General features: G+C 62.4%; 44 protein-coding genes and 2 pseudogenes (1 of these 46 running past the window's edge). 17 read left to right on the top strand and 29 right to left on the bottom strand.

Translation table 11 applies throughout. From position 1 onward, the window contains the following. From JNM03_RS02395 to JNM03_RS02380, 4 genes are all read right to left on the bottom strand, one after another. Positions 1 to 548, bottom strand: partial view of an SEC-C metal-binding domain-containing protein gene (locus JNM03_RS02395; RefSeq protein WP_234180852.1) — the start only. It extends 2,389 nt beyond the left edge of the window; 548 of the gene's 2,937 nt are visible here — the first part of the coding sequence; it begins with the start codon at positions 546 to 548; its stop codon lies beyond the left edge, outside the window. Continuing rightward, positions 545 to 1,330, bottom strand: coding sequence for a hypothetical protein (locus JNM03_RS02390; RefSeq protein WP_234180849.1), 786 nt, complete (start codon positions 1,328 to 1,330; stop codon positions 545 to 547). Before JNM03_RS02390 ends, JNM03_RS02395 begins: the two co-directional genes overlap by 4 nt. Positions 1,331 to 1,369: 39 nt before the next feature. Beyond that, positions 1,370 to 4,333 carry a TrlF family AAA-like ATPase gene (locus tag JNM03_RS02385; protein ID WP_234180846.1) on the bottom strand — a complete coding sequence of 988 codons (2,964 nt, stop codon included), beginning with the start codon at positions 4,331 to 4,333 and terminating at the stop codon, positions 1,370 to 1,372. 510 nt (positions 4,334 to 4,843) lie between these two features. Continuing rightward, the gene (locus tag JNM03_RS02380; RefSeq protein WP_234180844.1) at positions 4,844 to 5,749 is read right to left on the bottom strand and encodes an endonuclease; all 906 of its coding nucleotides are present in this window, start codon (positions 5,747 to 5,749) and stop codon (positions 4,844 to 4,846) included. 140 nt (positions 5,750 to 5,889) lie between these two features. On the opposite strand from JNM03_RS02380, the gene JNM03_RS02375 reads away from it, so the two are divergent. Further along, positions 5,890 to 6,165, top strand: a complete 276-nt coding sequence (locus JNM03_RS02375) for an HU family DNA-binding protein (RefSeq protein ID WP_037553418.1) — start codon at positions 5,890 to 5,892, stop codon at positions 6,163 to 6,165. Positions 6,166 to 6,413: 248 nt separating this feature from the next. Here the strand turns inward: JNM03_RS02375 and JNM03_RS02370 are convergent, their stop codons facing one another. Continuing rightward, on the bottom strand, positions 6,414 to 6,926 hold the full coding sequence (locus tag JNM03_RS02370; protein ID WP_234180841.1) for an SOS response-associated peptidase family protein: 513 nt from the start codon (positions 6,924 to 6,926) through the stop codon (positions 6,414 to 6,416). 55 nt (positions 6,927 to 6,981) lie between these two features. Between JNM03_RS02370 and JNM03_RS02365 the strand changes: the two genes are divergently transcribed. Beyond that, positions 6,982 to 7,599: an SOS response-associated peptidase gene (locus JNM03_RS02365; protein WP_234180839.1), complete on the top strand. Its 618-nt coding sequence runs from the start codon at positions 6,982 to 6,984 to the stop codon at positions 7,597 to 7,599. Continuing rightward, the gene (locus tag JNM03_RS02360) at positions 7,596 to 8,033 is read left to right on the top strand and encodes a DUF1810 domain-containing protein (protein WP_234180836.1); all 438 of its coding nucleotides are present in this window, start codon (positions 7,596 to 7,598) and stop codon (positions 8,031 to 8,033) included. The genes JNM03_RS02365 and JNM03_RS02360 overlap by 4 nt, the downstream gene beginning before the upstream one ends. A 12-nt stretch (positions 8,034 to 8,045) precedes the next feature. Here the strand turns inward: JNM03_RS02360 and JNM03_RS02355 are convergent, their stop codons facing one another. Continuing rightward, the gene (locus JNM03_RS02355; RefSeq protein ID WP_234180834.1) at positions 8,046 to 8,603 is read right to left on the bottom strand and encodes a cytochrome b; all 558 of its coding nucleotides are present in this window, start codon (positions 8,601 to 8,603) and stop codon (positions 8,046 to 8,048) included. 221 nt (positions 8,604 to 8,824) lie between these two features. Between JNM03_RS02355 and JNM03_RS02350 the strand changes: the two genes are divergently transcribed. The 4 genes and pseudogenes from JNM03_RS02350 to JNM03_RS02335 all read left to right on the top strand — a co-directional run bounded on the left by JNM03_RS02350 (position 8,825) and on the right by JNM03_RS02335 (position 12,750). After that, positions 8,825 to 9,613: an ImuA family protein gene (locus JNM03_RS02350; RefSeq protein WP_234180832.1), complete on the top strand. Its 789-nt coding sequence runs from the start codon at positions 8,825 to 8,827 to the stop codon at positions 9,611 to 9,613. Continuing rightward, on the top strand, positions 9,519 to 11,324 hold the full coding sequence (locus tag JNM03_RS02345) for a DUF6504 family protein (RefSeq protein WP_326490201.1): 1,806 nt from the start codon (positions 9,519 to 9,521) through the stop codon (positions 11,322 to 11,324). Before JNM03_RS02350 ends, JNM03_RS02345 begins: the two co-directional genes overlap by 95 nt. Then, positions 11,321 to 12,553, top strand: a pseudogene (locus JNM03_RS02340) (PHP domain-containing protein); the annotation flags it as partial. The gene JNM03_RS02345 and the pseudogene JNM03_RS02340, both read left to right, overlap by 4 nt. A gap of 50 nt (positions 12,554 to 12,603) precedes the next feature. After that, the gene (locus tag JNM03_RS02335; protein WP_234180830.1) at positions 12,604 to 12,750 is read left to right on the top strand and encodes a DUF2274 domain-containing protein; all 147 of its coding nucleotides are present in this window, start codon (positions 12,604 to 12,606) and stop codon (positions 12,748 to 12,750) included. A gap of 28 nt (positions 12,751 to 12,778) precedes the next feature. Here the strand turns inward: JNM03_RS02335 and JNM03_RS02330 are convergent, their stop codons facing one another. Genes JNM03_RS02330 through JNM03_RS02315 form a run of 4 tightly spaced genes read right to left on the bottom strand, consistent with a single transcriptional unit; the run spans position 12,779 to position 20,038 of the window. Further along, positions 12,779 to 13,705 (bottom strand): LysR family transcriptional regulator, encoded by a 927-nt coding sequence (locus JNM03_RS02330; protein ID WP_234180828.1) that lies wholly within the window; start codon positions 13,703 to 13,705, stop codon positions 12,779 to 12,781. 2 nt (positions 13,706 to 13,707) lie between these two features. Next, complete coding sequence (locus tag JNM03_RS02325) at positions 13,708 to 15,507, bottom strand: CocE/NonD family hydrolase (RefSeq protein WP_294034032.1); 1,800 nt, start codon at positions 15,505 to 15,507, stop codon at positions 13,708 to 13,710. Between the two features lie 35 nt (positions 15,508 to 15,542). Then, positions 15,543 to 17,075, bottom strand: coding sequence for an AbgT family transporter (locus JNM03_RS02320; protein ID WP_234180824.1), 1,533 nt, complete (start codon positions 17,073 to 17,075; stop codon positions 15,543 to 15,545). Positions 17,076 to 17,131: 56 nt separating this feature from the next. Further along, positions 17,132 to 20,038, bottom strand: coding sequence for a TonB-dependent receptor (locus JNM03_RS02315; protein WP_234180822.1), 2,907 nt, complete (start codon positions 20,036 to 20,038; stop codon positions 17,132 to 17,134). Positions 20,039 to 20,192: 154 nt separating this feature from the next. Here JNM03_RS02315 and JNM03_RS02310 point away from each other — a divergent pair, with 154 nt between their 5' ends. Continuing rightward, a complete protein-coding gene (locus JNM03_RS02310; protein ID WP_234180820.1) occupies positions 20,193 to 22,199 on the top strand; it encodes a CapA family protein in 2,007 nt (668 codons plus the stop codon). Here JNM03_RS02310 and JNM03_RS02305 read toward each other — a convergent pair whose 3' ends face one another. Further along, complete coding sequence (locus JNM03_RS02305; protein WP_152998866.1) at positions 22,200 to 23,468, bottom strand: site-specific integrase; 1,269 nt, start codon at positions 23,466 to 23,468, stop codon at positions 22,200 to 22,202. Between the two features lie 495 nt (positions 23,469 to 23,963). On the opposite strand from JNM03_RS02305, the gene JNM03_RS02300 reads away from it, so the two are divergent. The 4 genes from JNM03_RS02300 to JNM03_RS02285 all read left to right on the top strand — a co-directional run bounded on the left by JNM03_RS02300 (position 23,964) and on the right by JNM03_RS02285 (position 28,687). Next, positions 23,964 to 24,659: a competence protein CoiA family protein gene (locus JNM03_RS02300; protein WP_294034027.1), complete on the top strand. Its 696-nt coding sequence runs from the start codon at positions 23,964 to 23,966 to the stop codon at positions 24,657 to 24,659. A 40-nt stretch (positions 24,660 to 24,699) separates the two neighbouring features. Further along, the gene (locus JNM03_RS02295) at positions 24,700 to 25,800 is read left to right on the top strand and encodes a TrbI/VirB10 family protein (protein ID WP_367235628.1); all 1,101 of its coding nucleotides are present in this window, start codon (positions 24,700 to 24,702) and stop codon (positions 25,798 to 25,800) included. Beyond that, the gene (locus tag JNM03_RS02290; protein WP_257546858.1) at positions 25,797 to 26,018 is read left to right on the top strand and encodes a DUF2274 domain-containing protein; all 222 of its coding nucleotides are present in this window, start codon (positions 25,797 to 25,799) and stop codon (positions 26,016 to 26,018) included. The genes JNM03_RS02295 and JNM03_RS02290 overlap by 4 nt, the downstream gene beginning before the upstream one ends. 200 nt (positions 26,019 to 26,218) lie before the next feature. Next, the gene (locus JNM03_RS02285) at positions 26,219 to 28,687 is read left to right on the top strand and encodes a CoA transferase (protein ID WP_257546856.1); all 2,469 of its coding nucleotides are present in this window, start codon (positions 26,219 to 26,221) and stop codon (positions 28,685 to 28,687) included. 129 nt (positions 28,688 to 28,816) lie between these two features. Here JNM03_RS02285 and JNM03_RS02280 read toward each other — a convergent pair whose 3' ends face one another. The 13 genes from JNM03_RS02280 to JNM03_RS02220 all read right to left on the bottom strand — a co-directional run bounded on the left by JNM03_RS02280 (position 28,817) and on the right by JNM03_RS02220 (position 44,953). Further along, the gene (locus JNM03_RS02280) at positions 28,817 to 29,587 is read right to left on the bottom strand and encodes an SDR family NAD(P)-dependent oxidoreductase (protein ID WP_257546853.1); all 771 of its coding nucleotides are present in this window, start codon (positions 29,585 to 29,587) and stop codon (positions 28,817 to 28,819) included. A 16-nt stretch (positions 29,588 to 29,603) separates the two neighbouring features. Continuing rightward, positions 29,604 to 30,572, bottom strand: a complete 969-nt coding sequence (meaB, locus tag JNM03_RS02275) for a methylmalonyl Co-A mutase-associated GTPase MeaB (protein ID WP_257546851.1) — start codon at positions 30,570 to 30,572, stop codon at positions 29,604 to 29,606. Continuing rightward, positions 30,569 to 30,985 (bottom strand): cobalamin-dependent protein, encoded by a 417-nt coding sequence (locus JNM03_RS02270; protein ID WP_257546849.1) that lies wholly within the window; start codon positions 30,983 to 30,985, stop codon positions 30,569 to 30,571. The genes meaB and JNM03_RS02270 overlap by 4 nt, the downstream gene beginning before the upstream one ends. A 12-nt stretch (positions 30,986 to 30,997) precedes the next feature. Further along, the gene (locus tag JNM03_RS02265; protein WP_257546847.1) at positions 30,998 to 32,674 is read right to left on the bottom strand and encodes an acyl-CoA mutase large subunit family protein; all 1,677 of its coding nucleotides are present in this window, start codon (positions 32,672 to 32,674) and stop codon (positions 30,998 to 31,000) included. Positions 32,675 to 32,737: 63 nt separating this feature from the next. After that, a complete protein-coding gene (locus tag JNM03_RS02260) occupies positions 32,738 to 33,139 on the bottom strand; it encodes a nuclear transport factor 2 family protein (RefSeq protein ID WP_257546845.1) in 402 nt (133 codons plus the stop codon). Between the two features lie 38 nt (positions 33,140 to 33,177). Continuing rightward, positions 33,178 to 34,962, bottom strand: coding sequence for an acyclic terpene utilization AtuA family protein (locus tag JNM03_RS02255; protein ID WP_257546843.1), 1,785 nt, complete (start codon positions 34,960 to 34,962; stop codon positions 33,178 to 33,180). Beyond that, positions 34,959 to 36,902 (bottom strand): biotin carboxylase N-terminal domain-containing protein, encoded by a 1,944-nt coding sequence (locus JNM03_RS02250; RefSeq protein WP_257546841.1) that lies wholly within the window; start codon positions 36,900 to 36,902, stop codon positions 34,959 to 34,961. The genes JNM03_RS02255 and JNM03_RS02250 overlap by 4 nt, the downstream gene beginning before the upstream one ends. Continuing rightward, on the bottom strand, positions 36,899 to 37,702 hold the full coding sequence (locus tag JNM03_RS02245; RefSeq protein ID WP_294034016.1) for an enoyl-CoA hydratase-related protein: 804 nt from the start codon (positions 37,700 to 37,702) through the stop codon (positions 36,899 to 36,901). Before JNM03_RS02245 ends, JNM03_RS02250 begins: the two co-directional genes overlap by 4 nt. 8 nt (positions 37,703 to 37,710) lie before the next feature. Next, positions 37,711 to 39,321 carry an acyl-CoA carboxylase subunit beta gene (locus tag JNM03_RS02240; protein WP_257546837.1) on the bottom strand — a complete coding sequence of 537 codons (1,611 nt, stop codon included), beginning with the start codon at positions 39,319 to 39,321 and terminating at the stop codon, positions 37,711 to 37,713. 2 nt (positions 39,322 to 39,323) lie between these two features. Then, a complete protein-coding gene (locus JNM03_RS02235) occupies positions 39,324 to 40,844 on the bottom strand; it encodes a class I adenylate-forming enzyme family protein (RefSeq protein ID WP_257546834.1) in 1,521 nt (506 codons plus the stop codon). 497 nt (positions 40,845 to 41,341) lie between these two features. Beyond that, positions 41,342 to 42,493, bottom strand: coding sequence for an acyl-CoA dehydrogenase family protein (locus tag JNM03_RS02230; protein WP_257546832.1), 1,152 nt, complete (start codon positions 42,491 to 42,493; stop codon positions 41,342 to 41,344). Between the two features lie 57 nt (positions 42,494 to 42,550). Beyond that, positions 42,551 to 43,897, bottom strand: coding sequence for an acyl-CoA dehydrogenase family protein (locus tag JNM03_RS02225; RefSeq protein WP_257546830.1), 1,347 nt, complete (start codon positions 43,895 to 43,897; stop codon positions 42,551 to 42,553). 12 nt (positions 43,898 to 43,909) lie between these two features. Continuing rightward, a complete protein-coding gene (locus JNM03_RS02220; RefSeq protein WP_257551561.1) occupies positions 43,910 to 44,953 on the bottom strand; it encodes a phosphotransferase in 1,044 nt (347 codons plus the stop codon). A 428-nt stretch (positions 44,954 to 45,381) separates the two neighbouring features. On the opposite strand from JNM03_RS02220, the gene JNM03_RS02215 reads away from it, so the two are divergent. Beyond that, positions 45,382 to 46,092: a TetR/AcrR family transcriptional regulator gene (locus JNM03_RS02215; RefSeq protein ID WP_294034013.1), complete on the top strand. Its 711-nt coding sequence runs from the start codon at positions 45,382 to 45,384 to the stop codon at positions 46,090 to 46,092. A 10-nt stretch (positions 46,093 to 46,102) separates the two neighbouring features. Here JNM03_RS02215 and JNM03_RS02210 read toward each other — a convergent pair whose 3' ends face one another. Beyond that, positions 46,103 to 47,605: an NAD(P)/FAD-dependent oxidoreductase gene (locus JNM03_RS02210; RefSeq protein ID WP_257546826.1), complete on the bottom strand. Its 1,503-nt coding sequence runs from the start codon at positions 47,603 to 47,605 to the stop codon at positions 46,103 to 46,105. A 77-nt stretch (positions 47,606 to 47,682) separates the two neighbouring features. Between JNM03_RS02210 and JNM03_RS02205 the strand changes: the two genes are divergently transcribed. The 4 genes from JNM03_RS02205 to JNM03_RS02190 all read left to right on the top strand — a co-directional run bounded on the left by JNM03_RS02205 (position 47,683) and on the right by JNM03_RS02190 (position 52,476). Beyond that, positions 47,683 to 48,456: an SDR family oxidoreductase gene (locus tag JNM03_RS02205; protein ID WP_257546824.1), complete on the top strand. Its 774-nt coding sequence runs from the start codon at positions 47,683 to 47,685 to the stop codon at positions 48,454 to 48,456. 279 nt (positions 48,457 to 48,735) lie between these two features. Beyond that, positions 48,736 to 51,138, top strand: a complete 2,403-nt coding sequence (locus tag JNM03_RS02200; RefSeq protein WP_294034009.1) for a TonB-dependent receptor — start codon at positions 48,736 to 48,738, stop codon at positions 51,136 to 51,138. 156 nt (positions 51,139 to 51,294) lie between these two features. After that, a complete protein-coding gene (locus JNM03_RS02195; RefSeq protein ID WP_257546819.1) occupies positions 51,295 to 52,062 on the top strand; it encodes an SDR family NAD(P)-dependent oxidoreductase in 768 nt (255 codons plus the stop codon). A 54-nt stretch (positions 52,063 to 52,116) separates the two neighbouring features. Next, the gene (locus JNM03_RS02190; RefSeq protein ID WP_257546817.1) at positions 52,117 to 52,476 is read left to right on the top strand and encodes an EthD domain-containing protein; all 360 of its coding nucleotides are present in this window, start codon (positions 52,117 to 52,119) and stop codon (positions 52,474 to 52,476) included. 183 nt (positions 52,477 to 52,659) lie between these two features. On the opposite strand, the gene JNM03_RS02185 is transcribed toward JNM03_RS02190, so the two are convergent. The 4 genes and pseudogenes from JNM03_RS02185 to JNM03_RS02170 all read right to left on the bottom strand — a co-directional run. After that, a complete protein-coding gene (locus JNM03_RS02185; protein WP_257551559.1) occupies positions 52,660 to 53,448 on the bottom strand; it encodes an EthD domain-containing protein in 789 nt (262 codons plus the stop codon). A 45-nt stretch (positions 53,449 to 53,493) separates the two neighbouring features. Next, positions 53,494 to 54,387 carry an alpha/beta hydrolase gene (locus JNM03_RS02180; protein WP_257551557.1) on the bottom strand — a complete coding sequence of 298 codons (894 nt, stop codon included), beginning with the start codon at positions 54,385 to 54,387 and terminating at the stop codon, positions 53,494 to 53,496. A 339-nt stretch (positions 54,388 to 54,726) separates the two neighbouring features. Next, entirely contained in the window at positions 54,727 to 55,995 is a 1,269-nt protein-coding gene (locus JNM03_RS02175; RefSeq protein ID WP_294034005.1) for a site-specific integrase, read from the bottom strand. A gap of 577 nt (positions 55,996 to 56,572) precedes the next feature. After that, positions 56,573 to 57,514 (bottom strand): annotated as a pseudogene (locus JNM03_RS02170) (IS256-like element ISSpma2 family transposase); the annotation flags it as partial. Between the last annotated feature and the right edge of the window lie 157 nt (positions 57,515 to 57,671).

The following is a 57,671-nucleotide window of genomic DNA, read 5'->3' as shown; positions in this document are numbered from 1 at the left end:
GCCATACCGGCAACATTGTCGGTAGGTCGAGGCAGGCAATTGTCGGAGGGCTCAGGACCGCCTGGCCAATGCAGCTCGACATCGTCTGGCCAGTCATCCGCGGCAATCTTCTTGAGCAGGGCTGGCGACGGAGGCGCATTCGTCGCGATCACGAATCTCGCGTCGCCAGCTCGCAGGCCGTTCTGATGCTCCGCACGTATGTCCTCGAAACGCTCTAGTGCTCCTGAAATATCACTGGGGTTGAGGACGTCCTGCCGCGTTTTGACCTGAGCATAGATACGGGCGTCCGGAAGCTGGACTTCAATGTCCTCGTCCCGCTCGACGATGATATGTTCGGCTCCCGCCTTTCCCGCGAGGAGAAGGCACGCTGCCGCGTAAAGATGCTGGTAGAGGAAACCCCTGTGTACGGCCTCGATCCGGATGAGTTGGCGCTCGTCGAGAACGAGGAGTTCGTCGACCGGTGGCTGTGGGCGTCCTGCCTCATCCTCCGCGCGGTCATCGGCCGCATTGTGACCGGAATTGTCTCCGGGATCTTCTGACGCGGTCATCGTGTCGTGAAGGCTGCGACGACCTTGTTCGTCCCGTCCATGAGCAGGCCGCACTGAATGTCGGCGACCAGGACCGTCGAATTCACCGTGATATCGGTCGGATTGCTGATCGTCGTCTTGCCATAGGGGTAGGTGGCGCGAACGACATTCGGGAGCTTCGGCACGACAACAAAGGCAATCTTGGCTTGGGGTTTGAAGGCTTGCGCTTCGGCGACGCTCATGGGGACGGTCCCGATGACCCCACCCTTGTTGGCGATGAAAAGCTCTTCGCCATAGCGCGCCGGTTCCCCCTCGAAGATTGCCTTCTCGGTCCGGGTAATCTTGCTGATGGTGGCCTTTGCCCCGAAGCCATTCTGCGCGGAATAGGTGCCGGTCGTGACCTCGCTGCTCGAAATCGTCACGTCGAGGTTGCTGAGGGTGCTGGCCTTCGGACTTTCGACTTTTGCATAATAGAAGGTGTCCCAAGCGCTGAAGTTCGTATTGTCGAACAGATAGGACTTCACCTCGAAGGCTCCGAGATCGGCATTATAGGCCAGATATTCCGCGCCTTCGATCTTCTTCGAGATGATGAGGGGGCCGGAGCCGCCCGCTGCTGCGAGCCGGGCGCGGTATGCATCGCTGGTCTCGAATTCGTCCTTCGGCGCGACGGGCTTGATGGACGCGATAGCCTGGTCGAAGGTCTGGGGCTGCACCATGGTGCCCGTATAGGCTGCACAGCCCGATTGCGCCTGCGCCAGTCCCGGCGCGCAGATCAGCGCCGCAGCCAGAATGATTTTCCTCATTGGTTTTGCTCCCCCTTGAGCCCGTGCAAAATATCGAGACTAACGCTCCAGGCGAACGCGCAGGCGCCGTGCGCGCTCGCGAAACGCATGTTCCCCGCCCTCGAGAATGTCGCAGACCATCTTGCGGATCGGTGCATCTTCGAGGCCGCCGCTCGCATAGGTGATCTCGGGCAAGCCATCCCCCGGATGCGGGCCGGCCGATGCAACGATGACCTGATCGGCGTCGGTGTTGATCACCAGATTGGCATTATGCGTGACGATGATGACCTGGCGCTTCGCCTTGGCCTTGAGGAACAGGCCGACGAGTTCATCATAGATCGACTTGGGATCGAGATTTTCCTCGGGCTGATCGATGATCAGCGGCCGCTCATCTGCGTTGTCGAGCGCGAGGTATAGTAGCAGGAGTACGATGCCGCGCGTGCCCGGCGAAAGTTTGCGGATGTCCACCCCATCATAATCTACGCTGTATCGGACTTCGATATGATCGGTGCCATAGAGCCAGCGCGCGAACAGCTTGAGCCAGCCGCGGAATGCGGCGGGATCGCTGCGCTGTGCGAGAGCATGTTCGAAGAAGCTCTTCTGATATTTTTGGCGAAACTCCTTCAGCGCCTCGGTCACTTCTTCGGCGGTTCCGCTCTCCCAAACGCCGCGAAGCTCGTCATTCGCAGCCTCGAGCAATTTGCCCTCGCCGCGGAACGGGCCCTGTCGGCGAAGGTCCAGCAGATCCTCGCCGCGCTTTGCCCACTCCGCCATGTCTGCTCGGCGGGTGACAGTGAACGCAAGCTTCCCGAGCGTCCCGCCCGTCTCGTCCATTCGCGCCCGGATGGGTGCGTAAAGGTCGTTGAGGACCTGCTGTTCCGAAAACACCGCTTCGAAGATCCGCCGGTAGCTTGACTGCCTTTCCGTAGGCAGGCCCTTGGCGCGCTCCTCTGCGCCCTCATAGTCCTTCAGCTTGTCCTGCAGGACCGAGAGCAATTCGGTCTCGGTCGTGATTTTCGTCGACAGGGAATTGAACCGTTCGCGTGTTTCCTTGTCGACGTTTATGATATCGCCGAGCCGCCGGATTTCCGCATCAAGCCGGCCAAGGGGAAGTTTCGTCAGATCGGCATCGTCGGCGATGAGCGGGGTCGCTGGATCGGTGATTGCGATATCGATCCCGCGCCACCCGTCACGGTTCTTCCGGGTGGAGGACAGGTTGTCGTTGATGATGCCGTCCACATTGCCGCTGTACTGCGTCAGAAACGGGTCCCACGCCTCTCCGGCTATGCCGGCATCCTTGTGGCGCTCTTGCGCATCGCGCAGATTTTCGGGCGCCTGATGGGTCCGGAAGTCCGAAACCTCGTCCTGGACGAGTAGCAACTTCTGCTCGCGATTGGTCAGGCGCCTAACCCGTGCGCGCACCTCGTTTGCCGCCTCGGTCAGGGCCTCGAGGCGCTTGATCCGGTCCTCGCTGCCTTTGCGGACAAGCTTGCCGCGGTCATCGGTGAGCTGGGTAATCTTGAGCTTCTTCTCGTCGACCTGCTTCCGAATGGCCACGATCTGAGATTGCTTCTCGAGCTCGATGTTGATCCGGTCGGACAATTCCTCGAGCTTCTGTTCTTCGCGGCGTCGCGCCTCGCGGAACCGGGCTGCCTTGAGGTCGCGAAGGTCCGCAAAATCGACGGCGCCCTCGCGCTCGGTCGGGCTGTGCGCGTCAAAGACCACGCGCTCGACTTCCGACAACAGGCCATCGGTCATTCCCTCCGGTGAGCAGAGCGATTCCACGAACTGCTGTGTCAGGTATCGAGCGCGGGCGTAGCCGTCCCATGCCGCCGCGGCATTATCGAGGCCGCGTTCGGTGACAACGCCATTGCCCCAATCGAGCTTCACCGTCGCATCGTCGAGATATTCGCTCGCCCGAACCAGGAACGACTGCATAGGGAGCTGGTCGGCATGGGCATCGCAGCCCGCTGCGATCATGTCGGCCAGCGCGGTCTTGCCGGACCCGCGCGCACCAATGATCGCGACGAGGCCCGGGTTGAGATCGATCACCGAATTAGGGGCCCACGGCGCATTCGTCAGGGTCACACGGCGGATCGTCTCGGACGGCGCAGCTGCGGGCGGCGCCTCGGTCCCGACGTAAGCGCGGCCTTCGGGATCGATGCAGGCCTGCTTCAGTCCGTCGAATGTCGCCGCCCCCTTGATCCAGGTATAGCGGTCGCCATCGGGCGCGCCCGTTCGTTCCACAGAATGCCCGTCGCTGCCGTGCATGCACGGCTTGAGCCCGCCGTAGGTCTCGCAGATATGCTCGCGACTGGTTTTTCGGCCGAGCCAAAATTCACGTTGCGCCGGGCTCGACGCGAACATGATGTGAGCAAAATGTTCAATCTGCTGGCGCAAAGCCTGGTCTGCGCCATCTTGAAGTCCCGATGTCCCATCGCCCTTCGCGCCGGCGACCGCGATCAGGATATTCTCCTGCGCCCAGCTCATCCCCTTATATTCTTCACGGAGCTGATCGAAGCTTACCTTGAATTGTTCGGAGCCGTGGCGAAGCGCTGAACGATCATCGGTCAGCTCGGAATTGAGCGACCGTCCCAAGCGGATCAGCTCCGAAGGATTGCAGGCGAAGGTGTCGGTCGTGGTCTTGAAGGTCAGGCGCTGAAGGAAGCGCGTGAGCTGCTCGATATGATCGGGATCGTCGGGGCAGACGAGCAGATGGGCGTTGATCCACGACCGCGCGGTTCCCACGCTGAACCGAAGCTCGATATTCGGAAAGATCAGGTCGCAGTCCTTGAGGCGACCTTGCTCCTTGCGCGCGCGAACCTCCTTGTAGAGTTCAAGCCCGTAATAGTCGGTAATACCGAGCGCGCGGATCGCCGGCGTCGCACCCTCGATCGCGGCAAGATAGGCTTCCCAATCGCCCTTGAACTGGTCGTTGAAGATCGTGCCCGGGGCGTGGACGTGAGGATCCCATCGCAGCCACAACGATCCCGGTCCGATCGATTCCTCTTCCCCCACGGTCATGGCGCGGCACGCTATCGTCAACAGGGGGGAAACGGAAGTGCCGGCGCCAGATCAAACCATTTTGGATCTATTTTGTGCCGGGGCCTGCGGCCTGATCGCAGGGCGGCTCGGGCTCGCCGGAACCGCAGGACTTGCCGGCCGTTTCCCAGTGGCAACGTCCATAGGAGCTGTCATGGCAAGCGCACCGCCCGACCCGCATCCCGATTCTCCCCCGACCGGCCCCGAGCAAGTTCCGGAGCAGGTTCCCCTTCCTGATGATGACGGTCGGGAAAGTGTCGAGGACGTGCCTGACGCAGAATGATTGGCGAGCTGCTTGGCTTCTCGCTTGCGGCATGGCGCCCGCATATCTGCGGAGCGGAAATGGTAAGCCCCGCTACATCTCTGCAGCTGGGCTTCCCTAGATTTCATCCGAAGATGCCATCAAATTCTGCCATTCTTTCGTCTGGACAGGTAAGTGAAACGTGCCGGGCGCGGATGGTTCCGTAGGTTACTTCGAGGCCCGGAATTTTTCTATCGCCGCAGCGTGACCGCGATCGGGCAGTGGTCCGAGTAATGCTTCTCGCCGGGCGCATAGAGCGTCTCGCTGAACCCCGTCCGGTCGGCAGCGGCGCGCCGGTCGAGCACGATATGATCGATGAAACTGTCGTAACGCGGATCGCAGGCCGGCGGCTTGCCCGCGTCGGCGAGGGTCAGATCGGCGTTCGCCGGATCACCATCGTCGATTTCGGTCCAGATCATATCGCCGGGAAGCGCGAGCCGGCGGTTCCAGTCTCCAAGCACCGCGAAGCGGTCGGGCCCGGCGGCGGCCCCATCGATCCAGGCTTCGAGCGCCGGAATCTGATCCTGGAATATGGGGCAGGCCTTCGCCTCGCTCCCGGAGAAGCAGCCTGACTTGAGGTGGATGCCGAGAAGGCGGATCGGTGTGCGGCCCTCGGGGCGGAGCGTGATGTCGACGCCCGAGCGAAGCTGTTCGTTGCCGCGCATCAGCGACGTCACATCGGCATGGCGATCGAAGGCCATGTCCTTGCGGATCGCAAAACCGACCGCCTGGCGGATCACCGTCTGCGACGGGAACTTGCCGCCGCAGGTGCCGCCCGGCGCGCCCTTCCGGGCTTCCATGATCACGACATATTTGGCGGGGTCGAAGACCCGCGCTGCGGCGGCCTCATTCTCGGCTTCCTGAAAGGCGATCACATCGGCGTCGAGGTCGTCGACGATGCGGCGCATCGCTGCATAATCGCTGTCATCCCTGGGGTTGCAGCCTTCGCCGTTCCTCGCGGCGAGAAATTCAAGGTTCCAGCTCGCGAGCTTGATCGGTTTCGATGGAATAGTCGGGTTTGCGGGTGCGGAGGTCGCGGGCGCGCAAGCAGTGGCAAGCAGGAGAAGCGCGGATGCGATGAGGCGGTGGGGTAGCATCGGCCGCTACTGCCGCACGTCGCCACCGAGTGCAACTCGCCGTTCCGCGCCTTGGCGCGGCGCAGATGGCGCCGATCCGTCCGCGGCGCTATAGCGCCCGCCCGGCCGGGATCCTTCCGGTCGCTCAAGGAGATGATTTTATGAACCACGCCGAACTGTCGGACAGCGTCGCAACCGCACTTGGTCTGAGCAAGGCCGATGCGAAGAAGGCTGTCGATGCCGTTTTCGCCGCGATCACCGACGCCGCCGCCAAGGGCGACGAAGTCTCGGTGAACGGCTTCGGCAAGTTCAAGGTCAAGGAATCGGCCGCGCGCGAAGGTCGTAACCCCTCGACCGGCGAAACCATCCAGATTGCGGCTTCGAAGAAGCTGACCTTCGGCGCCGCGAAGGCCGTCAAGGACCGTCTGAACGGCTGAGCCGGTACGTCCCGCCGGTGTGCCGACGGGACGGCCGCGCGGCGGCATGTCGGGCGCGGCATCTGATGAGCGCGCTCTGGCCTCGCAGGCTCGGCCAGGGGTCGCACTTTTGTTTTGGCCGCGCGGCACACTCGGCTCGCTATCCTTGCGGTGCGTCGGCTAGGCACGGACGCGCATCGCACGCCGCCCCGCTGCGGGCTCGCCAAGAGTGCGGTTGTGCGGGCCCTGCGGGCCGGCGACATCATGATCTAGAGCGGAAGCTCTGCCTGTTTGCGCAAAGGCTCAACGAACAGCGTATGACGCGGTGGTTCCTCGAACAGCAGCTCGTTCGGCAGGCTGCCGTCGAGCCAATGGTTCGCGTCGCGCCGCTGGATGATCACGCCGTGGCGCGACTGATAAGGAATGACATCGGCGCCCGCCGGGATGGTGAGGATGCGGTAGGACAGCGGCCAGTCGGCAAGTGGCGGGTCCCACACTGCGGCGAGATAGAAGAAATTGCCGCTGTCGAGCGTCACCCGGTAGCGGTGGTCGCCGGTTCCCATGCGGAACTCGGACGCCGGGATCAGGCAGCGGCGCGCCGGGAAGGCACGGCCCTCGGCGCGCACGAAACGATAATTGATCCCGTCGTTGAACCGCGGGTCGGAACCCCAAACCGCTTTGACCATTTCGATCTCGGTCATATTGTCGGGATTGCGCCGGACGAGCGCCTGCACGCCTCCGCTCGGGGCGTCGGGATCGAAAGGGGTTGGCGCGATACCCATATGTGGAACATAATGGGAACGATGTTGAGTCGCAAGGGCGAGGGGACCGACGCGCATGTGCAATGATTATCGGCTCGAGGTAGACATCGCGTCGATCGCCGAAGACTTCGACAACCTCCAGATCAAGATCGATATGCCCGAGGGCGCACCGAACGTGCCGGCGCGCGAGGATGTCCGCATCACCGATACCGCGCCGATCGTGAAGAGCAGCGACGGCGCCTCCGCCGGATCGATTGTCAACCGGCGCTGGAGTTGGCCCGGACAGGGCGGCAAACCGGTCTATAATGTGCGCTCGGAGCGCCGCGATCTCGGCATGCAGCGATGCCTCGTCCTCTGCGACGGTTTCTACGAGTTCACCGATCCCACCGACCCCGCGCAAAAGCGGCTCGACAAGTGGCTGTTCACGATGAAGGACCATCGCTGGTTCTGCATGGCCGGTGTGTGGCGCGACAGCCATGTCGGCGAAGCCTTCAGCCTCCTGACCATGGACGCCGGTCCCGACATCGCACCCTATCACCATCGCCAGATCATTCCGCTGCCACGCGATCAATGGGCCGCCTGGCTCGATCCGCGCGTTCCGGCCGAGGACATATTGAAATGGCTTCCCGAAGGCAGCCTTGAGGTCACGCAGGTATATGGCAAGCCCCCTGCGCAAGGCGCTCTTGCCTTATGACAAACGAAGAGGGGCTCGACCTGTTCGTGACGGCGCAGGAGCAAATCTATGCGCGCGCGCTCGGCGAGATTCGCCGCGGCAAGAAGTGCTCGCACTGGATGTGGTTCATATTCCCGCAGCTGGCAGGCCTTGGCCGAAGCGCGACGTCGAAGCTCTACGGTCTCGCGGGAGCCGATGAGGCGCGGGCCTATCTGGCCCATCCGCTTCTCGGCGCGCGCTATGCCGAATGCGTCGAGGCGATCCAGGACCTGCCCGCAAGCGACCCGGTGGCGGTCTTCGGCGAGGTCGACACCGTCAAGCTGCGTTCGTCGCTGACGTTGTTCGAGGCCGTGAGCCGGCGGCCGCTCTTCTCCGCCGCGCTCATCCGCTGGTTCGGCGGCGAGCGCGATGAGCGCACCCTGGGCCTGCTCAGCCGCGACGACAGCATGCCGTGACGCCGACGCGTGTCAGCCGCGCGGATTGCGAAACAGCGGCAGCATCCGGTGAAGCACTTCGTCCTTGTCGAAAAAATGATGCTTGAGCGCGCCGAGAACATGCAGCCCAAGCACGACGTAAATGGCCTTCACCATCAGCTTGTGTATGTCGCCGAGCTCTTCCGCGAGATCCTCATTCAGCGGTAGCGGAAGATTGGGTGCGGGCACGGCGCCGTAAAGCGGCACTTCGGGCGCGCCGCCCGCCGACGCTGCGGCCCAGCCGAGAAGCGGGGCGCCGATCATCAGCACATAAAAGAGGATATGGGTCGTGCGCGCGAGCAGCCGTTCCCATGACGGCATGCCGCCGGGGAAGGCCGGCCAGGGATGGCCGAAGCGCCAGCCGAGCCGGATAAGGCTGAGCGCGAGGATCGTGATCCCGACCGATTTGTGCAGCTGATAATAGCCGAGTTTCTCGCTGTCCGAGGCGTCCTCCATCCAGCCGCCAAAGGTGGCATTGGCGATGATCAGGATGGCGATCGTCCAGTGCAGGACGATCGAGACGGTGGAATAGCGGCTGTGCTTCTCGCGCATGATTCGCCTCGCAATAGGTCCGTCACCGGTCTTCCAATGCTTTGGCGGCGATCCTCGTTCCGTCAGCACGACGCAGCCGTCACGATCATGAGCCCAATTTGTTGCGCTTTTACAGAGGCTGAGCGGAAGGCGCACACCGATTCCCGGCGGTTCGTCGCGGCCCGCTTGACGCGCCCTTTGACTCGGTGGAACATAAAGGGAACATTTGAGTCGATATTCCCATGAGCACGACGCCCCAATCTGCACCTCGGCCAAGTGCCAGAGATATCGACGTGCTTCGCGCGGCGGTGGCGCGTGCAGCCGCCTCGCGCGGGCCGGTCCTGCCGTTCGGCGTCGGGCCGGTCGATCATCTTCTCGCTGGCGGCGGGCTCGATGGCGCAGGCCTGCATGAGGTCGCGGGCGCCTCGGCAAGCTGGAGCGACGACGCTGCGGCAACGCTCTTCGCGGCTGGAATCGCGTCGCGCTTCGCGGCGGCGCCCGACGTGTCGGCGCTCTGGGCGCTCACGCGGTTCGATCTCTATGCCCCCGGTCTCGAACAGGCGGGGCTCGGTCCGGACCGCGTGCTCTATGCTCAAGGCAGGACCGACAAGGAACTGCTGGCGCTGTGCGAGGACGCGCTGCGCGATGGTTCGCTCGCCTGCGTCGTTGCCGAAGTGAAAGCGGCCGATCAGACCGCGACGCGCCGGCTGCAACTGGCCGCATCCGAGGGCAACACGCCGATGATCCTCTATCGCCGGTACCGGCGTTACGGCCAATGCCCGCTCGCCGATCCGTCGCTCGCAATGACCCGCTGGCGCATCGGCATCTTGTCGTCGGGCCGCCTCGCCTCGCCCGGCGTCGGGCGCGGGCGCTGGAATGTCGAGCTGGTCCGGCAGCGCGGCGGGCCGCCTTTTTCCCTCGAACTGGAGGCGTGCGATGACCAGGGTCGCCTCGCTCTTCCTGCCGCAACTGCCGATCGAGCGGTTGCGCCGGGCAGAACGGACACCGTTGCATTCGGGCACGCCGCCTGATCGGGCGCGGGCTGGTCCGCGCTGCCCCGAGCCTGTCGACGACAATCCCGGCACCTGTTCGGTGCCGCGCGGCGGCGGCTGGCGTCCGGGCGCGCGCTGGGCGCAAGGCACGCACTCCGGCAGGCCGTCGCTCGACGCCCTCCCGGCGCACCAGCGACCGACGATGCGCGAGCTGGGACGGCGGAGCGAAGCTGCCGCACCGGTGTTCCGGGCGTTGCGCTCGGACGACGGGACGTCGGGCGGGCTCGCTGCGCCGCTGCCGCCGCTCTGGGGCCTCCGTCCGACGATCGTCGTCGCGCGAACCGGCCAGCGCGACGTCGTGACCGCCGCCTGTCCGGCGGCGCTCGATCTCGGCCTCGTGCCCGGCATGGCGGCCGCCCATGCGCGCGCGCTGGTCTCCGATCTCGACATACTCGACGCCGCACCCGACGCCGATCGCGCGTGGCTCGATCGCCTTGCGCTCCACGCCGCCCGCTGCTGGACGCCGACGGCGGCGGTGTCGGGCACCGACGGGCTGTGGCTCGACCTGTCGGGCACGACGCATCTCTTCGGCGGCGAAGAGCGTTTCGCGGCGCGTCTGCTCGGTTTTCTGCGGCGCCTCGGCTTCACCGCGCGTGTCGCGATCGCCGGCACGCCGGGCGCCGCGCACGCGCTCGCGCGCTATGGCGGCGCGGGCGTGGGGATCTTGCCGGAAGGAGGCGAGAGCGACGCGCTGGCGCCTTTGCCGCTGGCGGCGCTCCGGCTGGCGCCGGAGGCGCTCGCCGCGGCGGCGCGCTTCGGGATCGAGCGGATCGCCGATCTTTATCCGATGCCGCGCGGGCCCTTGGCCCGGCGGCTCGGGCGCGGCGCGGTCGAGCGGCTCGATCAGGCGCGCGGCTTTGTGCCCGAGCCGATCGTTCCGGTCGTGCCGTTCGACATGCCCGAGGCGCGCCGTTCCTTGCTCGAACCGATCGGGACCGCCGAGGCGATCGAGCAGGTCATCGCCGACCTGCTCGGCGATCTCGTGCTCGCGCTGCGCGAGCGTAGTCTTGGCGTGCGGAGCCTCGTCTTGCGCTGCGACCGGCTGGACATGGGCGCGCAGTTCATCACCGTCGGGACGGCGCGCGCGACGCGCGACGCGAAACATCTGATGCGCCTGTTCAGACTCCGGATCGACCGGATCGAACCGGGGCTCGGGATCGAGACGATGGTTCTCGCGGCGCCGCAGGTCGAAGCGCTGGCGCCCGAGGCGATCGCCGCCGCCCTCGACACGGCACGCCAGGCGCCCGACCTCGCTCCGCTCGTCGATGCGCTGGCCGGCCGCGCCGGCGATGCCGCGCTGTTCCGCCTGTCCGCGATCGAAAGCGATGTCCCCGAGCGCGCGATCGTGCGCGCCGGGCCTTTGGTCAAGCCCGCCGGCTGGCCCGTCTGGCCGCGGCCGATCCGGATGCTCGCGCGGCCCGAGGCGCTGTCGGGCGTCGTCGCCTTGCTTCCCGACCATCCGCCGCGCCGCTTCGCGTGGCGCGGGCGGAGCTATGCCGTGGTCGCAGGCGATGGCCCCGAGCGGATCCATGGCGAATGGTGGCGTCGTCCCGGCGAGATGTGGGCGGTTCGCGACTATTTCCGGGTCGAGGCGACAAGCGGCGAGCGCTTCTGGCTCTTCCGCCGCGGCGACGCGATCACCGACAAGACGGGTGACCTCAGCTGGTACATGCATGGCGTGTTCGGATGACGGAACCCGTTACGACCTATGTCGAACTCTACGCCACGAGCCATTTTTCCTTTCTGCGGGGGGCCTCTTCGCCCGAGGAATTGTTCGCGGCCGCCGTTGCCCTCGGCCATTCGGCTCTCGGGCTTTGCGACCGGGGCAGTGTCGCCGGCATGGTGCGCGGCCTGTCGGGACAGGAAACAACCGGCGTCCGGCTGATCGCGGGGACGCGCGTCGACCTCCGCGACGGTCGCTCGATCCTCCTCTATCCGACCGATCGCGCGGCCTGGTCGCGGCTGACCCGGCTGCTTTCCTTGGGGAAGGCGCGCGGCGGCAAGGGCAATTGCTGGCTCGACTGGCCCGATGTCGCGGCCGCGGCCGAGGGCCTCGTCGCGATCCTCCTGCCCGGTGAAGCCGACGAGCGGGCGCGGCTCGATCTCGCCGAGCTCAGCGGCGCCTTCGGCCCGCGCGCCTTTCTCGCGCTCGCGCTGCGCCGCCGGCCCGGCGATTTCGCGCGGCTTCGCGCGCTCGATGCGCTGGCGCAGGAGCTCGGGGTGCGGAGCGTCGCGCTCGGCGACATCCTCTACCATGCGCCCGAACGGCGCCCGCTGCAGGACGTGCTGACCGCGATCCGCGAGAAGACGACGGTCGATGCACTCGGGTTCAAGCGCGAACGCTTCATGGACCGGGCGTTGAAGAGCCCGGCCGAAATGGAAAGGCGCTTCGCGCTCTTCCCCGACGCGATCGCGGCGACCGCCGACATCGCGGCAGCCTGCCGCTTCGACCTTGGCGAGATCCGCTACCAATATCCCTATGAGCAGGTGATGGAGGGCCGCACCGCGCAAGAGGCGTTGGCGGCGTTGACCGAGGAAGGTGCGAACCGGATGTTTCCGGGCGGCGTGCCGCCTGCCTATCGGAAGCAGATCGCGCATGAGCTGCGCCTGATCGGCGAGCTCGGCTACGCGCCCTATTTCCTGACCGTCAATTCGATCGTCGCCGAGAGCCGGCGCCGCGGCATATTGTGCCAAGGGCGCGGGTCGGCGGCGAACAGCTGCGTCTGCTTCCTGCTCGGCGTCACCTCGATCGACCCGATCAAGCACGAGTTGCTCTTCGAGCGCTTCGTGTCGGGCGAGCGCAAGGAGCCGCCCGATATCGACGTCGACTTCGAGCATGAGCGGCGCGAGGAAATCATCCAGTGGATTTACGAGACCTACGGCCGTCATCGCTCCGCGCTGACCGCCGTGGTCACGCGATCGTGGAGGAGAAGCCTGTAAAGCTCTCGGTCGAGTTTTCGGGTGCTTTGATGCGCGACCTCACCGACTATGCCGCGGTTCATGCGCGCTTGAATGGTCTCGCCTCGCCGCTACCGCTGGAGAAGCTGATACCGCCGATCGTCGACCGGTTCATCGCGAGCGATCGCGAGTTCAGCAAGCAACGTCGCAGGGAGTGAGGTTCACCCAGGCGTCGTCGGCGATCCGTCAGGAGCCGAAATAGGCTTTGACCTCGTTGCGGAATTCCTGCGTCAGCCTGGACGGGCGCGACACATTGGATACGGCAAAGGCATATTCATGGGTGATGGGCGGCTCGAATGGCCGGGTCACCAGCGGCTTGTGGAGGTACGGCTTCACCAGAAGTTCGTTCAAAATGGCCATTCCATTGCCTCGCGCGGCAAGCGCGCAGGCCGACCCGTGGGTGTGGGTCTCGACCGCGACAACGGGTCGAAGCCCGAAGGAGGCGAAGGCTGCATCGACCTGCGTCCGCCAGTGGCGGCCCGCGCCGAGAAGAATGAGCGGATGCTGACCGATCTCGGCCGGGGTGATGGTGGCGTGACCAGCGAGGGGATGATCCTCGTGCATGACGCATACCGAGCCGCTCGCAACAATCTGCTCGATCGCCAGATCATTTTCTTCCGCGGGCAGCTTCACGAATCCGCAGTCGACGTAGCGCATCGCGATCATGGTCCGTGCCGTCTCGACACTGCGCGAGTCGATGTTGAACTCAACGCCCGGGAAGCGCTCGCGAAACCGCGAGACGATATCGGGCAGGATGCCCTCGGCAAAGCTCGGCGGTGCAACGATCCGGATCGTTCCGGCCGAATAGCCTGCGATGTCGCGAACAAGGCTGTTGAACCTGTCGATGCTGGCGAGGGTCAGCTCGACCTCCTGGATCAGCTTGGTCCCGTCGGCGGTCGGCACCAGCTTGCCGCGATCACGGTAGAACAGGTCGAAGCCGACCTGCGTCTCGAGCTGCGCGATGACGCGGCTGACCGCGGGCTGCGACAGCGACAATTGCTTGCCTGCCGCGGTCGCGGACCCGGTGCGCATGATCTCGGAGAAGACGCGAAGTGCGCGGAAACTGACATCCTTGTCGGGCTCGACGCCGGCCGGCGCACGCGGCTTTCGCACCGTCAGTCCGCTCCGTCGATCACGACCGGCAGCAGGATTTGCGAGGCCTGGTTGCCGCCGAGGTGGATGCTCGTCTCCGCGACAACCGGCGCCAGTCCCTCGATCCGCCAGTCGGTATTGGGATTGATGTCGAAGTGCGGGAAGTTGCTGCCGGCGATCTCGATCCGGATGCGATGCCCGTTCGCGAAAAGGTTGCTCATCGGAAAAGACGCAATCTGCACGCGATAGACCTTTCCCGGCTCCATGGCTTCAGGGGCCTCGAACGAATTGCGGAAGCGCATCCGCACCAGCCCGTGCGCAATGTTGAGCGCATAGCCCTCCGGATAATCGGCGCTCGCCGGATAAACATCAACGATTTTGATCGTGACGTCGGTGTCGATGGCCGTCGAGCTGACGAACAGGTCGGCTATGGCCTGGCCGGTCAGTTCGACATCGGCGCGCAGTATCGGCGTCTCGAAGGTCAGGACGTCAGACCGATCGGCCAGTGCCCGTCCCGCCACGCTCGAACCGAAGAAGTCCGGTCCTTCCCGCTGGTCGAATCCGCCGGCCTCCATGACCGGCGCGCCCGAGGCGATCGCTCCGCCGATTGTCGGAACCGGACGATGCGGGTCGTGCACAAATTCGCGGGCATCGGGCTTGGAAGGTGGCGTCTCGCCGAGGCTTCCGTCGGCATGCAGATGGAACGGGGTCATCCGCATGGCGGGGAGCGGCCAGTTGGCGGCACTCCGCCATTGCCCGCCATGGTCCAACCGCCCGCTCGACAGGCGGCGGCCTGTTCCGCCGCCCATGGTGAAAAGATAGACCGAAGCAGGTAGCGGATCGGTCGCGGCGTCCCGCATATGGCAATCGAACCAGCGCATGCGGAGCGTGACATAGTCGCCGAACAGATGGTCGAGGGTCGATTGCGGTCCGAAATCGGCATCGCCCGAAAAGGTCAGCGAGCGCTTGCCATGCGTCCACGGGCCCATGATCAGCTTTACCGGGCCGCGCTTACGCGCCGCAAGACCCGTGAAATTCTCGACGGCCGTCAGCGCATAAGGGTCGTACCAGCTCGACATATGCACCATCGGCACATCGGCGAAGCTGTCGTACCAGCCTCGGGCATAAAGGCCGCGCTGCTTCCAGAAGTCGGTAAAACTGTCCGCATTCCATTGCTCGAGGATGAAATCCTCATACTCGGGCGCCGCACTGATCGGAGAATGGCCGGGGCGCCATTTCTCCACGCCAACCCAATCGCGAATGTCCGCGGCCTCGAGCGCCGCGCGCCGCGCCGGGTCGGCCAGGGTTTCGGGAGCGAGCAGCGCGTGTTTGAACGCCCAGGTCAGCTGCTTCAGCTCATAGGCGCCGCCCTGACGGATCCCGCTATGATAGGCGCTCGAGAAGCCACCTGAATCCAGGAACATCGCCGCGAGACCCGGTGGATCGAGCGTGGCGAGCGCGGCCTGGACATGCGCGCCATAAGAGAGGCCGAGCGTCCCGATCCGGCCGTTGCACCATGGTTGGTCCATGATCCATGCCATCGTGTCTTCGCCATCTTCGGCTTCCGCCAGATATTTGCGGAATACGCCCTCCGAGCCATAGCGGCCCCGGCAGTCCTGAAGGACAAAGGCATAGCCATGGCGGGCAAAGATTTGTGCAAGCTCGGGCTTCGAGAGCGGTGTCTGATCGGCAGCCGAGAAGTCCGCGTGGTTGGTGCCGTCCTTGTCATAGGGGATGCGCTCGAGGAGCACCGGGAGCGCGGCGCCCTCTACAGGCAGATAGACATCGGTCGCCAGATGCACGCCGTCGCGCATGGGTACCATTGCGTTGCGTATCACCCGAATATCCATTGTCTCGATCATCGGGCGGCCATCTCATAAGTTGCGGCCGCGCCAGGGCCCACGGGGAGTTCGAAGCTTGTCCAGGCTCCGATGAGGCAGAGGCCGGTCAGCCCGATCGCGATCGAAAAGGGCAGCATCAGCGCGATCAGCGAGCCGACGCCAAAATCCTGCCGCCAGCGCTGTGCGAGGACGAGGACCAGGACGAAGTTCGCCGCTACCGGGGTGACGATATTGAAGATCGAGTCGCCCATCCGATAGGCTGCGGTCGTCATTTCGGGCGACACGCCGAGCAGCATCAACATCGGCACGACGATAGGCGCCATCGCGCTCCACTTCGCCGAGGCGGATCCGATGACGAGATCGAACACCGAGGACATGAGCAGCAGGAGGATCAACATCACCGGGGTTGCGAGATGCTGTGCACGAAGCCAGTCGGCACCGTTGATCGCCATGACAGGACCAAGGTTCGACCAGGCGAACATCGCGATGAAATGGGCGGCGAAGAAGGAGATGACGAGGAAAGGCGTCATGGTCGCGAGGCCCTCGGTCATCATCTTCACCACGTCGCGGTGCGATTTGATCGTGCCGACAGCGGCGCCATAGGCCCAGCCGCAGACGAGAAAGAGCAGCATGAAGCCTGCCACCAGCGAGGCGTAGAAGGGTCCGAGCCGTGCTGGCCCCTCTGCCGCGGTGTCGATGAGCGGGGTGTAGCTCGGCCATAGCGCAAGGGCCGCGAAGAGCAGCGCGATGGCGAGGGCTGCAACCCCGGCGCGGCGCAGGCCTTTGCGCTGTGCCGCCGGATCGGCTTGATCCTCGATCTCCCCCTCGGGCGGCGAACCGGTCCAGGCGCCGAGGCGGGGCTCGACGATGCGGTCGTTCACGAACCAGGTCACGGGGATCAGGATCAGTCCGAGCGCGGCGGTGAAATACCAGTTGCCGAGCGGATTGAGCATATGGTCGGGGACAAGCAATGCGGTCGCCGACTTGGTAATGCCGAGCATCAGCACGTCGAACTGTCCCGGCACAAGATTGGCCGCGAAGGCGCCGGAAATGCCGGCATAGGCAATTGCAATCCCCGAGAGCGGGTGGCGTCCCGCCGCCGCGAAGATGATCGCCGAGAGCGGGATCAACACGACATAAGCGGCATCGGCCGCCTGATGCGACAGCAGCCCGATCAGGAAGATCGCCGGGCTGAGGAAACGGGTCGGGACGCCGCGCATCGCGCGGGTCATGAGGGCTGTGAACAATCCCGAGCGCTCGGCGACCGCGGCGCCGAGCATGACGACGAGGATCAGTCCCAATGGCGGGAAATGCGCCATCGTCTCGGGCATCTGGGTCAGCAGCTTGCCGACATTCTCGGCGGAGAGCAGGCTCTTCGTCGTGAGCGTCTCGCCGCTCACCGGGTTGACCGCGCTCCAACCGAGCAGCGCCGCGGCGACCGAAACGCCGACCAGCGCGGCAATAAGGCCAAGGAAGATGAAGACCGGGTCGGGAAGAGCGTTACCCCAGCGTTCGACCCGGTCCAGCCATTTTTCCGTCTTTCCTGACATGGTCGACGCGCCCCGCCTAATTGGGGCCGCGCCGCTGTCGGCGCGGCCGAACCCGATCACATCTTTACCGAGAAGCTGGCGTAGACGAAACGGCCGCGCGCATCATAGGTGTAGATGTCATAGTTGATCGGGGCATTGGCGTAGGAAGCCGGCGGTGCCTTGTCGAACAGGTTGTTGACGCCGAGGCTGAAGCGCGCGGCATCGTCGTTGATGCTGAAGCCGACTTCGAGATCCGTATAGATGATCGACTTGGTGCGCGCATCCTTGACGGCATTCACGACGTCGGTCGTCGGGCCGATATAGCGGCCGCGCAGCATCACATCGACGGCATCGCCGGTCCAGCCGAGCGAGGCCTGACCCTTCCAGTGCGGATAGGTCGCGCGCGGCGTGTCGCCTTTGCCGGCGCGCTCATCGACGATCGGGTCGCCGCCGGCGGGGTTCGGTGCCGTGGTCCGGAACGAATTGAGATAAGAGGCGTCGATCACGGCCGAGATGCGTCCGATGTCGGTGCTGAAGTCGTACCGCAGCGTCGCGTCGACCCCGTCGGTCGTGATCGAGTTCAGATTTTGCGCGCCCTGCAGGAGTTGAAGGATTTCGCCGGTCCCCGCATCGCGGGTGACGAGGTCGCAGAACACGCCCCCGCGCACCGCGCACAGCTGCATGATCTGGGTCGGCGTCTGGGCCGCGATCGCGTTCTTGATCTTGATCTTGTAATAATCGACCGTCAGCGACAGCCCGCGAATGCCGCTCGGCGTGATGGCAATACCGCCGCTGAAGGTATCGGCTGTTTCGGGCTTGAGACCGACATTGCCGCTGATCACGCCGGCAATCAGGCCGTTGAGGTTGAAGTTGACCTGGTTGTAACCCGCCGGCACGCCCGCGCACCCGGGAAGGCCTGCATTGGCCGCTGCGCCGCCATTGCAAGGGTCGATGCCCTGGAAGCTCGCCTGCCGCGCACCCTGATAGAGTTCCAGGATCGACGGTGCACGGAAGCCCTGCGAATAGGTGCCGCGCAGAAGGATGTCGTCGATCGGACGATAGCCGACGCCGGCTTTCAGCGTCACCTTGTTGCCGACCGTCGAATAGTCCGAGTAGCGGCCCGCGAGGCTGAGTTCGAGGCTCTTCGCAAAGGCCTGGTCGCGGAAGATCGGTACATTCAGCTCGGCATAGGCTTCGTGCAGGTCGTAGCTGCCGACGGTGGCCGTGCGTGTCTGCCCGGTGGTCTTCGTATAGAGCGCGGGATTGAGATAGGTCGGGGCGGCATTGACGATCGGATCGGGCGCGTCGAAGCCACGATTCTGACGATATTCATAACCGACTGCGAGCGCGACCGGCCCTGCGGGCAGGTCGAACAGGTTCCCCGTCACGTTGAACGCGGCGTTATAGAGTTCGGTGCGATTATATTCACGCGTCGTGAAGCGAATGAAGGCCGCCTGCTCGGCGGTCATCGGCGCGAACAGGTTGATCGGCACGCATCCCGCCGCCGCAGCGCAGGCCGCGGGCGACCCGAGCCCCAGGAACAGATTGTCATAGTTGATGCCATTTTCGGCGACCGTGTTGATGCTGTTCTTCGAATAGGAGCCGAAGACGTCCCAGCGCCACTCGCCACCCCCGATCATGAAACTGCCGTCGACCCCGACCGAGAAGCGGATCGTCTCGACGTCCTGAATATTGTTGCGGTTGCCGACGTCGGTCATCACCTTGCGGATGCGCCACGCGCTGTTGGCCCCGAACGCGAGTGCATTGGCGGTGGGAACGCCATTGGCGGTGCCGAAGGGGTTGAATGCCTGGTTGTTGGGGATGGAGAAGCCGCGAACCGAACCCGCGGTACCGCCGACGTCGAGCAGCACGGGCGAGAAGAGCTGGTTCGACTTGCGCCGGTTATAGACGCCCTCCAGCTTGATCGTGACATCGTCGGTCAGTTCATAGTCGAACCGGCCATAGAAACCGTAGCGTTCCGACGGGCCCGCCGAGTAGATGCCCTGCGCCTGCGTGTTGTAGAAGTCGCCCGGAAGCGCGCCGACATGGAAAGCATTGTCGGCGCTATTCCCCGCGCCGATCGTCGCGCCATTGTTGAGCACGATCGGGTTCGCCGAACTGGCGAAGCCGGCGCCGGTGCCGAAATAGGCATTGTTCGCGAGGCCCGGCAGGATGAACAGCCCATTGGGGTTATTGCCCACCGCGGTTTGCGGGACGAGCGTCAGCGTCGTCAGGTCGCGCGCGTCGGTGCGGATCGGACGCGAGCGGAAATAGCTGCCCGACAAAATGATCGAAGCGCGGTCCCAGGTCTTGCCGACAGTCAGCTTGCCGCCAAGCTCGGCGCCATCGCCCTGGGTGGTGATACCGGCACGGACGGAGCCGCGCAGCCCATCGAACGGCTGGACCGTCTTGATGTTGACGACGCCCGCGATCGCGTCGGCACCGTAGATTGCCGACGCACCGTCCTTCAGGATTTCAATGCCATCGATCATGCCCTGCGGCATCGTGTTGAGGTCGACGAAATCGCGGAAGCCGCGCTGGCCTACACCGTCGACCCAGCGATGCCCGTCGACGAGAACGAGGACCCGGTTGCCGCTGCCTTCGCCGCCGCCGAGATAGCGCAGGTTGATCGAGCTGGCGCCGTAGGAGGTGCCTTGCGTGCCGTTCGAATTGAGGCTGACGCCCGCCGAAGGCAGTTTCTGGAGCAGGTCGCCGATCGACGAGGTGCCCGACTTGGTAATGTCTTCGGAGGTGACCGTCAGGATCGGACCGACCGAGGCCGCATCCTTGCGTCCGATGCGTGAACCCGTGACGATGATATCGCCGCCGGGATCGACGTCCGTTGCCGTGTCCTCTTCAGCTTCCACCGTATCTTGTGCCTGAACCAGCGACGGCCAGGCGAGGGCGCCAAGGCTGATTCCGGCGGCGGCGGCAAGTCTGGCAAGCTGGATACGCCGGGCGAAACGAGCGGATGCGATGGTCATATTGTCCCCCAATCTGTGATTCGCAGATGGCTTAGGGCCAAGCGCTGCCGCAAAAAATATTATGACAGCTCTACATACAGTCATAACAAAAGTGCATGACATTGCCCTGCATTGCTCACTCTTCGTATGACGCGCTTAGAGAGAGGGGACGACGATGCGAGCGAGCTTCAGCACACCCACGCGCCGGCAACTGATTGGTGCCGGAATTTCGGTGGCTTTTCTGCCGGTTCTGACGGGCGCGGGAAAGCGGTCGCTGCGGATCAGTCTCTTGGGTCAGTCGCTCATTAAGACGGATTTACGGGCTATCGGCTGGACCGGCCTGGCGGAGTTTAAGCAACTGCTGGACGGGCGCGATGCGGTTTTCACCGACCTTGAAACGGTGATCGCCGGACCGCTTGCGGGCAAGTCGACACGGCCCGCGGACAGCGAGGTGCTGCATGTCGGAGAGCCGTCGGTTATCGATTGCTTGCAGGCGATCGGGGTGAATCTCGTCGCGACCTCCAACAATCACGCCTGGGATCTCGATACCGGCGGCATCTTGTCGACGATCGACGCGCTTCGTTCGCGGCGGCTCACCTTTGCAGGGACCGGCGCCAATCTGGCGGAGGCGAGCGCGCCCGCAGCTTTGAATGGCTCCAATGCCGTCGCGCTGGTGTCTGCGGCCGCAGGCGCGATCCGTGATGGCGCTGCGGCCACCGACAGCCGGCCGGGCGTAAACGAGTTACGCCGCGCGCCCGATGGTGCGCTTGTGACATTGGATGTCGAACGCTACGACCTTGAGCGCACCGTTGCCTGCATCGCCAAGGATGCCGGCCATCCCGATCCCGATGGTTTCAGCCGGCGCTGGATGCGGCGATATAATGTCGACGGCCGAAATCCTTGGAAGGTGGCGGCGGAAGGCGGCGATGATTTTCACGCGCTGGACAAGCGGGTCCGGGCGATCTTCGACATGTCGCGCAACCAGCCAGCGGGCGACCTCGGTGGTCGGCCGCTGGTTACCGGCAGCCCGCAACCGCACAGCATCGAGACCCGCGTTATCGGCATGCGCGTCGCGGTGCATCTATCGGGCAGCGACACAGCGCTGCTCGCCGGCCAAACCCTGCTGGCGGTTATCGACACGCTGTTTGCTACGGTTATCGGCCTGCGGATCGGAGCATTCGTCGAGCGCTTTGATATCGATCTCGTGGAAAGCGATGTTGCCACAGCACCGAGCGTTGATTTCGATGGCAATAAAATGCGCGCCAAACTTCATTGGCCTGCCGGATCGACACCCGCCGATCATCTCGGTGAGAGCGGAACCCATAGCCAATTCCTGCTTCTCTCGACGCTGATGCTCGTCGCGACCTCACTCGCCGACCGGCAAAAAATATCTCTGGAGAAGCTTTTTCGGGAAGAATCGCTCCTTGAGCGCGTCAGCGCCGCAGTCGCGAGTTCGAACAGCCGCATCCGGGCGATGAACAGTCCAGCGTCGCGACTGACGGATTGGAACGAGCTATCGCTCGAGCGGTTTCCGCCGAAGGCCGACCGGCCGGTAATTGTAAGGGTGCCAGAGGCTGATCCCGAAGAAGAAACAATCAGCGAGCGATACGCGACTGGCGATCACCGCAGCGTCGAAGTGCGCTCTATCTTGGACATTCCGCAATGGGAGCAGGCCCGCTGGATCGGCGTGATGCTCGGTCTGCAGCATGATCTCCCGATCGTCGGATTGCACTTTGAGGATCGCGAGGCGGGACGCCAAATTTTCGAGCGTTGGCGCGAACGGTTCGGCGCACGAGATGCCGAAGGGGCTATCCACATCGCGATCTTGCGCGAACTACCTGGTCGGCCCCCGTCCCACTATGCGGTGCTATTGATGGCGGGAACTGAGCCAGGGGATTTCGCTGGTACGCTGGTGAGCATGCCGAGCCGCCTCAAGCTGCTCGAACCTGCCGCCGACACGAATCTGAGGTTCTTTCTCGATAACTATCCCGCGGGTGGCTCGTTCATTCTGGTTCCCACTTACGTGAAGGAGAATGGGGAGCCCGATCTGATGATGGACCTTGCCATACTAAAGCATGACCTCTCGATCCGGAGAGTAGCCGATATCGGCAAGTCCGATTTGGAGATCATCGGAGTGCAGCTTCTCGAGCAAATGGAAGCGCGCGACGGTTCGCTGCCTTGATCAGGCGGCGAACTTCATCTTTGCCGCCTTCCGCACGCCAGTCTCGAGATGTTTTGCGATCTCGTCCGAAGTGCGGCTGACTGCCAGCTTCACGGCTTCATCGATATGAACATAGTCCTGCGTCACACTTTGCGACGCGTGGCCTAGCATCGCGCGGATCGTGAGCTCGGAGAAGCCGAGTTCGCCCGCCATGCTCCCGAAGGTGTGGCGCAGCGTATGCGGCGTTACACCCTCGATGCCGGCCGAGCGGCATAGCCGGGCCAGGCAGTCGCTGACGGCGGTAAACGGGCCTTCGCCATTCGACGCTGGAAAGACGTAGGGGCAGCCAGCAATCTCGGGCTGTGCGACGACGATCTTGATCGCCTCGGGTCCGATCGCCCGATATTGCGCGTCGCTCTTCGTGTCGGGGAACGCGACGTAACCGCCCATGGGGTTAACCCACTGCCGCTGCAGCGCCTGCGCCTCTTCGCGCCGATAGCCGGTCAGAAGGAGCGTCCTGACAATTGCGAGCGCAACGGGGTTCTCGGAACCCAGTTCGGCCCGGCCGATCGCCCGACCCAGCAGCTCGATCTCGGCGATGCTGAGACGCCGGGTCTTCTTCTTGGTCGCGAGCTTCTTCGCGCCCTTCGTGGGATGTTCCGCAATCAGTCCCTTGTGCTTTGCATGGCCTAGGATGGCCTGGAGGGTGCCGAGGCTCCTCCCGGCAACGCCGGCACCGCCCGTCGGGCGGCCGCCGCGCCCGCCCGAAGGAGGCTTTCGGGTCTGACCGGTTGCAATGTCATTTTGCATTGCCTCGACGTCGGCGATCGTCAGCTTCCGCACGAGGCGTTTGCCCATCAGCGGGATGATATGCGTTCGGATGCGGCTCTCATCCATGTTGAGCGAGGTGTCCTTGATCGGGCGGTTCTTCCGTCCAAGAATGCGGCCGGCTCGCGCTTCGACGAGATACCATTCGCACATCTCGGCGACATTGAGATCCTTCCGGACCCGGCGCGACTCCTCTGCGGGATCTTCGCCAGAGGCGACCTTGCCCAACTGAATCTTCGCGAGCTCGCGGGCTTGCTCGACCGTCATCACTCCGAAGCGCCCGATCTTCACTCGCCGAACCCGGCCTTCCTCATTCATATACTGGATGACGAAGGTTTTCGTCCCGGTTGCGCCGACACGGACACCGAAACCTTTGATCTCGGTATCCCAAAGAAATGCCTGGCCTGTCGCTGGTGCAGCCAGCGCATCGACCGTCCGCTTATTGAGCTTTGCAAGCGCCACAAGTTCCTCCATCATATTACGCGAGGGTGGGCGATTCGAAAAGTAATAAGGACGTAATAGAAATTCACCGCTTCGCAGGGTAGGTCGAGGATAGAATATCGTAGGTTGAAGTCAACAAAAGCTTGCTTTTTAGTGCCTTGGCGTAGAAAAAGAAGTTCTGGCGTAGTTGTCGTAATTTCTTGCCAAGGTTGGGGTCGAGGGTTCGAATCCCTTCGCCCGCTCCAGTTTCTCCATAAAAATCAGTAGTTTAACGATGTGCGTATGGCATCGTTTGTGGTGACACGAGCACCGATTTCGGGTTTTGTCTCCATATAGTCTCCAGCTTTGGAGCAGGAATCGAAAAGCCTAGGAGACATTGGAACACTCTGGCCGCTGGGCGTGTCGTTCGTTTTCCCTGGCAAAGGCCTTCTTGCGACTACTGACCTGGCCTATGGTGCGTTGGTGGACCAACAGGATGAGCCATTCTGGCCTGGGCCTATTCCTAGGCCCTGCTCTGTGGGCGCGACCCGCGCCGATACCTCTGGGCTGCGCGTACCTTTTGCCGCCTGCGGAGACGGGGTGGTGCGGCATGTCGAGCAGATTGCCTCCAGCCGGCAAGGCCCCTTCACCTGCATAGGGTGCGAGGAACGGTTGACCTTCAAGCGCCCCGTGAAGAAGCGGCAGCACTTCGCTCACAAGGCCGATAGCCGCTGTTCGGGCGAATCCGCGCTGCATCAATATGCAAAGCTGCTGCTTGCCGCCGCTCGGCGCATAACGCTTCCAACGCTCGCGTTGCGGGAGGGAGGGATCGAGGAGATCGTCTATCGCGGCGGCGAGGTCGCACTGGATAGTGTGCGGCTCGAATCTCCAGAGCGAGATTTCCAGCCTGACGCGATGGCAATCGTCGACGGGCAGCGCCGCGCCATCGAGTTTAAGGTCTCTCATGCTGTCGATGAAGCGAAACAGGAAAAGGTTGTGCGTGCAGCATGTCCGATGGTCGAGATCGATCTGTCCGGCCTCAAGTGGCGGAAGCTCGACGGCGAAGAACTCGACCGGCAGATTCTGCACGATGCACCCCGCCACTGGGTTCATCATCCCGAGAGTGCCGAGGCGCAAATCCGGCTCGACACACGTGTCGTTGCAGAACGGAAGAAGCGAGGCGGGCGCCTGCGCTGGCACATTCTCGAGCGCCCGCAGGACCCCCGGCCATGATGCCGATGCCTTCCGGCTGCGCGGCGAGCCGCCGCGCGTCATGCGCCTGTCGCGCAAGACGATGGCCATCATCGGCGCCGTTGGATGCACCGCAATCGGCGGGGCGCTGCTCATCGCTTTGCAGCCAAGGGCAGCGAAGACGCCTGAGAATCTTTATTCGGTCGATGGGGCCAACAAGGCCGAGGTCGTGACGGGCGCGCCCGCCGATTATGGCAAGATCCCGAAACTCGGGCCGCCGCTTCCCGGCGATCTCGGGCGCCCGATCGTCGCCGCGCAGCAGAATGGCGAGGCCATCCCCGTGCCACCGATGGGTCCTCCGCCGCCCGGCGGTCGATCTCCCGTCGACGAGGCGCGCGAGCGGGCGCGGCAGGAGCGCCAAGCCGCGACAGCGAGCCAGCTCTTTCTGGGTCGCGGCGCCGCGACCAGTCCAGCCGCCGAGGCGCTCGGCGCGCTCGACCTGCCCGCTCCCGCGGGCGAAACGGCTCTACAGACCCCGGCAGCGGCGCGGCGCGCCTTTCTGGATGGCGGGCCAGCGGCGCCGTTCGAAAGCGCCGAGCGCCTCCGCGAGGCTTCCTCGCCCTATGTGCTTCAGGCCGGCAGTCTCATCCCTGCGGCGCTGATCACCGGAATCCGGTCCGACCTTCCCGGGCAGGTGACCGCACAGGTCACCCAGAATGTCTATGACAGCCCGACCGGGCGCATCCTGCTCATTCCGCAAGGTGCGCGCCTTGTCGGCGAATATGACAGCGAGATCGCCGCAGGGCAGGAGCGCGTGCTGCTCGCTTGGGACCGGCTGATCCTGCCGGGAGGGCGATCGATCAGGCTCGACCGCCAGCCGGGCGTCGATGCGCGGGGCATGGCCGGCCTCGCCGACCGTACCGATCATCATTGGGGATCGGTCCTGGGTGGCGCGCTGATCTCCACCTTGCTCGGCATCGGCGCCGAACTAGGCTCGGACGGCGATGACGCGCTTCTACGGGCACTTCGCGACGGGTCGCAGGATACGGCCAACCAAGCGGGTCGGCGGCTCGTCGAGCGCCAGATGAACCTCCCCCCGACTCTCACCATTCGTCCCGGTTACGCGCTCCGCGTCCTCGTTACCCGCGATCTGATCATCGACCCCGAGGGAGGCGCGCGATGAGTAAACTCAGACTAGGACCTATCGCCGACGACAAGCCCGTGAAGCTCGCGATCGAATTGCCGGGTGCCCTGCACCGCGAGCTGGTCGCCTATGCCGAAGTGCATGCGAAGGCAACAGGCCTCGCCAAGCCCATGTCGCCCGAGAAGATAGCCGTTCCTATGATCGAGCGTTTTATAGCGACCGACCGCGGCTTCGCGACCGAACGTCGCCGGCGCTAAAGCATGGGGCAACACCTGCCGGGCCAGACGGGTTGGAGCCGACAACCGATAGTTGCGACTGCATCGCCCTATATGCCCGATCTGAAAACTGGTAATGGCTTGTCGCAAGCAAGTATTGACCTTCAGGCAGGCGTCGCCGTATATCGTTTCTGTCAAACGACGCAGGGCCACTGTGATACCTGCGCAAGGAGTGGATGCGGATGAGCGACGGCCCGAGCGGCTTCCTTTCGCCCTATCGGGTTTTGGATGTTACCAATCACAGGGGTCTCCTGGCTGGGCATATGCTGGCGCAGCTTGGCGCCGATGTCGTTCAAATGGAACCAATCGGAGGCAGCGATGGCCGGCGTCAGCCCCCTTTCGCTTCCGATTGGAGCGCAGAAGACAGCTCCTTCTACTGGGCAGCCTATGCCTCGGGGAAGCGTTCGATCCTCTGCGATCCGGAGACTGATCCGGACATGTGGGCGCGGCTTCTGGGATCGGCCGACATTCTGCTGGAGTCCGCTGCTCCCTGCGATGGTCGCCCGGACTGGCTCGATCCCGCTGCGGTCGCCGCGCTCAATCCAAGATTGGTTCATGTATCGATAACGCCATATGGCTTGACGGGTCCCAAAAGGGACTGGCTGGATAGCGAACTGACGCTCTGGGCAGCGGGCGGGCCGTTGCTCCTCACCCGCGACAACGAAGGACGGCCGCTGCGGATTAGCGCACCCCAAGCGTATCTCCACGGCGCAGCAACCGCAGCCGGGGCCGCTTTGGTGGGCCAGGCCGAGCGACTCCGAAGCGGGACAGGTCAGCACATCGATCTGGCCATCCTCCAGACTCTTCCGCAGTGTACGTTGGGCGCTGTTATCGCCGCGTCGATCGGCCACGAGAATTTCGTACCCCGACCGGGATCCACATTATCGGGCGGCAAAGGCGGGCCAATGGATCTTAGCGGGAGCGGCTCGCTGACCCGGCGATCGAAGTGGCCGATTGCCGACGGGCTTGCGGAAATGCATCTGGCGATGGGACCCGCGACTGGTCCGTCGACCAACAAATTGTTTGCATGGATGATCGAGGAAGCCGCACTTCCGGAGATCTTTCACGACTGGGACTGGACGACGCTACACGGACGGCTCGAAAGCGACATCAGCTGGGAAATGCTCGAGGAGGCTCGCCGCCATGTGTCGGCCTTCCTCGCGCGATTCCGCAAGAGGGACCTCATGCAGATCGCGCTCGACCGTGGCATCCGCATCGCGCCGATCGAAACCATCGCCGATCTTCTGGCAAGCGAACAGTTTGCGGCGCGAGGCTATCTCGCGACGGTCGCGGGTCCCGAAGGAGCCTATTCGCTGCCATGGGGCTTTGGCGGCGATTGCCCTGGCGGGTTCGCGCGGCCCACTGCCGCGCCGAGACTGAATGCCGACCGAGATCAGATCCTCGACCAATGGTCGGCGGTTCGTCGTCCGGCTGAAAGCGCGACCGAGCCATCACTTCAACCCCTCGCCGGCCTCAAGGTGCTCGACCTGGCCTGGGTCGTGGCTGGGCCGCTTATCGGCCGCAACCTCGCCGACTATGGCGCGACGGTTATCCGGATTGAGTCAGCGAAGCGTGTCGAGACGGCGCGATTGATGGGTCCGTTTCCAGCGGGCGAATATGATGTGCAGCGGTCCGCACTTTATGAGACCTGCAACGCCGGAAAACTCGGGCTGTCGCTCGATCTGTCCAAACCGGAAGCACGCGACATCGTGCGATCACTGGCGCGCTGGGCCGATGTTCTGGTCGAATCCTTCACGCCGGGGCAGATGGCGCGCTGGGGCCTGTCTTATGAAGCGCTGGCGAAGGATAATCCGGGTCTGGTCATGGTCAGTACGTCACTGACCGGCCAATCAGGACCGTTCGCCAGCTACTCGGGCTACGGCAACCATGGCGCAGCGATCGCTGGCTTCCAGAATCTCGTGGGGATGGAAGGGGCGACTCCGGTCGGACCCTATGGCCCTTACACGGATTTCGTCGCGCCGCGCTTCGGTATCCCCGCCACGTTAGCCGCGCTGGACTATCGTCGACGTACCGGTAGGGGATGCTGGCTAGACGTGTCGCAGACCGAAGCTGGCGTCCAGTTCCTTGCTGCCCAAATCGCAGAAACATCGGTTACGGGCAAGGTACAGGGGCCGATGGGCAATCGCGACCTCGCCATGGCACCGCACGGCGTTTTCCGGACCGACGCCGACGATAGTTGGATCGCAATCGCTGTGCAGTCAGATGTGCAATGGGAACGGCTTGCCGCGATCTTGCAAATCGACGAGCCCGGCTGGAAAACATTTCAGGGAAGGAAAGCCGACGAGGACGCTCTGGAACGTCGGCTCGAGCAGTGGACTGCGAGGCAGGAGGTCGCGGCGATCGAGTTGCTGTTGCAGGAAAACGGCATCCCTGCGCATCGTCTGGTTTCGATCGAAGAATTTGCCTCAGATCCGCAGATCGTGGCGCGTGAGCATCTGGTGCACCTCCCGCATTCGCTCTCGGGCACCGCTGTCGTCGAGGCGTCGCCTTTCAATCTCGCACGCACGCCGGCCGAATATGCGCGATCCGCGCCCTGTTATGGCCGCGACAACCATCTTGTCCTGACGGAAATCTTGGGGCTTGATGCGGCGAAGATAGAGGCGCTCCACGAGGCGGGGATTCTGACCTGATCACGAATTGTTCGGTGCGAGCTATGGCGCAATGGCTGGACTCGCCTTGCCGACATGGCCGGCGGCGCTGTGATGAAGCGGTCTTCAAGCCGCTCGCGCAGGAGATCGAGGTCCAACGCGCTCCTGTATTCAGGCAATCAGTGCGTTCAGCGCACCGTCGACCGCGATGACGGAGCCATTGATAAAAGAGCCCGCATCGCTCGCCAGCATAACGACGGGGCCGACCAGCTCTTCAATCTTGCCGAGGCGGCGCGCCGGCATCTGCGCGATGCGTTCGATGCCGGTCGGGCTGTCAAAGAACTCCTCGTTGAGCTCGGTCTTGAACCAGCCGGGAGCCAAGGCATTGACGCGAATATTATGCTTGGTCAGGTCAATCGCCATCGAACGGGTAAGTTGGATGACGGCACCCTTCGAGGCACAGTAGCTTGCCAGGCCGGGTTGGACGCCGAGCCCCAGAACGGATGCCACATTGATGATCGAGCCGCCCGCCTTGGCGGCGACCAGTCTGCGAGCGGCGGCCTGACCCACGTTCCAGACGCCGCGAAGATTGGTGTCAAAGACGGCGTCGCGCGCCGCGGCATCGATCTTCAGGAAATTACGCGCGTCGGTGACGCCGGCATTGCTCACGATGACGTTGACAATTCCGTAGGCATTCTCCGCAGCATCGAACGCCCGTTCGATGCTCTCGGCATCGGTCACGTCCGCCTGCGCGGCCAGCGCGCTTCCTCCCGATTGCTCGATTTCACGCACGAGGCCGTCGAGCCGATCCGCTCTGCGCGCAACCGCAACGACGCGCGCGCCCGCCGCGGCCAGCCCCAGCGCGAGCCCCCGGCCGATGCCGCTCGACGCGCCCGTGACAAGGGCAACACGCCCGGAAAGCGAAAACAGGTCAGTGGTCACGTAAAGATCCTTGCTTCTAAAGGGCGTCGAGATCGGCGAGCAATTCGAGGGCGGCGGCGGCGCCCTCGCGCCGCGACAATTTGCCGGCCGTCATGTCTTCCAGGATCGCGGCGATACGAGAATCGTCGGAACCGCTCACCAGCGCTGCAGCGGCATCGGCCACATCCCGCGCAAGCATCGACCGCGAGATCGCGCGGCCCACGGCGGGATTTGGCGGTTCAGAAAGAAGCCCCGCGAACTTGGCCTCAACCGCGTCGCCGAGCGCTTTGAGGCCATCCTGGCTCAGCGTCGAAACCGAGAGCACGGACCGGCGGTCATCAGGGCCCGAATGGTGGAGCATCGCTTTCAGATGCGCGGTCGTTCGCGCGGCGTCCGGAAGGTCCGCCTTGTTGACGACCAGCAGGTCGGCAATCTCCAATACGCCCGCCTTGATGGCCTGCATCTCATCGCCAAGGCCGGGCGCAGAGACCACGATTTTCACATCGGTCAGCTCGGCCACTTCGACTTCGGACTGCCCCGTGCCGACCGTTTCGACGATCACGAGATCCATTTCTGCCGCCGCCAGCAGATCCATGACTGAGCGTGTGGTTCGCGTCACACCGCCGAGATGGCCGCGTGCGGCAAGCGACCTGATGAACACGTCCGGGTTCGCACTATGCGCAGCCATGCGAACGCGGTCGCCCAGGACCGCGCCGCCGCTGATCGGGCTCGAGGGATCGACCGTCAGGATCGCGACGCGGCGATATCTCGGCAGCAATTCGGGCAGCAGCGCGTTGATGAGCGAGGATTTGCCTGCGCCCGGCGGACCCGTCACCCCGAGGCTTCGGCACGAATTGGCGCGGCCGCGCACCGCGACCGCCAGTTCCGTTCCCAAAGCCGAGCGGTTTTCGATCGCCGTAATCGCGCGCGCAATGGCCAGCGAATCGCGGCCGCGGACCGCCGTCAGCAGCGACGCCGCGTCAGGGCCTGCGCGCGTGGCGGTCAAACGCGACTCCGATAGGCGCGCGCGAGCCGATCGAAGGTCGCGACGACATCCGCAAGCGGGGCGCCGCCGCGGAAAATCTCTTTCACACCGACCTCCTCCAGCGGCGCGACGTCGAACGGGCGAATTACGCCGCCCACCACCACCGGCAAGTCGGGGACATCGCGGCGCTGTAATTCGGCGACGATCTTTTGCGTCGTCTCGACCTGGCCGCCGGACATGAAGCTCAGTCCGATGATGTCCACATCCTCCTGAAGCGCGACTGTGACCACATCCTCGGGCTGTTCATAGTCGATCAGCACCACTTCCATCGCGGCGTCGCGCAAGGCGAGCGCGATCGTCGCGATGGCGCGATCGTGGCTGTCGATGAAGCTCTTGGTCAGGAGGACGCGCGGCTTTGGCGCAGTATCTGGCATGTCGATCAGTTCCTATTTGTTGCGCCCGAAGACCTGGTGAAGAATGGCCTGCATCTCGCCGAGCGTCGCGTCGGCTTCTGCCGCGGCGACAAGGTTCGCCATCACCGATCCGATCGCGCGGCCCTCATTGACCTCGACCGCCGCACGGCGGAGACTATCCAGCGCCGCCGCGCAGCGAGCGGCATCGCGCTCGAGGCGATGCCGCTCGACATCGGCAATCGCCAGCCGCGCGGCTTCGGGATCGGGCTGGAACACCGCGAATTGCTCGGGTTCGTCGGTGGTATATTTGTTGACGCCCACCATCGTTCGCGCGCCGCTTTCGATCTCCTGGCGCCACTGGTATGCGGCGGCGGAAACCTGCTGCTTGATCCAGCCTGACTCGATGCAGGCGATCAGTCCGCCCCGGTCGTCGATGTCGGCGATGATTTCGAATACTCGCCGTTCGATCTCGTCGGTCAGCGATTCCACATAATAGGAACCGCCAAACGGATCCGACACATGGACGGCGCCGGTTTCCTCGGCAATGATCTGGCTGGTTCGAAGCGATAGCGTCACCGCTTCTTCAGTCGGCAGACCAAGCGCCTCGTCATAAGCGTTGATCGTCATACCGTTGGCGCCCGACAGGACCGCCGCAAGCGCGCCATAAGCATTGCGGACGAGATTGTTCAGCGGCTGCTGGGCGGTCAGCAGCGAGCCCGCGGTCTGGGCATGAATGCGCGCCTGGAGCGAAGCGTTCTTCTTGCAGCCGAAGCGCTCGCGGTTCACCTTCGCATACACCCGCCGCAAAGCGCGGGTCTTCGCCACCTCTTCGAAGAAATTCTCGCCGTAGCGGACGTGGAACCCGAAACGCGGCACGACGGCGTCGGGATCGATGCCAAGTTTGACGCACTCTTCGTTGACCGCGATGATCGCGGCAATCGAATAGGCGACGGCCTGGACGTTCGTAGCGCCAGCTTCGCAAATATTATGCTCGCTGATGGTGAGCGGATTCCAGAGCGGCACATGCTCGGCGCAATAGGACGCGATATCGGCGATCAGCCGGTAGCTGCCGCGCGGCGAGAAGTTCGTCCCGCCGCTATGACCAAAGAAATCCCAGATGTAGTTGGTGAGATTACCGCCAAGCTTGTCGAACGCGAAACCGCGGCGCTTGGCCGCCGCGAGATAAAGCCCGAGCATGGCCGGCGACCCGGCGTTGAGGACCATCGATACGGTTGTCTTCGCCAGATCCTTGCCAGCCAGCAGGACTTCGTAATCGCGCGCCTTGCAGACCGAAATGCCGCAGTCGCCGATGCTGCCGCGAACCCCGGGGTGGTCGGGGTCATAGCCCATCGACGTCGGCATATCGAAAATGAAATTATAGGCCTCGCGATCAAAATAGCCTTTCGACCCGCCCTGCTCGAGCAGCAGATCCATCCGCTCGCGGGTCTGTGAGGGCAGGCCGAAGCCAATGATCTGGAGGTCCATCCAGGGTTGGAACTGATAATGAATCGGGTAGATGCCGCGCGTATAGGGATATTGCCCGGGCATCTCGGCGTCTTTGCCGTGCCTGTCTAGGCCACCATAAACGGGATCGACCTCGACGCCTGACCGGTTGCGCGCGACGAAGGAGCGATCCTTGTAACGCGCCGACACCGTCTGTTGCCAAAGGGCATAGGGGCTGTCTTCTGGCTTTGTGTCGGCGCTAGTCATCGGACTGAAGGCTCCCTTTCAGGCTTCTGATCTGCGACGACCGCGTCGCAGGCGTGCAAGGCATCACGCTGCAAAAATTGTCTTCAGATGAAGCGTGTCGTTATATTCTTTGACGGCCGCGATGCGGCCATCCCTGATCGTGAACAGAAAGTGATATTCATTGTTGTAGATGCGCCCGTTGGTGATCTCGCCATGCGCTTCGACCTCGGCAGCGACCTTGTCGCCTTCGCCGATCATGCCGCGAATGCGCATGTCGATCCCGCCGGGGATTTTAGCGCCGATACCGCGCAGGACGGCACTGATGCCCTCCTTGGTCTTCATTCCGGCCTGTGGAAGCTGATCGGGCTTGCCGCCGATCCACCAGGTCGCGTCGTCGGTCAGGCTGTCGATCAGGCCGTCGGCATCGCCGCCCGCGAACTTGGCAAGGAACTGCCGCACAAGCGCTTTGTTTTCTTCGATGGACATGGCTTACTCCAGTAAGATGGTGACGTAGTTCTGGTGGCTCAGGGGCGAAGGAGATCGCTCGGCACGGCAATTTCCACGCCAAGCAGGATTTGCGCATATCCCTTGCCCTGCGGGTCGTTGCGCAGCGAGGCGATGCCGCCCCCGCCGAGGACGTCGTAGAGCATGAAATTGAGGGCATGAATGCCGGGCAGGTCGAAGCGCCGGACTTCGGCGGGCGCATAATGTTTGAAGAGGTCGGCCACGATGGCGGGCTGCAGCGCTTGGCGAATGTAAGGGAGAAATTCAGGCCGCCGCGCGATGATGCCAATGTTGGCGTGATTGCCCTTGTCGCCGCTGCGCCCCCACGCGATGTCGATCAGGGGAACTTTGGTCGATCCCGGCTCGGCAACCGGCGCCGATAATGTGGACTCGTCGCTCTCGGTGGGTGCGTCCGCCGCTGGCGGCCGCGCGCTTTCCGCTATGGCGATCGGCTGCCCATCGACTTCGACCTTGATCTGGGCATCGACCATCGCCTTGTCCGCTGCGATGGAGAAGAGGCGGACAAGCGGCATCACCTTCGGGCGGTTGCCGCCCATGCCGGTGAAGCCGGGCGCCATGGACGTGCCAGCGGACGTGAATTCGCGGACCAGCAATTCAAGCGCCTTGGGATCGGCGTGCTTCGCGGCGATCTTGAGAACCACCTCGCGCGCGCCTCTCGCCCGACTGTTCGCACCATAGCTCGATTCGGCACCAATGATCTCGATCGACGTCTCGCTAAACGGCGCTGACCCGGCATCGGACAGGAGCGACGAAACGCGCGATACAACCGCCTCGCCCACCTTGGCCGCCTTCCCGGCAGCGGATTCGCCAATGATTGTCCAAGTGGCGCCCACGCGGTAGCCGTCCTGCCAAGTCGCACTCGCCTTGTAGGTTTCGGTAGGTGCGTGGCCCCGAGCGCCGGTGACTCGCACCCGGCCATCATCGATTTCCTGGATATCGACCGACCTCCAGTCACAGCTGACGTCAGGAAGCAGATAGGCAGCGGGATCGCCAATCTCATAGACCAGCTGCTCGCACACCGTGCCCCGCGAGACCAAGCCACCGGTTCCTTGCGGCTTGATGACATCGAACGCCCCATCCGCATCGATTACCGCGATCGGATAGCCGATATTCGCCCAGTCGCCGACATCCTGCCAATCCGTGAAGAGGCCGCCGGTTGCCTGCGCTCCGCATTCGATGATGTGCCCGGCGAGCGATCCGCCCGACAGGCGGTCGAAATCGGACAATGACCAGCCGAACTCGTGGATACAGGCACCGAGCACGGTCGCGCTGTCGACGCAGCGACCCGTCACGACGATGTCGGCACCAGCGCCGAGCGCCGCCGCGATGGGAGCAGCTCCCAAATAGGCATTCAGGCTCATCAGCCGCGCCGGCATGGCCGCTCCCGAAAACATCTCGCTGCAGCTTTGAAGCTGGGGCTGCATCGCGATCAGATCGTCGCCCGTCACCACGCCCACCCGCAGGTGCAAACCTGCGGCGGCGATCTTTTCGCGGAGGGCGTCGGCACAGGCGGCCGGGTTGACGCCCCCGGCATTGGCAATGAGCTTCACCTTGCGTTCGGCGATCCGCGGCAGGTGTCGCGCGATCAAGCTGACGAAATCGGTCGCATATCCCAGCGACGGATCTTTCGCGCGGGCACGGGCCAGGATCGACATCGTGACTTCGGCCAGATAGTCGAACGAGATATAATCGAGTCCGTCGTGCTCCAGCAGCTGCGGCAGGGCGATCGAACTGTCGCCCCAAAATCCGGACGCGCCGCCGATGCTGATACTTTTGTGCGTCATGCCTGCTCTGCCTCGATGACGAACAATATGTCGCGCGCTGAAACTTGCTGGCTTGGCGCAACGGCAACAGTGGTCAGCTTGCCTGCGATCGGCGCAATGATCTGCTGTTCCATCTTCATCGCCTCAAGCACGGCGAGCACGTCGCCGCGTGCGACGATCTGATCCTGGGCGACGCGTACCGACGTAATCGTGCCGGTCATCGGTGCGCGCATGACGCCGTCGCCGCCTGCGTCGGACCTCGACGGGGCGCGATAGCTTATGTCCTCGAACCGATAGACCCGCCCGTCGAGATCGATCGCGATATCGTTCCCCTCGCACAGATATACGGCACGCCGTATCAGCCCATCGACTTCGAACCGGACACGCGTATCGCCGCGTTCGATGATGGCGATCGACACCGCATCATCGTCACTTTGCGCCGTCCAGCGCTGTCCCGCCCGCGCCACGCGCACGCTGGTTTCGCTGTCACCGGCCCCAAGCTTGATCTGATGGGCCTGCGCCGCGTTCGATGACCAACCCTGCCCGGACTTGTCCGCAGCAAGGATGGCGGCAAGCAGCACGGCTACGGGATCGCCTTCGGCGGGCCGGAAGCCATTGGCATAATGTTTGCCGATAAAGGCGGTCGTCGCGTCGCCCTTGCGAAATTCGTCGATCGACAGCGCGTCGAGCAAGAACTCCCGGTTGGTCGCGACCCCGAGCAGATGTGTACCGCGAACGGCCTGGATGAGCCGGCGTACCGCTTCGTCGCGGTTGGACCCTGTGGCGATGATCTTCGCGATCATCGGGTCATAGAATGGACTGATGACCTGACCCGTCACCAGGCCGTGATCAATGCGCACGCCATCGCCGGTTGCGGGCTGCCAAATCGACGCAACGCCTGTTTGGGGCAGAAACTCCTGGCGCGGGTCTTCGGCATAGAGCCGCACCTCGATCGCATGGCCGGAGATCGAAATATCGTCCTGCGCGAATGGCAAGGGCAGACCGGCAGCCACGTCGATCTGAAGATCGACCAGATCGACCCCGGTAACGCATTCGGTCACGGGGTGCTCGACCTGAAGCCGGGTGTTCATCTCAAGAAAGTAGAACGCGCCGTCCTTGCCAAGCAGGAATTCGACGGTTCCCGCCCCGACATAGTCGATTGCGGCGGCGGCGCGCACCGCCGCGTCGCCCATTCGAGCCCGGAGATCCGCATCGACGGCGGGCGATGGCGCTTCCTCGATGACCTTTTGGTGCCGGCGCTGGACCGAGCAGTCGCGCTCTCCCAGGTGGACGACGGACCCAAAGCTATCGCCGAATACCTGGATTTCGACATGACGCGCATCGACGACGGCCCGCTCAAGGAGCAGCCGATCATCGCCAAAGGCATTTTTGGCTTCCGACCGCGCCGAAACGATCGCAGCCGGCAGATCGCTGGGATCGTGGACGAGGCGCATACCGCGTCCGCCGCCCCCCGCCGACGCCTTGACCATCACGGGATAGCCGATCCGTTCGGCCTCGCGCACGAACAGCGCATCGTCCTGATCATCGCCCTCATAGCCAGGCACACAAGGCACACCCGCTTCGATCATCCGCCGCTTCGAGCGCGCCTTGTCGCCCATGACGCGAACGGAATCGGGCATCGGACCGATGAAGGTGACCCCCGCCTCCGCGCATTGCTCGGCGAAGTCGGCATTCTCGGAGAAGAAGCCATATCCCGGATGGAGAGCGTCGGCACCGGTCGCGCGCGCCGCCGCCAGGACCCGTTCGGCAGAAAGATAGGATTCCTGCAGCGGCCCGCCGCCCAGCCGAAAGGCCTCATCGGCTTCCAGAACGTGCCGCGCGCCAGCGTCGGCGTCGCTGTATACAGCGACTGTCGCATAGCCCTTTGCCTTGGCGCTGCGGATCACGCGGCACGCGATTTCGCCGCGATTGGCGATCAGGATCTTCGAAAACGGCTTCATGTCGTGGCCCATGCCGGCGATCTCTTTTCCTTGAAGGCTGCGATGCCCTCTGCCCCCTCGCCAAGCACCGCGTCGGCGAACACTTCGGCCGCGGTCCGGGAAAAGGCGGCGACGTCGAATTCCGGCAAGCCGTTGAGCAGCGCTTTCGTCGCCGCCAAGGCACCGGGGGCGCAGGCTTGAATCTCGGCAAGAATGGCGTCCAGCCGCGCATCTATCGCCGCTCGATCCGCCAGCAATTCATCTATAAAGCCGAAGCTCGCCGCTTGGGCGGCATCGAACCTGCTGCCGGTCAAGGCGAGACGGCGCGTGATCGCCGGGCCGAGGCGGGCGACCACAAAGGGTGCAATCTGCGCTGCGACAAGGCCGAGGCGGGCCTCGGACAAGGCGAAGCTGGCGCCCGGTCCTGCAAGAACGATATCGGCGCATGCGGCCAGTCCCATGCCGCCGCCCATGGCTGCCCCCTCGACCACGGCAATCACGGGCTTCGGAAACGCGTGGAGGCCGCCGAAAACGCGCGCGCCGCGGATCGACAGCTCGACCATCTCGCCATGCGGATCGGTACTCGATCCGCCGAGCGTCTTCCCGCTCAAATCGGCGCCGGCGCAGAAGATGCGGCCATTGCCTTGCAGTACGAGGGCGCGAACCGCCGGGTCGGTGCGATAATGCGAGAACAGCAGGTCGAAATCGGCCAGCAGCGGGTCGGAGATCGCATTGCGCGTCGCCGGGTCGTCTATTGTCGCGACAAGCGCGCCGCCTCGGCGCGCCAGCCGCAGCACCGACATCTGCGGGGCATCGGTCATGTCCACGGTCACAGCCGCGCAATCCCGAAATTGTTTCGCGCCGGAACGCGGGCGTCGCCCTCGACGCAGGTGTCGAGGCACAAGGCGACGACGCGCCGCGTGTCGCGGGGATCGATGATTCCATCGTCCCAAAGTCGTGCGGTTGCAAACAGTGCCTCGCCTTCGCGCTCATATTGCGCGATCAATCGCTCCGACATTGCCGCCAACCCCGCATGGTCGGGCTCGACTCCGCGCGCCGCGGCACCGTCTTCGGCAACGATGGTCAGGACCTTTGCCGCCTGTTCCCCGCCCATCACCGACAATCGGTTGTTCGGCCATGAGAAGATGAAGCGCGGACCGAACGACCGTCCACACATGGCATAGGCACCCGCCCCGAAACTTGCGCCAATCTGGATGGTGATCTTCGGCACCGACGCATTTGTCACCGCCTGGATCAGCTTCGATCCATGCTTCACGATGCCCGATGTTTCTGCCTCGACGCCGACCATGAAGCCGGTCGTATTCTGGAGGAACAGCAGCGGGGTTTTCGATTGGCAGCAGAGCTGGATGAACTGTGCCGCCTTGGTCGCGCCCCGGGAGTCGATCGGTCCATTGTTCCCAATGATGCCGAGCTCGCGTCCTTCGATCCGGGCGTGCCCGCAAACAGTATGGAAGCCATATTCCGCCTTGAATTCTGTGAAGTCGCTGTCGTCGACAATGCGGGCGATGACCTCATGGACATCATAGGGTTTGCGATAGTCGGGCGAGACGATCCCGAGCAATTCTTCGCTGTCGTAGCGGGGGCCGGGTCCGGCCAGTGCCGGCACGCTTCGATCCCATCGCAACTTCGCGAGAACCTCGCGCGCCTGGCGCAGCCCGTCGGCGTCGCTTTCGGCCAGATAATCGCCGACCCCGGTGACCTGCGTGTGTAGCTCGGCACCGCCGAGGTCTTCGTCGCGGGCGATTTCGCCGGTGGCGGCCTTGAGCAGCGGTGGACCGGCAAGAAACACTTTCGAGCGCCCGCGGATCATGATGACATAATCGGAGAGACCGACCTGATACGCACCGCCGGCCGTCGATGATCCGTGGACCACCGTGATCGTTGGCAGGCCGAGGGCGGACATGCGCGAGAGGTTTGCGAAGGTGCGGCCGCCCTCGACGAACATTTCGGCCTGCAGGTTGAGATTTGCCCCTGCGCTTTCGACCAACTGAATATAGGGCAGCTTGTTTTCAATCGCGATGTCCTGAACGCGCAGCTGCTTCTTGATGCCCATCGGATGCGCGGCGCCGCCCTTGATGCCGGCGTCGCTTGCGAACACCATCGCGCGAATACCCGAGACGAAGCCGATGCCGGCAATGGCACCGCCCCCATAGACATTCTCGAGCCCATCGTCGTCGTGCATGCCGATCCCGGCCAGAGTCGACAGCTCGAGAAATGGAGCGTCGCGGTCGAGCAGCAACGCGACACGATCGCGCGGCAACAGCTGTCCACGCTTGGCGAACTTCGGACCGGCACGAGCGGACGCAGCCAGTACCTTGGCTTCGAGCGCGCGGAAGGTTCCGATCAAGTCGAGATGCGCCGCGCGGTTGCGCCTGAACGCCTCGCTCTCGGGAATGGCCATGCTTTCGATGATCGCCACGATCAATCTCCGAACAAATTGATGAAGCGGTTGCGCAGCTCGACCTTGCGCAGCTTCGACGTCGCGGTGAGAGGGAGGTCGTCGACGAACTCGAAAGCCTTCGGGACTTCGTGTGGTGCAAGCATCTCGCGGCAATACATATGAATATGCCAGGATTCGGCGCTTTCGCCGGGCTTCAACATGATCACCGCCACGACGGCTTCCTCCCAGCGAGGATGCGGCACGCCGATCACGGCCGCATTGGCGATCAAATGGCATTGCAGCAGAACCTGCTCGACCTTGACCGACGAAACATTTTCGCCGCCGCTCTTGATGATGTCTTTCAGGCGATCGACGAACAGCAATTGGCCGTCTTCATCGATGACGCCGAGATCGCCGGTGTGATGCCAGCCGAAGCGACGCGATTCAGCGGTTGCAGCGTCATCTTTGTAATAGCCGAGCATGACGTTCGGCCCGCGATGCACGATCTCGCCAACCTCGCCCCGCGGCAGCAGCGTGCCATCCTCTGCCATGATCGCGACATCGTTGACGATCGATGGCTCGCCCCAATAATTGCCTTCTTTCAGCAATTGCTGCTCGGGGCGCAGCATCATCGTGCTCGGATACATCTCGGTTTGTCCCGAGGACAGAACGAAGGTCGGGCAGAACTCGGTCAGAAGGCGGCGCAGAAGCGGTCCGGGCATCGGGGCCATCGCGTAAATGCAGTAGCGCAGCGAGGTGACGTCCACTTCGCTCCGGACCGGATGGTCCATCATCGCGGCATACATCATCGGCAGGCCTACGAAGAAGCTGACCTTATGCTGGTCGATCGCCTTCAATACCTGACCAGGGTCAAACCCGTTATGGAGAATCACCGTCGAGCCGGCGGCCAGGAAGGTCATCAGGAGGCAGTGTGCCGACACATGGAACAGCGGCAACACGATCAGAATGCGATCGTCGCGCGTGACCATCCACTCGCCGATGTTGCACATAATGGTCGAATGGACCGCCAGATTGCAGTGCATCACGCCCTTGGGTCGTGATGTCGTCCCGCTGGTATACATGATCATCGTCAGATCACGCTCGTGAATGGGAAGGTCGGGTTCGACGTCGGATGCCGTCGAAAGCCCCGCATCGAAGCCAGGTCCAAGCGTCAGCACCGTGGGGGCACCGCCAGCTTCATTCGCGAGCAGATGACCAAGCTTCTCATCGGCAATGACAATCACGGCCTCGGTATGGTTCAGGATATAGCCACGGTCATCCGACGACAGGGCTGGATTGATCGGCACCCAGACCAGGCCGGCTCGGTGAATGCCAAAGATAACGGCAATGAAGTCGATGCTGTTCGCACAGATGGTTGCAACCCGGTCGCCGGGCTTCGCGCCCTTTTCGAACAAGAAATTTGCACAGCGATTTGCTTTTTCGTCGAGTTGGCCAAAGGAGATGGCGCTTGTCGGCGTCACCACCGCAGTCTTGTTCTGGAACCGCCGTGCCGAGCGCCGAAGCAGATCACCTAGCGCGATGCGCCCGATTCCTTCGGTCACGGCCGGAGAGGGTTGAAGTCCTAGGCTGATGGGCGAATTCGCGGTGGCATCGGCAGATGCGGACCCCGATGCAGTCGGTTCGGCGAGCGGGCTCAAAGCCCGAACCTTACGTTTGCGTTGAGGCGACGCGACTTCGTCCCAACGATCGCCGCATCGTTCCGTCCAAATGTCGGTCGTGGCAGTTTATGACATGCGCCAAACATCGGCATCCTCTTCTTACTCGCTTCTGCTCTTTGAGAGCGCGACTCTTATCCCCTCGGCAATAGCTGGCGCGTATCCTCTGGTCAAGACTTGCTTGCCGCAAGCTAGTCTTGAGCAACACCAGAGCTGCTCGACGACGGTGCTCCGTTTCTCGACGAAGACGAGGGGTGGAAACGAGAAAACGCGAAGCGTCCGGCGCGACGAACTGCAGGATGTGACGGGGTCGCAAAGGCGGACACTTGCCAGCCGGTCCCGGGCTAAAATGCAGCGACGCTGCGCTGCTAGCGTGAGACGCGTCAGGCTTCGCCGATGAGTTCCCGGCCGATCAACATGCGCCGGATTTCGTTTGTGCCTCCGCCGATGCCGAGGAGCTTTGCGTCACGATAGAAACGCTCGACCGGCCAGTCCTTCGTGTAGCCTGCACCGCCAAGCGCCTGGACGGCTTCACCCGCCACACGCACCGTATTGTCGGCGGCCAGCAACAACGCGGAAGCGGCGTCAAATCGGGTCGTGCGGCCCGCATCGCAGCTTTTCGCCACCGCATAGACATAGGCTCGCGACGAATTGAGCGCGACGTACATGTCGGCAATTTTCGCCTGCATCAGCTGGAACTCGCCGATCGCCTTGCCGAACTGCTTGCGCTCCCGGACATAAGGCAAAACAACGTCGAGACAGGCTTGCATGATACCCAAGGGGATACCGGCCAGAACCGCGCGTTCGTAGTCAAGCCCGCTCATCAGCACGCCGACACCGCCGTTCACTGGCCCGAGAACATTTTCTTCCGGCACTTCGCAATTGTCAAAGACCAGTTCCGCGGTCGGCGAACCACGCATGCCCATCTTGTCGATCTTTTGGCCGATCGAAAATCCCGGCATATTCTTCTCGATGATAAAAGCCGTGATACCGCCGCTGCCCTCGCCGGTCTTGGCGTAAACGACGAGCGTATCAGCATAGGTCGCGTTGGTTATCCAGAATTTCGTGCCGTTCAGGACGAATCCGCCTTGCACCGCCTCTGCTTTCAGTTTCATCGAGACGACGTCGGAACCGGCCCCGGCCTCCGACATCGCCAGGCTACCAAGATGTTCGCCGGAAATGAGCTGCGGCAAATATTTCGTCTTCTGTTCGGGCGACCCCCAGCGAGCGATCTGGTTGATACAAAGATTGGTGTGCGCGCCATAGCTCAGTCCGATTGCGCCCGATGCCCGCGAGATTTCTTCGCAAGCGATCACATGTTCAAGATAACCAAGACCCAGCCCGCCATATTCTTCGGCGACGGTGATGCCGTGCAGCCCGAGTTCGCCCATGCTCGCCCAGAGTTCGTCGCGCGGAAACCAGTCGTCTGCGTCGATCCGTTTTGCGAGGGGCGCGATTTTGTCGGCGGCGTAGCGTCGGGTGGTTTCACGGATCATGTCGGCCGATTCACCGAGATCGAAGTCAAACATCTGCATAAATCGCTCCCATCACATTTGTCGTTTCAGGATTCACAGTCCAACCTCGTCGGGTGGCTAGGCCGAAACGGGTTCGGCAGCGTCGCACAGCGGGCGGATTGCGCTTGGCGGCGCCGGCCACAGGCTGGCCGCCGCTACAGCATCGGCTTCGGCGAGGGTGAGACCCTGCCCGGTCGAGCCTTCCGCGGCGCCGTCGCGAGCGGCATGGCGGCGCAGTTCGAGCTTCGCGATCTGGTTGCGATGAACCTCGTCGGGACCGTCGGCCAGTCGCAGCAGCCGCGCTGTCGCAAAGGCTGCGGCAAGGAAGTGGTCGTTATTCGTTCCGCCGCCGCCGAAGAGCTGGATCGCCCAATCGACCACCTGCTGCGCCATTGCGGGCGCGGCAACCTTGATCATCGCGATCTCCTGACGCGCGGCCTTGTTGCCGACGGTATCCATCATCCAGGCAGCGCGCATCGTCAGCAGTCGCGCCTGATCGATAAGGATTCTCGATTGCGCGATCCGTTCGAGCGTCACGCTCTGCTCGGATAGGGGACTCCCGAACGCCACTCTCTCGGTTGCGCGGCGGCACATGCGCTCCACTATTCGCTCGCTCAGTCCGATGAGCCGCATGCAGTGATGGATGCGGCCGGGCCCGAGCCGGCCCTGTGCAATCTCGAAGCCGCGGCCCTCGCCCAGCAGCATGTTCGCTACGGGCACGCGCACATTGTCGAACAATACTTCCGCAGAGCGATCGGGAACACCGTAAAACCCCAGCACGGGCAAAGCGCGAATGACCCGCACACCGGCGGCATGCCGCGGGACAAGGATCATGGACTGCGCCTTGTGCCGATCAGTTGCCGCATCGCCCGTGCGACCCATGAAGATGAAAAAGTCGCAGCGCGGGTCGGTCGCCCCGGTCGTGTACCATTTCCTGCCGCTGATGACATAATCGCTGCCATCGCGGGAAATTTCCGAGGCGATATTGGTCGCATCGGACGAGGCCACCGCCGGCTCGGTCATCGCGAACGCCGATCGCGTTTCCCCTGCGAGGAGCGGCTCGAGATAGCGTGCCTTTTGTTCGTCCGTGCCGAACAGCAGCAGCGTTTCCATATTGCCGGTGTCCGGCGCCGAGCAGTTAAAGATCTCGGGCGCAAAAAGCGAGCGACCCATCATCGCACACAGTGGGGCATAGTCGACGTTGCTTAACCCGTTTGCATCATGAGCAGCCGGGAGGAAGAGATTCCAAAGGCCTTCGGCCCGGGCGCGAGCCTTGAGATCTTCGATATGCGGGTAGATGGCCCATGGGCCGAGGCGCTCGGCGGCCAGATACAACTCGCGTTCGATCGGATAGAGATGCTCTGCCAGGAATTTTTCGAGCCGACGTTGCAGAGCCAGACTCCGGGCGCTTTGGGTGATGTCCACGCTATATCCTCTTCATGCGGGTGCACCGGCGCCGCGCGCCTGTTCCCAAGCGAGTTCGGCCAACTCGGGAAAGGCGCTTACGCGGTCGGCCGCTTCCGCCGACGCCGCCGTTCCCCTCGCTAAACGGCCTTTGATGCCATGGATAATTGCGGCCAGCCGGAAGAAGGAAAAGGCCAGAAAGAAGTCATAATCGGAGGTATCCGCAATCCCGGCGGTCGCCGCGTACATCGCGAGATACTCCTTCTCACTTGGCACATTCAGCATCGCGAGATCGGCCCCCGCCAGTCCGGCAACGATGTGACTCGGCATGCGGAACATCATCGCGTGATAGGCGAAATCGGCGAGCGGATGCCCGAGCGTTGCCAGTTCCCAATCGAGCACGGCGACGATCCGCGGCTCGGTTGGGTGGAAAATGAGATTGTCGCAGCGGAAGTCGCCATGGACGATTGCCACCCGCTCCTGATTTTGCGGCCTGGCAGTTTCGAGCCACGCAATCAAACGGTCCATGTTCGGGTCACGCCCCGCCGCCGTATCGGCCAGATACTGCTCGGAAAGCCGCTTGATCTGGCGTTCGACATAGCCCGTCGGGCGGCCGAACCCGCCGAGCCCGATGCGCGCGGGGTCCAGCGTGTGGAGATTCGCGATCGCCGCATTCATAGCCCGGAAATATTCGGGCCGTTCACCGGTTTCGACGTCGGGAAAGGTGGCGTCCCAGAATATCCGCCCTTCGACCAGTTCCATCAGGTAGAACATCGTACCGATGATATCGGTATCGACGCAGGTGCCGTAGATCCGGGCCACGGGCACACGTGTTCCGCAGAGCGCGGACTGCACCATAGCTTCGCGGTCGACGGCGTGGGCCCCCTTCAGAAGCACCCCCGATGGCTGCCGCCGAAGGACATAAGACCGTGAGGGGGTGGCGACCAGATAGGTCGGGTTCGACTGCCCGCCGCGAAATTGCCGCACGCTGATCGGACCCTCATAGCCTTCCACGTTCGCGCTCATCCAGCGCGAGAGGCTGACTTCATCAAATTGATGGCCCTCGCGAACGGGCATGGCCCCTGTGGTTTCGGCTATATCGGCGATTTCGGCCACTTGCGGAGATCCTCTCAACCACGACGCTCCCGGTCGATGTCTTGGCATTTAGCTTGCTAGGCGCAAGCAAGCAAGTGAGCATTTCTCTCACGCTTGCGCCCTTTGGCGTGTTGGCGCCTCGGCCCGTGGCGGCCAACTCTACCGCTTGTCCATGCCGTATATTTTGCCGGGACGATTGCGTAGACTGGAAATCCGTTCGAGCAAATCTGACGGGTCAAAGATCGATCGGACAAGGATCGTCAGCCGGCAGTCTCGATTGCGCTGAATGAGCATCCTTGCTCGCCTGCCGAAGCCGCGCCGATCGTCTGAACTCCCGGAGCGCCGCAGAAGGCTCGCCCAGTTTACGGGCATCACATAGCTTGCTCGAAACAAGCGAGTAGACTAGGAATATGGCAAATCTTCCAGCAAAGGACAGAAAATTGGTACAAATGCGAAGGCTGAAGCCAGCCAGCAGAGCAAGCAACAAGGCGCCGCGGCTTACTCAGGCGGAGCGCACGGCCATCTCCGACGGGCGTATGCTCGAGGCGGCGATGGCGCTGGTCCTGGAACGCGGGACCCATAACACGACGCTTCGCGAGGTTGGTGAACTCGCCGGCTACAGCCGCGGTTTGGCGAGCAATCGCTTCGGTTCGAAGGACGAGCTGTTCGCCGAGCTGATCGACGTTTTCAACGAGCGCTGGAAGAAGGAAAGCAGTGCCCTTGTCGGCAGCAAGACAGGGCTTGAGGCCTTCGACGCGGCAAACGACAGCATCATCGATTTTATGAACGACAACTCGGATTATATCCGCGCCATGTTCATTCTATACTATGAGACCGTGGGAAGCAGCACCGTGATGCGCGAACGCCTCGCCGAACAGCATGCCGCCTATCGCCGGGCGATCGCTCGCTATATCAGTCAGGGCATCGCCGAGCAGACCATCAAGCAGACCGTCGATCCAAGCCGTGTCGCCCTCCAATACACATCCTTCTTTTTCGGCCTGGTCTATCAATGGCTCGCGAACCCGGATTTGATCGAGTTCGAGAGCGCCTTGCATGATTTTCGCGATGCCATGATCCAGGTTATCGGCGAACCGGACATAGCAGTTCGACGATCCGCCTGATCGCCTGCGATCAAGCGGCGAGGTTGAATTCGTCGTAATTGGGATCGCGAAGGACGTCGCGATACTCGTCGGGTGTTCCGGTCCAGTTTTCAGGCAGTCCCTTTTCGTCCAGATACCAATTCTTGCAGCCCGTGCTCCAGATCGTCTTCGGCACGGCCGAAAGCACGCGTTCGCGGAACTGGGCCATCGCCTCGGGACGCGCCTCGATCGAATGAAAGCCGTTGTCCGCACAATAGCGGATGACCTTCACGATATGGTCGACGATCGCTTCCGAATAAGCGATCGCGCTGAAATTCCCGCGCGGAGAATGGGGCCCACCGATCAGCATGAAGTTTGGAAAACCGGGGACGTGAACCGACAGATGGGCGCCCGTTTCCACCTTCCAGGCTTCGGTCAATGACCCGCCTTGGGCGTTGGTAACCTCGATCGGCCGATGATAAGCGCGCGCGTTGAAACCGGTTGCGAAGATGATGACATCGAGCTCGTGCAACCGTCCCGACGCGTCGAGCAGGCCCTTTTCGTTTGCACCCACGATACCGTCGCGCACGATTTCGACATTGGGGCGCGCGACGGCGGGATAAAATAAGGTGGACATCACCATCCGCTTGCACAGCGGCTCGTCGGTCGGGGTCAGTTTCGACCGAAGAACAGGGTCTTTTACCCGGCCCAGATGCCATTTGCACATGGCGGACAGAAATTTGCGCTGCCAACCCTCCTTGATGACCGCCTCGGCGAAGACGCGTTCGAAAAACCAGCCATAGAAGTTGCCCGCCATCCGCCCGATGAAGGGAAAGGCACGAACGACAGCGCGTTCGATCTTGCCGAAGCGGCGGTTCGGCAGCGGGAAGACCCATTGCGGCGTGCGGATGAAGGCTTTCAGGTTGACGCCCTGGTTCGCAAGCGCGGAAATGACCTGCGTTCCGGTCGAGCCGCTGCCAATCACGCCGACGCGCTTGTCCGACAGATCGATGCCGTCAAGCCATTCCGCTGTGTGGAATTTGATACCCTTGAAGTCGTCAATGCCTGCGATATCGGGGAAGGCAGGAACATGCAGTGGCCCCGTTGCCGCGATCAGAAAGTCGACCGTATCGCGCTGACCGTTCGACGTTTCGAGATGCCAACGCTGACCGTCGAACTCGGCCTTCGTCACTTTGGCGCCGAACACAATGTCGCGGCGAAGATCATATTTGTCGGCGATCTTGACCATGTAAGACTGGATTTCCGGCCCCAGCGCGAGCCGGTGGCTCCAGCCGGGATTATGCTCGAACGAGTAATTATAGTGGTGCGCCGGCACGTCGCAGGCGATGCCGGGATACCGGTTTTCACGCCAGGTGCCGCCGACCTCGTTCGCTTTTTCGTAGATCACGATGTCGTCAAGACCAGCTTCGCGCAGCTTGATCGCCTGCATCATCCCCGCTGCACCGGCTCCGATGATCGCAGTACGGGGCCGATAGGGGAATTTCTGGGTCCGCGACGCATTCGCCGCCGGGCCTTGGGCCGTCTGATTTTGCATTGCTCTCTCCACTTGCTTGTCACACACTAGTATCGCATTGTCGTCATGACAAGCATTGGAATCGGGAGGGAGAGTTTATGGAGCGCGTCCGCGGCAAAAAGGCGCTTGTCACCGGGGCAGCACAGGGCTTGGGCGCCGCTACCGCCCAAATGCTTGCGCGGCATGGCGCCCGGGTTTTGCTGACGGATATCAACGAAGCGGGTGCGCAGGAGGTCGCCGACTCGATCAATCTCGAACATGGCAGCGAAGTGGCTTGGGGCTTCCGGCACGACGCAACCATCGCCGCCGATTGGGAAGCGGCGATCGACCGAGCGGGCCGCCTCATGGATGGCCTGTCCGTGCTCGTCAACAATGCCGGGATGGTGCGAACCGGATCCATCGAGGACCTCGATCTCGACCAATGGCATCATGTCATGCAGGTCAATACCGACAGCGTTTTTCTGGGCTGCAAACTGGCGCTGCCGCTCCTTCGCGAAAGCCAGCCTGCGTCGATCATCAACCTGTCCTCGATCGCCGGATTGATGGCCTCTCCCAACCTTGCCGCTTATAATGCCTCGAAGGCGGCCGTCTGGCTGCTTACGAAATCGGTCGCGCTGCTTGCGGCCAAAAAAGGGTGGGACATCCGTTGCAACTCGGTCCACCCGACATTCATTCGAACGCCCATGCTCGATGACCTGCGCGGCGATCGTGACGAAGCCGAGGCGCTCGCACGACTGGCCAAGCAGGTGCCCTTGGGCCGCCTCGGCGATCCCGACGATGTTGCCTACGCTGTCCTTTATCTCGCGTCCGATGAGAGCCGGTTCGTCACCGCATCGGAATTCAAGATCGACGGCGGCATCTCTGCCGTCTAGAAACTTGCTTGCGCCTAGCTAGCGTACTATATATGGCGAATCATCTTCAGCGTAGATTGAAGTGGGAGAGGAAGAATGAGCGCTCGGCTGCCTTATCAATGCACAGGCCCATCGACTGCTTGGCAATGCGCCGGCGCGGGTCTGGCGTCACTTGTCCCACCATCGCTGACAAATTCCGTTGGGCCCGGGCGTCTGGGTCAAACCGCCCGCGGGAGAACCACCTGCCCGTAAGGTTCGCGGGACCAGTTTTACAAAAAGAATATTGAGGGAGAGCTTGAAATGCACCATATCCATCGCGCACTTTTGGGTGCGAGCATCGCCGCCATCGCTTTTGCCGGGCAAGCGCACGCCCAAGCCGTCACGCCGTCGGCGGATGCTTCCGCCCAGCAGCCGGTCGAGGCCGAAGATGCATCCCAGGCGGCCGACTCAAACGACATTGTCGTCACTGCCAATAAGCGCGAGCAGCGTTTGAACGATGTCGGTATCACCGTCGCGGTGGTTTCAGGAAATGACCTGCAGAATCGGCAGATCAACTCGCTCGCGGATCTTGCCAATGCGACGCCGAGCCTCTCCTTTACCAACAGCGCCAACGGCACCCCGGTTTACACGCTGCGCGGCGTCGGCTTCTACGAAACGTCGCTCGGTGCCTATCCAACGGTCAGCACTTATGTTGACGAAGCCCCGCTGGCATTTCCGATTCTCTCGTCGCACGCGGCATTCGACCTGGAACGTGTCGAAATTCTGAAGGGTCCGCAAGGCACTCTGTTCGGTCAGAACGCGACCGGCGGCGCGATCAATTACATTGCGGCCAAACCGACCGACGAACTGAGTGCAGGCGGCAGTATCTCTTATGGTCGTTTCAATGAGGTCGTTGCGGATGCCTTTATCAGCGGGCCGATTTCTCCGACTCTGCGTGCGCGTCTCGCCGGCCGGCTCGAACGCGCCGACGGCTGGCAGATCAGCAACTCGCGCCCGGGCGACCGTAACGGCAAGGTGGAAAACTACATGGGCCGCCTCTTGGTTGACTTCGAACCGACCGAGCGGCTGCGATTCAAATTGAACATCAATGGCTGGAAGGACAACAGCGATACGCAAGCGCCCCAGTATATCGCCCTGTTCCCGCAAGCGCCGGCGTTCCTGACACCCCAACTGGCAGCGTCGCAATTTTCGCCGGAGCGGCCGCAAGCAGCGGACTGGACGCCCGGAGTTCCGCGGCGCAGCAACAGGCTGGGACAAGTCGCTTTTCGTGCCGAATTTGACGCAACGGACGACATCACACTGACATCGCTGACGTCTTACGTCGACTATAAGCAGCGCCAAGGCGATGAAGGCGACGGCTTGCCGCTTTCAACGCTCGACCTTGTGAACAACGAAGGTCGTATCAAGAGCTTCAGCCAAGAAGTCAGACTTTCAAACAACAGCGGTTCGAATTTCCGTTGGGTGGTAGGCGGCAACTACGAACGCAGCACAGTCAACGAACTGATTGATTTATCGTTTCCTGACGTTTCGGTCCGGGGCCTTTACGGCACCTTTGGCTACCCCTTCTTTTCGCTCTCCTACTCGAACGATCAAAAGATGGAAAACTACGCAGGCTTCGCCAATATCGAATATGATATCGGCCAGCTGACAGTGAAGCTGGGCGGCCGCTACACCAAGTCGCGGATCGACGCCAGCGAGTGCGGTTTCGACGACAGCGGCAGCCCCATCAACACCGGTTCGCTGTTTTACGACGTCCTGTTCGGAGGAGCGCTCGGGCCATATGCCGGTCAATGCTACCAGATCAACAATACGCCGAATACGTATAACGGAGTCGCACCCGGTGCGTCGGGTCGCTTCACTGACACGTTAAAGGAGGATAATTTCTCTTGGCGCGTCGGTCTGGATTATAAGCCGGTTGACGACGTCCTTCTCTACGCGAACGTCGCGAAAGGCTATAAGGCTGGCAGCTATCCGACGCTCTCGGCATCGCTGTTCAGCCAGTATCTTCCAGTCGTCCAGGAGTCGGTGCAGTCATACGAGGCAGGGTTCAAAGCAACGTTGCTTGATCGGACCCTTCAACTGAATGGTGCCGTATTCTACTACGACTACACCAACAAACAGCTTCGCTCGAAGTTCATCGATCCGAATTTCGGCATTCTGGACGTGCTTCAGAATATCCCGAAATCGGACGTCAAGGGTTTCGAGATCGAGATGAGCATCCGGCCGACACAGGGCCTCGTGATCAACAACACCTTCACCTATCTCGACGCGACCATCAAGGAATTCACCGGCATCAACTCGGGCGGCATTACGGCTGATTTCGCCGGCGCGAATGTGCCCTACACGCCGAAGTATCAGTTCGGAAGTAACATCGATTATGAATTCCCGGTTTCCGACTCTCTGAACGCCTTCCTGGGCACGAGTCTGAATTTCCGATCGAAAACGGTCGCGACGATCGGTGGCGAAACCAATCCTGCGGGAGTTACTTCGCCCGTAACGACCGTGTTCGGCATCGATGATTATGTTCTTATCGACCTCCGGGCTGGGGTGGCAGCGGCTGACGACAGCTGGCGAGTGTCTGTATGGGGCAAGAACGTAGGCAACGAATATTACTGGAATAATGTGGTGGCCGCGTTTGATACCATCCAGCGCTATGCCGGCAAGCCCGCGACCTACGGCGTTAGCGTCAGCTTCAAATACTGACTAAGTCTCCGAAACCGGCGTTGGACAGGCGACTGAGCAGATTGACACGTTAGACCGATCTCGCTCACGCCTGTCCAACGACCATCACGATTCACCTGCCGGCGGGCGGACAAAGTCTGGGCGCTGACGATCATTATTTATGCAAGGAAGCATCTCATGCCGAACCGTCTGCCGAACAAGGTCGCCGTCATTTCTGGAGGCGCATCGGGAATCGGCGCCGCTACAGCGCGATTGTTTGCCGCTGAAGGCGCTTGCGTCATTGTCGCCGACGTTCAGGAACCCCTGGATCCCCAACTGGCCAGTCTGATCGACGCGAGTTCCGATCGAATCCGCTTCATCAAGTGCGACGTTTCTATCGAGGATGATGTCGCTGCCGCGATCGAGGCGGCGGTGACGGCATTTGGCAAGCTCGACACGGTCGTCGCGTGCGCGGGCGTCGCTGGCATGGGCGCGGCCGGAGATATTACAGCGGAGCATTGGGATAGAACGTTCGCGATCAATGCGCGCGGCGTGTTTCTGTTCACCAAATACGCCATCCCCCACATGATCACGGCGGGTGGCGGCTCGATCATCAACATCTCTTCTGCGTTCGGCATCGTGGCCGGACCTCATTTCGCAGCATACGCGGCCTCAAAGGGCGCGGTGCGCAACTTCTCCAAGTCAACCGCGCTCGATTATATAGGCCAAGGCATCCGATCGAATTCGATCCACCCAGGATACATCGACACCCCGATTGTCCAGAACATCATCAACAATGCGGCGGATACCGATACCGCGCAGGCAATGTTCAACGCGCTTCAGCCGGGCGGTCGAGGGGGCGTTCCGGAAGACATCGCCTGGGGCTGCGTCTATCTGGCTTCCGATGAATCCCGGTTTGTGACGGGAGCGGAACTTGTGATCGATGGCGGGCTGCTGGCGCGATAATTCGGCTTCGATAGATAGCTCAAAAACAACATCGGTCCCGTCAGAGAACGCAATATGATCACGGTTCTGGTAGCAGCGAAGAAGCTTCCACATTTATCGCAGGCAGAATTCACAAGATATTGGCTGGATGAGCACGCACCTCTTGTAAAAAGTGTTCCCGAATTCATGCAGTATGTGAAACGATACGTGATCTATCCCAATCTGCAGGACTCAGGCCCTGACGCCCCGGTGCTGGGACAGGTTCCCGAGCATCATGGTATTGGCGAATTGCGTTTCAAGAATGTCGCGGCCATGGAAGCGGCCTTCCTGGAGCCAAGATATTTGGAGCTGATCAGGCCCGACGAGGACAAGTTTTTGGACAGGGCAAACTGCGTCACATTCATCACTGAGGAACATGTTCAGTTCGGAGATTGAGCGTGATCTTCCGGTGAATCGCCAGATTCGATCGGGGCTGTAGCGATCGGGAGGCCACCACTCGGCTAACATTTCTCGCGGCGTAACTGGCGCAGAGTTATGAAGCTTCGTGCCACTCGCCGAACGCGCGGTTGGTTTTTCGAACTGACGTGCCTAGTCGGGAAGACCGTTGGCATTCTACCTTCACGGATCTCGCGTCGAGGGCACTGCTCCGACATAATCGAAAATGGTGTGCTCCTTCGCTACGAAAGCGCGGGTCAGCGCAGGATCGGCAAAGACGACCTCATCCAGTGAGATCGCCGTCAGGGACGAGAGGGCTTCGGGCGAGGCCAAAGCTGACCGCATCGCCTCAATGTCAGGCCACCACATTTCCGTGACCCCGTTCGGGGCTGGTTGCCACCCTCGCAGTTCGGCAAAATCGAATTTCGCAGCCGGATCGCGATGGTTCTGAACATATTTGCAAATGCCCAGTGCTGCCGCGTGCTGCCGAACGAGATCTCCGTGCTGGCCCCGCCAGCGTGCGCTGAATTCCGCTGTGCTAAGGTCCGGCCGCTTCCAGATATCGATGACCATCTTGACGGCGGTGCCGAACCCGGGCGGCGATCCATCGGAGAGGTCCAGCACAATCTCTTCCTGTGCGACAAACCCGCTGACATTGCTCGTGTCTGTGAATTCCTGCTCATCCGCTTCCAGGATGGCGCTGGCCTTGCCACCCTCGGGCGAGGCGAGCGCGCTTTCCATGCTTTCCCAGCTTTCCCACCACAGTTCCGACTGACCGTCTAACGGGGTACGCCAGGGTTGACCCGCGCTGAAATTGTCGATTTCGGGCAAGGCGATCCGATGTGCCTGAACGTAGCGCAAGAAGCCCATCGCCCGTGCGTGGTTTCGAACAAGGCTGCCATGCCCCTGGAGATAGCGCGGGTAGAATTCGTGCTCGCTCATGCCCAGCTTGCGGGGCACCTGACATAACATCTTGATCAAGCTAGTCTCCTTAAGGCCCAGACCAACCGTTTGCGGCTAAATGTCCAGATGCTTATCGAAAAACGCGCCTGCCTCCTCGAGTGCGGCCTGACCTTCGTCCAGCATGCCCGTAAACAACTGCCAGACATGGGGAAGTCCCTGATAAACCCGCAGGTGCACCTGAACATCCACAAGGATCGCGGCTCGCAAAAGCCTTAGGGAATCGTCGAGAAGAACCTCATGACTGCTGACCTGGATCAGGATCGGCGGCAATCCCGCTAGGTCGCCATAGATCGGTGACGCTTCTGGTGATGTGGCATCCGCGCCTGCAAGATAGGTTTCCGCCATGCCGGGGGCCACGCCTTCGGTGACCACAAAATCACGATCCCGGTTATCGACAATCGACTGTCCGGTCGTGCCCATGTCGGCGAATGGCGAGAACAGAACAGCTGCACGGGGAAGAGGAATATTGCGCGCCTTGCATCGGAGCATTGTAGCGACGACAAGGCCGCCCCCCGCAGAGTCGCCAGCGAAGAAAATGCGCTCTGACGGCGTGCCGCTGTCGAGAAGCCACTGATATGCAGTGACTGCATCCTCGATAGCCGCTGGAAAGGGGTGTTCAGGTGCCAAGCGGTAATCAACTGCCATCGTGCGCATCGATGCGGCCTGACCTAGTCTCGCAAGAAGGCCGCGATGCGACGTGAAAGACCCGATCACATATCCGCCACCGTGCAGATAAAATACCGTGGCGTCGGTTCTGGATCCCGGCGCGACACCGATTTCACAAGCCACTCCATTGGCATCGACAAGCTCGAATTTGATTGAGGGATCGAATGGCGTAAAATCGCCAAACCCGTCGAACGCCACGCGCAATTCCGGTACCGGAAGCGATCCGAGATCAGGGCCTGAGCGGATCATCTCATTGACTTGTTGCAGTTGGTCTTGGGACATGATCGTCAACTCCGCTCTATCACTTTGCCGGGTGGGCTCGAATGAAATAATCTATCTTTTCGGTTCGAAGGGGCCTGTGGCAGCTTGCATATCCGGACTGGAAGCGAATGATATCAAGGTTCGCCGACCTTAAAGGCCGGGGTCCTGACGCGTGTCCGCAAAGGCGTCACTGCTGGGCAGCAAGATGGTGTTTGGGTAGCGCGCAGGTCACGCATTGTTGCAGCCTCTCCATATTATCAGGGCTTTGTTAGCGCGATAGCTTGCCGCAAGCAAGTATAAGCAAATGTGGCGCATGGGGCGCGATCGCGTAGATTGGCGGGGCAAAGTGTTGGAGCGCAGCTATGCTGCCAACTTTAACGCGCCCGCCTTGGCAGCGCCAATCGCCAGGTGCAGGGCGATCTCATCGGCCGTTCGAGTCACCGCCAGCTTCACGGCCTCGTCGATATGAACATAATCCTGCGTCACATTCTGCGAAGCATGGCCGAGCATGGCTCGGATTGTCAGTTCCGAGAAGCCCAGCTCACCCGCAATACTGCCAAAGGTGTGGCGGAGCGTATGCGGGGTCGCACCGGAAATTCCTGCGAGGGCGCAAACTCGCCGCAGGCAATCGGCAACGGCGGTAAAGGGGCCGTCGCCAATCGTCGCCGGGAAGAAATGTGGATTGCCTACTAGCGCTTTCTGGCTTTCAAGAATTCGAATGGCCGCTGGACTGATCGCCCGAATCTGCGCGCCGCCCTTCGTGTCGGGAAAGGCGACATAGCTGCGCTCGGAATGAAGCCAGCTTCGGTGCATGGCCTGGGCTTCTTCGCGTCGATAGCCCGTGAGAAGCAAGGTTCGCAGCACGCCAAGGGAGACCGGGTTCTCACCTGTGGCCTCGGCATAAGCGATCGCCTTCCCGAGCATTTCGATTTCCGCGACGCTTAGCCGTCTCGTCTTCTTTCTGCTCGCAAGCTTCTTCGCCCCCATCGTGGGATGCGTCTCCAGGCGGCCCTTATGCTTTGCGTGGCCGATGATCGCTTGAAGTGTGCCGACGCAGCGGCCCGCCACGCCGGGTCCGCCCGTTGCCTTTCCGCCGCGGTTGCCCGTCCGAGGTTTTGCGGTCTTTCCGTTCTTCACGTCAGTCTGCATTTGCTCGACGTCTGCGATCGTCAGCTGCTTGACGATCCGCCGGCCAAGCAGCGGGACGATGTGTGTCCGGATCCGGCTCTCGTCCATTTTGAGCGACGAGGCTTTGATCGGAAGGTTCTTTCGGCCAAGGATATTCCCGGCTCGGGCCTCGGTCAGATACCAATCGCACATCTCGGCGACAGTCATCCCCTTGCGGGCCTCGCGCACCTTGTCAGCCGGATCTTCGCCTCCGATGACTTCGGCAAGCTTCACAATCGCCTGGCCTCGCGCCTTCTCGACGGTCAGCGGGCCGAACCGGCCAAGATTGAGACGGCGCTTGATTGCATCGATGGTGCGATACTGAACCACGAACGTCTTCAGACCGGACGGTAATACCCGCACCCCGAAGCCCTTGAGTTCGGTGTCCCAGTAGATGACCTGCCTCACGGCGGGGATCGCAAAGCCCTCGATCGTCCGCTTGGTGAGTTTGGCTGTGGGCATGTTATCACTCCTGCTGGAGACAAAACTTTTCGGCAGCGTTTTGTCTCCAAATAGTCTCCAGAATCGGGAAAACTGGAGACAATAACAGGATGCAGCGGGAAAGGCGGTTTGTCAATAAAGAGAGCAATAATAGAAGCTTAGGAAAGAAAAAGAAGCTCTAGAAAAGAGCCAAAATCAAGTTGCCAAGGTTGGGGTCGAGGGTTCGAATCCCTTCGCCCGCTCCAGAAACCGCAGTTTTCTGCGGTTTATTTGACCCCCTGTTTTCTGAAAATCCAAAATCCGGTATATACGGATCACATACGGATATGTGATTTGGAGGAGAGGTTTTGGAAAAATTGGGTCTTAACGAATCCACGATTGGCAGCATCGATTCACAGGAATCGAAAAGTCCCAGTGGAAAGAACATCTTGAAATCGAAGACTTTCAAGGACGGAGGCATCTACCTCTTCGTTCGTGGGGACTATGTGAAACCGACATGGATGTGTCGGATCAAGGCACCGGGGATGCCGGGATACGTCTATAAGTCCACGAGGACGACCGACGAGCATCAGGCATACAAGTTTGCCGACGACCTCTAGGCGAGCACGTCGGTTTCGGCCTCGTCCATGCAGGCGCCGAGCTTGGGCCAACGGGTGCGCAACTGGTCGGCGACCTGTCGCCAGACCTGCGTTGCGCTTTTCTGATCGGGCTGCAGGAAGACCTGGCGGATCGCGGCGGCGACGACAGTGTTCTGGCCCTTGGGCACATAGGACAGGGCATTGCGCATGAAGTGCACCCGGCAGCGCTGCCAGGTGGCGCCCATGACGCGGGTGATCGCGCCCTTGAGGCCCTCGTGAGCATCGGAGATGACCAGCTTCACGCCGGTAAGACCGCGCCGAACAAGGTCCTTCAGGAAGTCGGACCAGAAGACCTCCGCTTCCGAGGGGCCGATATGCAGGCCGACGATCTCGCGCCGGCCCTCGGTGTTGACGGCCATGGCGATTATTGCGGCAACGCTGATGATCCGCCCGCCTTCGCGTACCTTGAGATAGGTGGCATCGAGCCAGAGATACGGCCATTCGCCGGTGAGCGGGCGTTTCAGAAAGGCATGGACGCGCTCGTCAATGTCCTTGCAAAGCTTGGAGACGGTGGACTTGGAGATGCCGGTCATGCCCATGGCCTGGACGAGTTCATCGACCCGCCGGGTGCTGACCCCGCCGATCCACGCTTCCTGGATCACCGCAACCAGCGCTTTCTCGACCATCTTGCGGGGCTCAAGGAAGCCCGGAAAATAGGACCCAGCACGCAGCTTGGGGATTTTCAGGTTCAGCGTGCCTACCCGGGTATCCAGCGAACGGTCGCGATAGCCGTTGCGCCAGGTCGCGCGCTCGCTGCTGCGTTCGTGGCGACCCGCGCCGATCAGGCCATCAACGTCGGCCTCCATGATCAGCTGCAGCACGTTCTCGGCGATGGTGCGCAAAAAATCCGGTTGGCCGCCCTTTGCAGCCAGCTCTTCGATCAGTAATCTGTCCTCGGTCATCGGGAACTCCTCTTCGTCACGGTTGAAGTGTGCAAACTCCACCATAACGATGAACCCGGTGGCCACCAGCGACGCCGCATTCCGGGGTGGGGCATGCCCCACCCCGGAATACACCATCGCCTACACCGGAAATTACACCACGAGCGCGGACGCTAAC

The organism is Sphingopyxis sp. (assembly GCF_016793825.1).
Taxonomy (GTDB): domain Bacteria; phylum Pseudomonadota; class Alphaproteobacteria; order Sphingomonadales; family Sphingomonadaceae; genus Sphingopyxis.
This window is presented reverse-complemented; position numbering and strand designations above follow the sequence as displayed.

Bases quoted from the DNA above. Each gene is read 5' to 3' on its own strand.
- JNM03_RS02315 (WP_234180822.1), bottom strand. From the start codon at position 20,038: ATGACCATCGCATCCGCTCGTTTCGCCCGGCGTATCCAGCTTGCCAGA.
- JNM03_RS02270 (WP_257546849.1), bottom strand. From the start codon at position 30,985: ATGCCAGATACTGCGCCAAAGCCGCGCGTCCTCCTGACCAAGAGCTTC.
- JNM03_RS02390 (WP_234180849.1), bottom strand. From the start codon at position 1,330: ATGAGGAAAATCATTCTGGCTGCGGCGCTGATCTGCGCGCCGGGACTG.
- JNM03_RS02245 (WP_294034016.1), bottom strand. From the start codon at position 37,702: ATGACCGATGCCCCGCAGATGTCGGTGCTGCGGCTGGCGCGCCGAGGC.
- JNM03_RS02350 (WP_234180832.1), top strand. From the start codon at position 8,825: ATGAGCACGACGCCCCAATCTGCACCTCGGCCAAGTGCCAGAGATATC.
- JNM03_RS02190 (WP_257546817.1), top strand. From the start codon at position 52,117: ATGATCACGGTTCTGGTAGCAGCGAAGAAGCTTCCACATTTATCGCAG.
- JNM03_RS02290 (WP_257546858.1), top strand. From the start codon at position 25,797: ATGAGTAAACTCAGACTAGGACCTATCGCCGACGACAAGCCCGTGAAG.
- JNM03_RS02295 (WP_367235628.1), top strand. From the start codon at position 24,700: ATGCGCCTGTCGCGCAAGACGATGGCCATCATCGGCGCCGTTGGATGC.
- JNM03_RS02215 (WP_294034013.1), top strand. From the start codon at position 45,382: ATGGCAAATCTTCCAGCAAAGGACAGAAAATTGGTACAAATGCGAAGG.
- JNM03_RS02210 (WP_257546826.1), bottom strand. From the start codon at position 47,605: ATGCAAAATCAGACGGCCCAAGGCCCGGCGGCGAATGCGTCGCGGACC.
- JNM03_RS02255 (WP_257546843.1), bottom strand. From the start codon at position 34,962: ATGACGCACAAAAGTATCAGCATCGGCGGCGCGTCCGGATTTTGGGGC.
- JNM03_RS02180 (WP_257551557.1), bottom strand. From the start codon at position 54,387: ATGTCCCAAGACCAACTGCAACAAGTCAATGAGATGATCCGCTCAGGC.
- JNM03_RS02345 (WP_326490201.1), top strand. From the start codon at position 9,519: ATGACCAGGGTCGCCTCGCTCTTCCTGCCGCAACTGCCGATCGAGCGG.
- JNM03_RS02205 (WP_257546824.1), top strand. From the start codon at position 47,683: ATGGAGCGCGTCCGCGGCAAAAAGGCGCTTGTCACCGGGGCAGCACAG.
- JNM03_RS02325 (WP_294034032.1), bottom strand. From the start codon at position 15,507: ATGGTACCCATGCGCGACGGCGTGCATCTGGCGACCGATGTCTATCTG.
- JNM03_RS02355 (WP_234180834.1), bottom strand. From the start codon at position 8,603: ATGCGCGAGAAGCACAGCCGCTATTCCACCGTCTCGATCGTCCTGCAC.
- JNM03_RS02175 (WP_294034005.1), bottom strand. From the start codon at position 55,995: ATGCCCACAGCCAAACTCACCAAGCGGACGATCGAGGGCTTTGCGATC.
- JNM03_RS02220 (WP_257551561.1), bottom strand. From the start codon at position 44,953: ATGCCCGTTCGCGAGGGCCATCAATTTGATGAAGTCAGCCTCTCGCGC.
- JNM03_RS02335 (WP_234180830.1), top strand. From the start codon at position 12,604: ATGCGCGACCTCACCGACTATGCCGCGGTTCATGCGCGCTTGAATGGT.
- JNM03_RS02310 (WP_234180820.1), top strand. From the start codon at position 20,193: ATGCGAGCGAGCTTCAGCACACCCACGCGCCGGCAACTGATTGGTGCC.
- JNM03_RS02230 (WP_257546832.1), bottom strand. From the start codon at position 42,493: ATGCAGATGTTTGACTTCGATCTCGGTGAATCGGCCGACATGATCCGT.
- JNM03_RS02250 (WP_257546841.1), bottom strand. From the start codon at position 36,902: ATGAAGCCGTTTTCGAAGATCCTGATCGCCAATCGCGGCGAAATCGCG.
- JNM03_RS02185 (WP_257551559.1), bottom strand. From the start codon at position 53,448: ATGTTATGTCAGGTGCCCCGCAAGCTGGGCATGAGCGAGCACGAATTC.
- JNM03_RS02370 (WP_234180841.1), bottom strand. From the start codon at position 6,926: ATGGGTATCGCGCCAACCCCTTTCGATCCCGACGCCCCGAGCGGAGGC.
- JNM03_RS02200 (WP_294034009.1), top strand. From the start codon at position 48,736: ATGCACCATATCCATCGCGCACTTTTGGGTGCGAGCATCGCCGCCATC.
- JNM03_RS02265 (WP_257546847.1), bottom strand. From the start codon at position 32,674: ATGACTAGCGCCGACACAAAGCCAGAAGACAGCCCCTATGCCCTTTGG.
- JNM03_RS02320 (WP_234180824.1), bottom strand. From the start codon at position 17,075: ATGTCAGGAAAGACGGAAAAATGGCTGGACCGGGTCGAACGCTGGGGT.
- JNM03_RS02385 (WP_234180846.1), bottom strand. From the start codon at position 4,333: ATGACCGTGGGGGAAGAGGAATCGATCGGACCGGGATCGTTGTGGCTG.
- JNM03_RS02260 (WP_257546845.1), bottom strand. From the start codon at position 33,139: ATGTCCATCGAAGAAAACAAAGCGCTTGTGCGGCAGTTCCTTGCCAAG.
- JNM03_RS02375 (WP_037553418.1), top strand. From the start codon at position 5,890: ATGAACCACGCCGAACTGTCGGACAGCGTCGCAACCGCACTTGGTCTG.
- JNM03_RS02285 (WP_257546856.1), top strand. From the start codon at position 26,219: ATGAGCGACGGCCCGAGCGGCTTCCTTTCGCCCTATCGGGTTTTGGAT.
- JNM03_RS02380 (WP_234180844.1), bottom strand. From the start codon at position 5,749: ATGCTACCCCACCGCCTCATCGCATCCGCGCTTCTCCTGCTTGCCACT.
- JNM03_RS02195 (WP_257546819.1), top strand. From the start codon at position 51,295: ATGCCGAACCGTCTGCCGAACAAGGTCGCCGTCATTTCTGGAGGCGCA.
- JNM03_RS02360 (WP_234180836.1), top strand. From the start codon at position 7,596: ATGACAAACGAAGAGGGGCTCGACCTGTTCGTGACGGCGCAGGAGCAA.
- JNM03_RS02365 (WP_234180839.1), top strand. From the start codon at position 6,982: ATGTGCAATGATTATCGGCTCGAGGTAGACATCGCGTCGATCGCCGAA.